At 70.4% G+C, this 57285-nt stretch carries 49 protein-coding genes, 1 tRNA gene and 1 pseudogene; 31 read left to right on the plus strand and 20 right to left on the minus strand.

Features of this window, described 5'->3' with window-relative positions; translation table 11 throughout:
• Nucleotides 1-268: 268 nt before the first annotated feature.
• Together ACFXC1_RS19465 and ACFXC1_RS19470 are read right to left on the minus strand one after the other, a co-directional pair.
• A complete protein-coding gene (locus ACFXC1_RS19465; protein ID WP_381244228.1) occupies nucleotides 269-1939 on the minus strand; it encodes an IclR family transcriptional regulator domain-containing protein in 1671 nt (556 codons plus the stop codon).
• A 258-nt stretch (nucleotides 1940-2197) separates the two neighbouring features.
• Nucleotides 2198-3481, minus strand: coding sequence for a M6 family metalloprotease domain-containing protein (locus ACFXC1_RS19470; RefSeq protein ID WP_381244229.1), 1284 nt, complete (start codon nucleotides 3479-3481; stop codon nucleotides 2198-2200).
• Between the two features lie 293 nt (nucleotides 3482-3774).
• On the opposite strand from ACFXC1_RS19470, the gene ACFXC1_RS19475 reads away from it, so the two are divergent.
• Together ACFXC1_RS19475 and ACFXC1_RS19480 are read left to right on the plus strand one after the other, a co-directional pair.
• Nucleotides 3775-4419: a TetR/AcrR family transcriptional regulator gene (locus ACFXC1_RS19475; protein ID WP_381244231.1), complete on the plus strand. Its 645-nt coding sequence runs from the start codon at nucleotides 3775-3777 to the stop codon at nucleotides 4417-4419.
• 151 nt (nucleotides 4420-4570) lie between these two features.
• Nucleotides 4571-6136: an MFS transporter gene (locus ACFXC1_RS19480; RefSeq protein WP_381244233.1), complete on the plus strand. Its 1566-nt coding sequence runs from the start codon at nucleotides 4571-4573 to the stop codon at nucleotides 6134-6136.
• 112 nt (nucleotides 6137-6248) lie between these two features.
• Here ACFXC1_RS19480 and ACFXC1_RS19485 read toward each other — a convergent pair whose 3' ends face one another.
• Complete coding sequence (locus tag ACFXC1_RS19485) at nucleotides 6249-6755, minus strand: MarR family winged helix-turn-helix transcriptional regulator (RefSeq protein WP_381244235.1); 507 nt, start codon at nucleotides 6753-6755, stop codon at nucleotides 6249-6251.
• 98 nt (nucleotides 6756-6853) lie between these two features.
• On the opposite strand from ACFXC1_RS19485, the gene ACFXC1_RS19490 reads away from it, so the two are divergent.
• Nucleotides 6854-7657 (plus strand): dioxygenase family protein, encoded by an 804-nt coding sequence (locus tag ACFXC1_RS19490; protein ID WP_381244237.1) that lies wholly within the window; start codon nucleotides 6854-6856, stop codon nucleotides 7655-7657.
• Nucleotides 7658-7712: 55 nt separating this feature from the next.
• Here ACFXC1_RS19490 and ACFXC1_RS19495 read toward each other — a convergent pair whose 3' ends face one another.
• On the minus strand, nucleotides 7713-8243 hold the full coding sequence (locus ACFXC1_RS19495) for a GNAT family N-acetyltransferase (protein WP_381244238.1): 531 nt from the start codon (nucleotides 8241-8243) through the stop codon (nucleotides 7713-7715).
• A gap of 182 nt (nucleotides 8244-8425) precedes the next feature.
• Here ACFXC1_RS19495 and ACFXC1_RS19500 point away from each other — a divergent pair, with 182 nt between their 5' ends.
• Both ACFXC1_RS19500 and ACFXC1_RS19505 read left to right on the plus strand, forming a co-directional pair.
• Nucleotides 8426-9424: a sigma-70 family RNA polymerase sigma factor gene (locus ACFXC1_RS19500; RefSeq protein ID WP_362971875.1), complete on the plus strand. Its 999-nt coding sequence runs from the start codon at nucleotides 8426-8428 to the stop codon at nucleotides 9422-9424.
• A gap of 563 nt (nucleotides 9425-9987) precedes the next feature.
• Complete coding sequence (locus tag ACFXC1_RS19505) at nucleotides 9988-10614, plus strand: TetR/AcrR family transcriptional regulator (protein WP_381244325.1); 627 nt, start codon at nucleotides 9988-9990, stop codon at nucleotides 10612-10614.
• 7 nt (nucleotides 10615-10621) lie between these two features.
• On the opposite strand, the gene ACFXC1_RS19510 is transcribed toward ACFXC1_RS19505, so the two are convergent.
• Nucleotides 10622-11590: a helix-turn-helix transcriptional regulator gene (locus tag ACFXC1_RS19510; RefSeq protein WP_381244240.1), complete on the minus strand. Its 969-nt coding sequence runs from the start codon at nucleotides 11588-11590 to the stop codon at nucleotides 10622-10624.
• 62 nt (nucleotides 11591-11652) lie between these two features.
• On the opposite strand from ACFXC1_RS19510, the gene ACFXC1_RS19515 reads away from it, so the two are divergent.
• From ACFXC1_RS19515 to ACFXC1_RS19545, 7 genes are all read left to right on the plus strand, one after another.
• Nucleotides 11653-13179, plus strand: coding sequence for an MFS transporter (locus ACFXC1_RS19515; protein ID WP_381244242.1), 1527 nt, complete (start codon nucleotides 11653-11655; stop codon nucleotides 13177-13179).
• 1368 nt (nucleotides 13180-14547) lie between these two features.
• Complete coding sequence (locus ACFXC1_RS19520; RefSeq protein WP_381244244.1) at nucleotides 14548-15279, plus strand: Crp/Fnr family transcriptional regulator; 732 nt, start codon at nucleotides 14548-14550, stop codon at nucleotides 15277-15279.
• Nucleotides 15280-15307: 28 nt separating this feature from the next.
• Nucleotides 15308-15793: a hypothetical protein gene (locus ACFXC1_RS19525; RefSeq protein ID WP_381244246.1), complete on the plus strand. Its 486-nt coding sequence runs from the start codon at nucleotides 15308-15310 to the stop codon at nucleotides 15791-15793.
• A 129-nt stretch (nucleotides 15794-15922) separates the two neighbouring features.
• On the plus strand, nucleotides 15923-16684 hold the full coding sequence (locus tag ACFXC1_RS19530; protein ID WP_093628483.1) for a DeoR/GlpR family DNA-binding transcription regulator: 762 nt from the start codon (nucleotides 15923-15925) through the stop codon (nucleotides 16682-16684).
• Nucleotides 16681-17628 (plus strand): 1-phosphofructokinase, encoded by a 948-nt coding sequence (gene pfkB, locus ACFXC1_RS19535; RefSeq protein WP_381244248.1) that lies wholly within the window; start codon nucleotides 16681-16683, stop codon nucleotides 17626-17628. The genes ACFXC1_RS19530 and pfkB overlap by 4 nt, the downstream gene beginning before the upstream one ends.
• Before the next feature lie 163 nt (nucleotides 17629-17791).
• Entirely contained in the window at nucleotides 17792-19834 is a 2043-nt protein-coding gene (locus ACFXC1_RS19540; protein ID WP_381244250.1) for a PTS fructose transporter subunit IIABC, read from the plus strand.
• Between the two features lie 93 nt (nucleotides 19835-19927).
• On the plus strand, nucleotides 19928-20182 hold the full coding sequence (locus ACFXC1_RS19545; RefSeq protein WP_381244251.1) for a hypothetical protein: 255 nt from the start codon (nucleotides 19928-19930) through the stop codon (nucleotides 20180-20182).
• 15 nt (nucleotides 20183-20197) lie between these two features.
• Here ACFXC1_RS19545 and ACFXC1_RS19550 read toward each other — a convergent pair whose 3' ends face one another.
• From ACFXC1_RS19550 to ACFXC1_RS19565, 4 genes are all read right to left on the minus strand, one after another.
• On the minus strand, nucleotides 20198-20947 hold the full coding sequence (locus tag ACFXC1_RS19550) for a DUF6227 family protein (RefSeq protein ID WP_381244253.1): 750 nt from the start codon (nucleotides 20945-20947) through the stop codon (nucleotides 20198-20200).
• Between the two features lie 157 nt (nucleotides 20948-21104).
• The gene (locus tag ACFXC1_RS19555) at nucleotides 21105-22331 is read right to left on the minus strand and encodes a L,D-transpeptidase (protein WP_381244254.1); all 1227 of its coding nucleotides are present in this window, start codon (nucleotides 22329-22331) and stop codon (nucleotides 21105-21107) included.
• A gap of 173 nt (nucleotides 22332-22504) precedes the next feature.
• Complete coding sequence (locus ACFXC1_RS19560; RefSeq protein ID WP_381244256.1) at nucleotides 22505-23533, minus strand: P1 family peptidase; 1029 nt, start codon at nucleotides 23531-23533, stop codon at nucleotides 22505-22507.
• Between the two features lie 128 nt (nucleotides 23534-23661).
• A complete protein-coding gene (locus ACFXC1_RS19565) occupies nucleotides 23662-24864 on the minus strand; it encodes a low temperature requirement protein A (RefSeq protein ID WP_381244257.1) in 1203 nt (400 codons plus the stop codon).
• A 112-nt stretch (nucleotides 24865-24976) separates the two neighbouring features.
• Between ACFXC1_RS19565 and ACFXC1_RS19570 the strand changes: the two genes are divergently transcribed.
• A complete protein-coding gene (locus ACFXC1_RS19570) occupies nucleotides 24977-25165 on the plus strand; it encodes a hypothetical protein (RefSeq protein WP_381244259.1) in 189 nt (62 codons plus the stop codon).
• A 68-nt stretch (nucleotides 25166-25233) separates the two neighbouring features.
• Here ACFXC1_RS19570 and mscL read toward each other — a convergent pair whose 3' ends face one another.
• The 6 genes from mscL to ACFXC1_RS19600 form a co-directional block, all read right to left on the minus strand.
• Nucleotides 25234-25695 (minus strand): large conductance mechanosensitive channel protein MscL, encoded by a 462-nt coding sequence (gene mscL / locus ACFXC1_RS19575; protein WP_381244261.1) that lies wholly within the window; start codon nucleotides 25693-25695, stop codon nucleotides 25234-25236.
• 159 nt (nucleotides 25696-25854) lie between these two features.
• Nucleotides 25855-26424, minus strand: a complete 570-nt coding sequence (locus tag ACFXC1_RS19580) for a CpaB family protein (RefSeq protein WP_381244263.1) — start codon at nucleotides 26422-26424, stop codon at nucleotides 25855-25857.
• Between the two features lie 156 nt (nucleotides 26425-26580).
• Nucleotides 26581-27414, minus strand: coding sequence for an S-methyl-5'-thioadenosine phosphorylase (locus ACFXC1_RS19585; protein WP_381244264.1), 834 nt, complete (start codon nucleotides 27412-27414; stop codon nucleotides 26581-26583).
• Nucleotides 27415-27539: 125 nt separating this feature from the next.
• Entirely contained in the window at nucleotides 27540-27869 is a 330-nt protein-coding gene (locus tag ACFXC1_RS19590) for an FmdB family zinc ribbon protein (RefSeq protein WP_381244265.1), read from the minus strand.
• A gap of 69 nt (nucleotides 27870-27938) precedes the next feature.
• Nucleotides 27939-29213, minus strand: coding sequence for an MFS transporter (locus ACFXC1_RS19595; protein ID WP_381244267.1), 1275 nt, complete (start codon nucleotides 29211-29213; stop codon nucleotides 27939-27941).
• A gap of 272 nt (nucleotides 29214-29485) precedes the next feature.
• Nucleotides 29486-31066 carry a potassium/proton antiporter gene (locus ACFXC1_RS19600; RefSeq protein ID WP_381244269.1) on the minus strand — a complete coding sequence of 527 codons (1581 nt, stop codon included), beginning with the start codon at nucleotides 31064-31066 and terminating at the stop codon, nucleotides 29486-29488.
• 194 nt (nucleotides 31067-31260) lie between these two features.
• On the opposite strand from ACFXC1_RS19600, the gene ACFXC1_RS19605 reads away from it, so the two are divergent.
• A complete protein-coding gene (locus tag ACFXC1_RS19605; protein WP_381244271.1) occupies nucleotides 31261-34011 on the plus strand; it encodes a penicillin acylase family protein in 2751 nt (916 codons plus the stop codon).
• 48 nt (nucleotides 34012-34059) lie between these two features.
• Here the strand turns inward: ACFXC1_RS19605 and ACFXC1_RS19610 are convergent, their stop codons facing one another.
• Complete coding sequence (locus ACFXC1_RS19610) at nucleotides 34060-34641, minus strand: 5-formyltetrahydrofolate cyclo-ligase (protein ID WP_381244273.1); 582 nt, start codon at nucleotides 34639-34641, stop codon at nucleotides 34060-34062.
• A gap of 132 nt (nucleotides 34642-34773) precedes the next feature.
• On the opposite strand from ACFXC1_RS19610, the gene galU reads away from it, so the two are divergent.
• The 8 genes and pseudogenes from galU to ACFXC1_RS19650 all read left to right on the plus strand — a co-directional run.
• Nucleotides 34774-35676 (plus strand): UTP--glucose-1-phosphate uridylyltransferase GalU, encoded by a 903-nt coding sequence (galU, locus tag ACFXC1_RS19615; protein WP_262062574.1) that lies wholly within the window; start codon nucleotides 34774-34776, stop codon nucleotides 35674-35676.
• A gap of 5 nt (nucleotides 35677-35681) precedes the next feature.
• Nucleotides 35682-37004, plus strand: coding sequence for a molybdotransferase-like divisome protein Glp (gene glp, locus ACFXC1_RS19620; protein ID WP_381244276.1), 1323 nt, complete (start codon nucleotides 35682-35684; stop codon nucleotides 37002-37004).
• A 62-nt stretch (nucleotides 37005-37066) separates the two neighbouring features.
• Entirely contained in the window at nucleotides 37067-37579 is a 513-nt protein-coding gene (moaC, locus tag ACFXC1_RS19625; RefSeq protein WP_381244278.1) for a cyclic pyranopterin monophosphate synthase MoaC, read from the plus strand.
• Entirely contained in the window at nucleotides 37576-38118 is a 543-nt protein-coding gene (locus ACFXC1_RS19630; protein ID WP_381244279.1) for a MogA/MoaB family molybdenum cofactor biosynthesis protein, read from the plus strand. Before moaC ends, ACFXC1_RS19630 begins: the two co-directional genes overlap by 4 nt.
• Complete coding sequence (locus ACFXC1_RS19635) at nucleotides 38115-38753, plus strand: GNAT family N-acetyltransferase (protein WP_381244327.1); 639 nt, start codon at nucleotides 38115-38117, stop codon at nucleotides 38751-38753. The genes ACFXC1_RS19630 and ACFXC1_RS19635 overlap by 4 nt, the downstream gene beginning before the upstream one ends.
• A 216-nt stretch (nucleotides 38754-38969) precedes the next feature.
• Complete coding sequence (locus ACFXC1_RS19640) at nucleotides 38970-40346, plus strand: gephyrin-like molybdotransferase receptor GlpR (RefSeq protein WP_381244281.1); 1377 nt, start codon at nucleotides 38970-38972, stop codon at nucleotides 40344-40346.
• 61 nt (nucleotides 40347-40407) lie between these two features.
• Nucleotides 40408-40481: transfer RNA gene (locus ACFXC1_RS19645), tRNA-Ala, on the plus strand.
• A 146-nt stretch (nucleotides 40482-40627) separates the two neighbouring features.
• A pseudogene (locus tag ACFXC1_RS19650) lies at nucleotides 40628-41188 on the plus strand (helix-turn-helix domain-containing protein); the annotation flags it as partial.
• On the opposite strand, the gene ACFXC1_RS19655 reads toward ACFXC1_RS19650, so the two are convergent.
• The gene (locus ACFXC1_RS19655; protein ID WP_381244283.1) at nucleotides 41120-42445 is read right to left on the minus strand and encodes an outer membrane protein assembly factor BamB family protein; all 1326 of its coding nucleotides are present in this window, start codon (nucleotides 42443-42445) and stop codon (nucleotides 41120-41122) included. The pseudogene ACFXC1_RS19650 and the gene ACFXC1_RS19655 overlap by 69 nt on opposite strands.
• Before the next feature lie 417 nt (nucleotides 42446-42862).
• Nucleotides 42863-43339, minus strand: coding sequence for a GNAT family N-acetyltransferase (locus ACFXC1_RS19660; RefSeq protein ID WP_381244285.1), 477 nt, complete (start codon nucleotides 43337-43339; stop codon nucleotides 42863-42865).
• A gap of 68 nt (nucleotides 43340-43407) precedes the next feature.
• On the opposite strand from ACFXC1_RS19660, the gene ACFXC1_RS19665 reads away from it, so the two are divergent.
• The gene (locus ACFXC1_RS19665) at nucleotides 43408-44211 is read left to right on the plus strand and encodes an exodeoxyribonuclease III (protein WP_381244287.1); all 804 of its coding nucleotides are present in this window, start codon (nucleotides 43408-43410) and stop codon (nucleotides 44209-44211) included.
• Here the strand turns inward: ACFXC1_RS19665 and ACFXC1_RS19670 are convergent.
• The gene (locus ACFXC1_RS19670; protein ID WP_381244329.1) at nucleotides 44199-44840 is read right to left on the minus strand and encodes a MerR family transcriptional regulator; all 642 of its coding nucleotides are present in this window, start codon (nucleotides 44838-44840) and stop codon (nucleotides 44199-44201) included. The genes ACFXC1_RS19665 and ACFXC1_RS19670 overlap by 13 nt on opposite strands.
• Nucleotides 44841-45007: 167 nt before the next feature.
• Here ACFXC1_RS19670 and ACFXC1_RS19675 point away from each other — a divergent pair, with 167 nt between their 5' ends.
• From ACFXC1_RS19675 to ACFXC1_RS19690, 4 genes are all read left to right on the plus strand, one after another.
• A complete protein-coding gene (locus ACFXC1_RS19675) occupies nucleotides 45008-46507 on the plus strand; it encodes a flavin-containing monooxygenase (RefSeq protein WP_381244288.1) in 1500 nt (499 codons plus the stop codon).
• Complete coding sequence (locus tag ACFXC1_RS19680) at nucleotides 46504-47421, plus strand: alpha/beta fold hydrolase (RefSeq protein WP_381244290.1); 918 nt, start codon at nucleotides 46504-46506, stop codon at nucleotides 47419-47421. Before ACFXC1_RS19675 ends, ACFXC1_RS19680 begins: the two co-directional genes overlap by 4 nt.
• Nucleotides 47418-48305, plus strand: a complete 888-nt coding sequence (locus tag ACFXC1_RS19685) for an SDR family oxidoreductase (RefSeq protein ID WP_381244292.1) — start codon at nucleotides 47418-47420, stop codon at nucleotides 48303-48305. The genes ACFXC1_RS19680 and ACFXC1_RS19685 overlap by 4 nt, the downstream gene beginning before the upstream one ends.
• Nucleotides 48306-48390: 85 nt before the next feature.
• Nucleotides 48391-48597, plus strand: coding sequence for a hypothetical protein (locus tag ACFXC1_RS19690; protein WP_381244294.1), 207 nt, complete (start codon nucleotides 48391-48393; stop codon nucleotides 48595-48597).
• Nucleotides 48598-48746: 149 nt separating this feature from the next.
• Here the strand turns inward: ACFXC1_RS19690 and ACFXC1_RS19695 are convergent, their stop codons facing one another.
• The gene (locus ACFXC1_RS19695) at nucleotides 48747-51974 is read right to left on the minus strand and encodes a S41 family peptidase (RefSeq protein ID WP_381244296.1); all 3228 of its coding nucleotides are present in this window, start codon (nucleotides 51972-51974) and stop codon (nucleotides 48747-48749) included.
• 154 nt (nucleotides 51975-52128) lie between these two features.
• Between ACFXC1_RS19695 and ACFXC1_RS19700 the strand changes: the two genes are divergently transcribed.
• From ACFXC1_RS19700 to ACFXC1_RS19715, 4 genes are all read left to right on the plus strand, one after another.
• Nucleotides 52129-52728 carry a TetR/AcrR family transcriptional regulator gene (locus tag ACFXC1_RS19700; protein WP_381244297.1) on the plus strand — a complete coding sequence of 200 codons (600 nt, stop codon included), beginning with the start codon at nucleotides 52129-52131 and terminating at the stop codon, nucleotides 52726-52728.
• A gap of 130 nt (nucleotides 52729-52858) precedes the next feature.
• Nucleotides 52859-55081, plus strand: a complete 2223-nt coding sequence (locus ACFXC1_RS19705; RefSeq protein WP_381244298.1) for an MMPL family transporter — start codon at nucleotides 52859-52861, stop codon at nucleotides 55079-55081.
• Nucleotides 55082-55179: 98 nt separating this feature from the next.
• Entirely contained in the window at nucleotides 55180-55740 is a 561-nt protein-coding gene (locus ACFXC1_RS19710) for a hypothetical protein (protein WP_381244299.1), read from the plus strand.
• Between the two features lie 39 nt (nucleotides 55741-55779).
• Nucleotides 55780-56334 (plus strand): cysteine hydrolase family protein, encoded by a 555-nt coding sequence (locus ACFXC1_RS19715; RefSeq protein ID WP_381244301.1) that lies wholly within the window; start codon nucleotides 55780-55782, stop codon nucleotides 56332-56334.
• The last annotated feature ends 951 nt before the right edge of the window (nucleotides 56335-57285 follow it).

The raw sequence follows: 57285 nt of genomic DNA on the forward strand, positions 1-57285 counted from the left end.
GCCGCCGGATCCCGTCGCCGGGGTGTAGCCGTTCGGGCGGGTTCTTTCCTGGGCCGCGTCGGCAATAGGGGTACGGCCGCGCCGGTTGCCGGATTTCGCCGCCGAGGCGCAGCCGTCAGACGGGCTATCTCCAGACGGGCTGTCTCCTGGGCAAGACGGCGACAGTGATATGGCTGCGCGGTCTGCCGGAACCAGCAGCCGGGGCGTAGCCGTCACACCCGGTCCCCCTCCGTGCATCAGGCCCCAGCACCCCCACCCCCCACCGGCGTCAGGACCGCGCCACCCGGGTGAACCGCCCCGCCACCCGCAGATCCGCCTCGATCAGCCCCGCCGTCGTCAGCAGCTCGGGCAGGATGTCCGCGACGTACTCCTCGGCCGGACGGCGTGCCACATGGGTCGCCGTGTTGAGCGCGGCGACCACCCGGCCGGTGCGGTCGCGGACCGGTACGGCGAGTGAGCGCAGGCCCGCCTCCAACTCCTCGTCGGCCAGGGCGTATCCCTGGGACCGGACCCGTTCCAGCGCGGCGGAGAGCGCCCCGGGGTCGGTCGGCGTGTGCGGGGTCAGGGGGCGTAGGGCCGCCAGGGCATTCCGTACGGTCGTCGGCGGGGCGTCGGACAGCAGGACGCGGCCCAGGGCCGTCGCGTACGCCGGGAAACGGGTGCCGACCGCGACGTTCACGCTCATCACGCGGCCGGTGGTGACCCGGGCCGTGTACTGGATGTCGGTGCCCACGAGGATCGCCAGGGAGGCCGACTCGTGGATGCGGGCGGCGAGGGCGGTCAGGTGCGGAGTCGCGAGGGACGGCAGGGTGGTCCGGGACAGGGGCGGGAAGCCGAGCGACAGTACCCGGGGTGTCAGGGCGAAGCGGCGGTCGCCGGACGGGGTCACCAGGCCGAGGTGCTCGTAGGTGATCAGTGCGCGGCGGGCGGTCGCGCGGGCCAGGCCCGTCGCCTGGGCGACCTCCGTCAGGGTCAGTTCGGCGCGGCCCTCGCCGAAGGCCGTCAGGACCGTCAGTCCGCGGGCCAGGGACTCGACGAACTCCCGGCCCAGTTCCTGCTTGGACGCGCCCGTCCAGGTCGCCAGGCCCGAGGGCGCGGCCACCGGGTCCGGCCGGGGTGCCGCGCGCAGGTCCTCCTCCATCGCCTCGACCGCCGCACGCAACCGCGGCAGCAGCGTGTTCCGCAGATCCGCCGCCGTATGCCGGCTGGTGTGGCTCACCACACTCGCCACGCACGCGATCGCACCGGTGCGGGGGTCCCGTACCGGCACGGACACCGCCGTCAGGCCCGGTTCGATCAACTGGTCGTCCAGCGCCCAGCCGTTCTCACGGGCCAGGACCGCAGCCCCTTCGAAGTCGGGTGACGGGGACGACGACGAGCGCGGGGGTACGGCCGGGAAGCTCCGGTCCTCCGGGTCCGCCGCCCGGCGCTCGCGCCAGCGGGCCCAGTCGCGGTCGGTCCACTCGGTCGCGAACAGCGGTCCCGGCGCGGTGCGTTCGGCCGGCAGCAGGTCGCCTATGCGGAAGCTCAGGGACATCGCACGGCGGCGGGTCGCCTGGTGGATGAAGCGAATGCCGTCCCGGTCGGCGACCGCGAGCGACACCGACTCGTCCAGCTCGTCGGCGAGCGCGTCCGCGCGGGCGTCCAGGAGGGCCGGCAGCCGCAGGGCGGCCAGGTAGGCGTTGCCCAGTTCCATGATCCGAGGGGTGAGAACCGTGTCCCGGCCGTCGAGACGGACGTATCCCATGCGGGCGAGCGTCGCAGTGATCCGGTCGACCGTGGACCGGGCCAGACCGGTGGCCCGCTCCAGCCCGCTGAGGCTCAACGTGCCGCCCGCCTCGGTGAGTTGACGCACCACCGCGACCCCCCGGATCAACGGCGCGACCGCCTCGGCGGGCACGGCTGGGGCACGGTCGTCCAACGTGGTCTCAGCGGGCATCGGCTCTCCGGTACGGCGATCTCGGCAGCCCTACGGTAAGCCCGCGGGGGCCGGAGCCCAGTCCGAACCCGAGTGGCGCCCCTGGGCCGCCGGGCCCGGTGCGGTCACCGCCGACCGAGCCACCGGCGAGCCCGCTCCCGTCGGGCCCGCCGGTGCTGCCGAGTACGCGACACCCGCTTGAGGAGAGCGGTGCTCCATCGACCGAGCTGAGCGACCGAGCGACCGCGACCGCCCAGCGCAATCCAAGTCCACCGCCCCCTACCGCGTCCGCGTAACCGTCACCCGAAAATTCCCCGCCGCGTCAGCCCCGGTCACCGCGACCCGAACCCCCCTGCGGGGATCGTTGAACGATTCTCCCGCAGTGAACGGCGCGTCCGACAGCTCGGCGTGCACATTGGGGCTCCGCGTGCAGCCCCCGCTGTCCCGGTGCGCGTCGTAGACCTTGACCGGGCCCATCCCCGTGTCGACGTCCGCCTCCACCTTGTAGATGAGGACACCGGGGCGGCACACCGCCTCGTCGTTGCCCTCACGGGTGCGCAGTTCGAGGGCGTAGCCCGTGCGGCGGGAGAGGGGGACGAAGACGAGGCGGGTGCCGTCGCCGCCCGGGTGTTCCAGCGGGGTCAGGGTGTACTCCGAAGTACCTCTGGTCATCGCGCAGTTGACCTGGGACGGGTCGAGCCAGCCGAGTTTCCACTTGTGCCAGCCGAGGAGGTCGTTGTCGGCGCCCCAGTCCTCGCTCATGATGTCCCAGTGGCCGACCGCGCCCCCGCCCTCCTGGGTGTAGAGGTCGGGCAGGCCGAAGACATGGCCGTTCTCGTGGGGGAGGACGCGGTAGCCGGTGCGGGCGTAGGAGCCGGAGCCGTCGTCCTGGCGGGAGTAGACGAAGGAGGCGTTGGAGACGGGGACGCCGTCCGCGACAGGGGCCTCGGTGTTGCCGGCGAAGGTCACCGAGAGGACGGTGTCCAGGGCGGAGGGCCCCGCGTTCGGGGTGACGAGGACGTTCAGGAGGTCGTACGACCGGAAGTCCACGGCCGGGTCGGCGGCGGCCACGATGTCCTGGACGAGCTGCCGGTACCCGGGGTCGAAGGGCGCGCCGCGCTCTATGCCGTAGGACCTGAAGGGCTTGGGCATGCGGAGCCAGTGGTCGACCGGGGTCTCGGGGCGGTAGTCGAGGCGGCCGTAGGAGCTGGTGCGGAACCACTCCTGGGTCTGCGGGAAGAACTCGTGGTAGCGGTCCATGGCGGTGCCCTGGCCGGGGGCGTCGGAGAAGTCGACCATCAGGGTCAGGGCGTGGACCGTGCCGGTGGAGCGGGAGTAGCCGCCCGGGGTGGGGATGCCCTCGGACATCTCGGTGTCGAGGGGGCCGTTGATCATGCAGGCGCCGAGTGCGGAGGTCCGGGCGAGCGCGACCGGGCCCGCCGCCGTCGTGGCGCCCGGGGTGAGGTGTCCGGTACCGGCCGAGGTGCTGACCGCGAGGGTCAGGACGGTCACGGACGCGAGGGCGGCCACGCGGCGCGGGCGTATCCGACGGCTGGGCTGCATGCATGGACCCTTCGCGCCACGGCAGCCGCCGGTGTCCGGCTGCACCCTTTCGATCACCCTGTGTCGTGCGGTGCGCGGGCGCGCGCTGGAGGAGACCGACCGTGTGGTGGAGCGGGAAAAGGGGGCCCGGACGGGGGTCAAACGAGATGTGACCCAGGTCACATCAAATGTCCCGCTGAGTGGGAAATAACCGGGGACCGTTTCCCCGTTTAGCCATGTGTCCGAGCGAAACGGGGACTGGATCCCCGGATCGTGTCAGCAGTCCAAGACCTTCAGAGCCCCAGGAGTACGCCGTGACGACCGCGACCCCCGTACAGCGAAAGGTGACCCGGCCGCGCGCCGACGCTTTGCGCAACCGGGAGCGGATCGTCACCGCCGCCCGCGAGATGTTCGTAGAGTTCGGCGCCGATGTGCCGCTCGACGAGATCGCCCGCCGGGCGGGCGTCGGCAACGCCACGCTCTACCGCAACTTCCCCGACCGCGACGCCCTGGTCCGCGAGGTAGTGGTCTCGGTCATGGACAGTACGTCGGAGGCCGCCGAGCAGGCGCTCAACGAGACCGGCGACGCCTTCGCCGCTCTGGAGCGCTTCGTGCACGTGGCCGCCGACGAGCGGATCAGTGCGCTGTGCCCGATGATCTCCAGCACGTTCGACAAGTTCCACCCGGACCTGGAAGCCGCGCGGGAGCGGGTCGAACAGCTCATCGGCGAGGTCATGGTCCGCGCCCAGCGGTCCGGACAGCTCCGCACGGACGTGGGTGTCGGCGATGTGATGGTCGCCGTGGCCCAGCTCAGCAGGCCCCCGGCCGGCACCGGTTGCCTCAGCGCCGACCGGTTCGTACACCGACATCTGCAGCTGTTCCTGGACGGACTGCGGGCCCCGGCCCGCTCGGTCCTGCCGGGCACCGCCGCGACCATGGAGGATCTCCGGCAGCCCTGACCGATTAGTTCAGAGCGTCACGCCCGTCTCAACAACAAGCACCGGCTCTCGTCGTCGCAGCGACCGAAGAGTGTCACTCGTCGACGAGCCGTCCCCGAACACGTCCTTCTTCCGTATTTTTCCGTCACGAAGTCCCGAAGTGGGTACCACCATGTCTGAAACAGCTCGAAGCGCCTCAGGCGCTCTCGACAAGGCCTCCGAGGCCGCCGAGCACGAAGCCCATGCCAACCGCTGGAAAGCGCTCGCGTTCATCGCGCTCGCCCAGCTGATGGTCGTGCTCGACGCGACCATCGTGAACATCGCCCTCCCGTCCGCCCAGACCGACCTGGGCATCTCCGACGGCAACCGGCAGTGGGTCGTCACGGCCTACGCCCTCGCCTTCGGTGGTCTGCTGCTCTTCGGCGGCCGTATAGCCGACCTCTGGGGGCGCAAGCGCGCCTTCGTCGTCGGTCTGACCGGCTTCGCCGCCGCGTCCGCCCTCGGCGGTGTGGCCACCACCGGCGCCATGATGTTCGGCGCCCGTGCGCTCCAGGGCGCCTTCGGTGCACTGCTCGCGCCCGCCGCGCTCTCCCTGCTCGCCGTGATGTTCACGGACGCCAAGGAACGCGCCAAGGCGTTCGGTATCTACGGCGCGATCGCCGGTGGCGGCGGCGCCGTCGGCTTCATCCTCGGCGGTGTGCTGACCGAGTACCTGGACTGGCGCTGGACGTTCTTCGTGAACATCCCGTTCGCGATCGTCGCCGCGCTCGGCGCGTACTTCGTCATCCGTGAGCCGGAGGGCGGCCGCAACCGCAACCCGCTCGACATCCCGGGCGTCCTGCTCTCCACCCTCGGCCTGGTCTCGCTCGTCTACGGCTTCACCCGCGCCGAGACCGACGGCTGGGGCGACTCCTCCACCATCGCGCTCTTCGTCGCCTCCGCGGTCCTGCTGGCCTCGTTCGTGATCGTCGAGTCCAGGGTCAAGGCCCCGCTGCTGCCCCTGCGCGTGATCACCGACCGCAACCGCGGCGGTATCTACCTCTCGCTCGGCATCGCCATCATCGCGATGTTCGGCACGTTCCTCTTCCTCACCTACTACCTCCAGGTCGTGAAGGGCTTCTCGCCGATCAAGACCGGCTTCGCCTTCATGCCGATGATCGTCGGCATGATGGTCGGCTCGACCCAGATCGGCACCCGCCTGATGACCCGCCTGCCGGCCCGCCTGCTCATGGGCCCCGGCTTCCTGGTCGCCGCGGTCGGCATGCTGCTGATGACGCAGCTGGAGATCGGCTCGTCGTACGCCTCGATCATCCTGCCCGCGATGCTGCTGCTCGGCCTCGGCATGGGTACGGCGTTCATGCCGGCCATGTCCCTCGCCACCCTGGGCGTCGAGCCCCGGGACGCGGGTGTCGCCTCCGCGATGGTCAACACCTCGCAGCAGGTGGGCGGCGCCATCGGTACTGCCCTGCTGAACACGATCGCCGCCTCCGCGACGACCGCGTACATCAAGGACCACATCGCCGGCGCGGGTACCTCCAAGACCCAGCAGCAGCTGGTCGCACTCCAGGGCCAGGTGCACGGCTACACGAACGCCATCTGGTTCGCCGTCGGCATGCTGGTGGCGGCCGCCGCGATCGTCTCGGTCCTCGTCAACGCGGGCAAGCAGGGTTCCGACCCGGTGGCCTCCGGTGACGGCGCCGCCGAGGACGAGTTCAAGGTCCCGGTCGTCGCCCACTGACGACGCCCGACCCGGTCGTACCCCCTTCGCACCATCCGTACGTACGGGGAAGGGGACGCCCCGTACGTACGACTCCCAGGAACTGCCCTGGTTCTCGCCTGAGTTGAGCGGCTCAGCGGAGCCAGGGCAGATCCGCGCCCGCTTCGTTCGGCTGAAGTCCCTCGGCGACGATCTCCATGATCTCGCCGAGGGACTTCTGCTGTTCCGGGCTCAGCCGCTCGAACAGCGCCTGCCGTACGGCGGCCACATGGCCCGGCGCGGTACGGCCGAGCACCTCGTGGCCCGCGTCGGTCAGCACCGCGAACTGGCCGCGCTTGTCGGAGGGGCAGTCCTCGCGGCGCACCCATCCGTTCTTCTCCAGCCGGGCCACCGCGTGCGAGAGCCGGGAGCGGGTGATCTTCGCGTACATGGCCAGCTCGGTCATCCGCAGTCGCCGGTCCGGGGCCTCGGCGAGCTTGACGAGCAGGCCGTAGTAGATGTGCGGCATGCCCGCGTCCCGCTGGAGCTGGCGGTCCAGATGGTCCTCCAGGAGGGTGCTGGCCTGCATGTAGAAGCGCCAGACGCGCTGCTCCTCGGCGGTGAGCCAGCGGGGTTCTGCGGAAGTGGGTGCCGTGTTCATGCGCTCCACTGTACGAGAGCTCTCCTTGAATGTTAAACAAATGCGGCGTAAGCTCGGACGCAGGGAATTTGAGAGTTCAAGCATGGGGAGTGACCGTCATGTCCACCGCCGCACCGGAGCGCATGCCCGCCCTCTATCTCAGCCACGGCGCGCCGCCCCTCGCGGACGACCCCATCTGGCCCGGCGAACTCGCCGCCTGGTCCGCCGGCCTCCCCCGCCCCAAGGCGATCCTCATGGTCTCCGCCCACTGGGAGGAGGCCCCCCTCGCCCTCGGCGCCACCGACCCGGTCCCCCTGGTCTACGACTTCTGGGGCTTCCCCGAGCACTACTACCAGGTCCGCTACGACGCCCCGGGCGCACCCGAACTCGCCGAGTCCGTACGGAAGTTGCTGCGCGCCCCGGGCATCCCCGTGCAGGACGTCCCCGACCGCGGCCTCGACCACGGGGCGTACGTTCCGCTCGTCGAGATGTTCCCGGCCGCGGACATCCCGGTCCTCCAGGTGTCGATGCCGACCCTCGACCCGGTGAAGCTGATGGAGATCGGCCGCAAGCTGGCGCCCCTGCGCGACGAGGGCGTCCTGATCGTCGGCTCCGGCTTCTTCACCCACAACCTGGCCGCCCTGCGCCACACCGGCGGGGGAGTCCCCACCTGGTCCTCCGAGTTCGACGACTGGGGCAGGCGCGCGCTGGAGGCCCGCGACTGGGACGGCCTGCTCGACTTCCTGCACAAGGCACCGGCCGGGCGCTACGCCCACCCGCGCACCGAGCACTTCGCCCCGCTGTTCGTCACCATGGGCGCGGCGGAGGCGGCCGGTGAACTGGACACCCCTGAGTCGCTGAACCCCTCCGTGATCGACGGGTTCTGGATGGGGATGGCGAAGCGGTCGGTGCAGTTCGGCTGAGCCCGCCTGTCTTTCGGCTGAGCCCGCGCGAAAAGGCCCTCCCCTTCGGGGAGGGCTACAACTCCTTCTCGTACCAGGCGACATCCCAGTAGCGGCCGAACTTGCGGCCCACCTCCCGGTAGGTGCCCACCGGCCGGAAACCGAAGCGTTCATGCAGCCGCGTGGACGCTTCGTTGGGCTGTGCGATGCCCGCGTACGCCCGGTGGACGTCCTCGGTCGCCAGGTCCGCGAACAGGGCCTTGTAGAGGAGCGTTCCGATACCGCGGCCGCCGGCGTCGGGGGCGAGGTAGATCGTGACCTCGACCGAGGTGGAGTAGGCGGGCTTCGCCCGGTAAGGGCTGGATGTGGCGTAGCCGAGGATTCGCTGTGAGTTTCCTTGGAAGGTCCCGTCGACGGCAACCTTCAGCCGGTATGGGCCGTCTTCAGGGTGGGAGAGCAGCCAAGGGCGGCGCTCCTCCGGCGTGAAGGCGGCGGTGTCGAAGGTGATCGGGGTCTCGCGTACGTAGTGGTTGTAGATGTCGGTGAGGGCGACGAGGTCATCCTCGACTCCTGGCCTGACCTGCACCTCTGTACGCTCCGACGGCATCGGACCTCCCTTGTGGCCGGACAGGGTACTGCAAGATCAGAAAAATAGGGGAGTGGGTCGGGAATTCTGTCCGGATTCCAGTCGTTGTTTCCATCAGATGCAGGGCACACGAGAAGAGTCACGAAGAGAGTGCCCCGGCATCCGACGAACACCTGCTGACCCACCATCGCAAGGGAGCACGCATGGCAACCCGTGCCGTCGCCCGTCGTAAGTCCGCCTCCGGCGAGACCTCCGGCGTGGCACGCAGTGTTCGCGCCCATGGCGGCGAGATCGCCGACCGCGACCTGGTCGGCATGTATCTCGACGAAATCGCGCGCACACCGCTGCTCGACGCCGCCAAGGAAGTCGAGCTTTCCCAGACCATCGAAGCGGGCGTGTTCGCGCGCCAGGTCCTCGACGGCGAGGAGGAGTCCCAGGCGGACGCCACCCGCGAAGAGCTGGAGGCCCTGGTCGCCGAGGGGGAGCGTGCCAAGGACGTCTTCATCCGGTCGAACCTCCGCCTGGTCGTGGCCGTGGCCCGCCGTTACCCCCGTAGCGGCCTGCCCCTGCTCGACCTGATCCAGGAGGGCAACGCGGGCCTGGTCCGCGCGGTCGAGAAGTTCGACTACCGCAAGGGCTTCAAGTTCTCGACGTACGCGACCTGGTGGATCCGCCAGGCCATCACCCGCTCGATCGCCGACCAGTCCCGGACCATCCGGCTCCCCGTCCACCTGGTGGAGGAGCTGGGCCGGATCCGGCGCGTGCAGCGCGAGTTCAACCGCAAGAACGGCCGCGAGCCCGAGCACGCGGAGATCGCCGCCGAGCTCGACACGACCCCGGAGCGGGTGACGAACGTCCTGGACTGGGCGCGCGACCCGGTCTCGCTGAACATGTCGGTGGACGACGACGGCGACACGCAGTTCGGTGACCTCCTGGAGGACACCTCCGCGGTCTCGCCCGAGCAGTCCGTGATGACCCTGCTGCGCAGCGAGGAACTGGACGACCTGATCGGCCGCCTCGACCAGCGCACGGCCTCCATCATCAAGATGCGGTACGGCATGGAGGACGGCCGGGAGCGCACGCTCACCGAGGTCGGCAAGGAGCACGGCCTCACGCGCGAGCGCATCCGCCAGATCGAGAAGCACGCCCTGCTGGAACTGAAGAAGCTGGCCAGCCAGACCGGTTTCGACGCGGCGGCGTAGGACAGGCCCCTGGTCAGCAACCCCTCCGGCGGGGGCGCCGGAGGGGTTGCCTGGGGGGCGTGGTTCCCCGGCTCCCCGCCGGGCGGCCCGACAGCCACGGGGGCGCGTCCGACCCCATGTGCGCCCGGCCGCGTACGCCGGGTGGCGGGAGACCGCGCAAACATGGCTGTGCAACGCCGCTTCAACCTGCGGAGCCCTGGGAACAAGACTTCAGGGCCCAGGAGTTGGGGCCATGGGCGCTGCCCCATAACCCACCGAGCCAAGTCCCGACGCAAATCCCCCCCCCGGCGCCGGGACTCTCCCGAGCCGGGCTTCGGCACCTGTCCCCCCAGGCGCCGGGGCCCGGCTCTTTTTCACGCACGGGCGGGGCAGGGTGAGGTGCGGACACGCTGGGACGGCGGGGCACCCCGTACCTGAACTCCGGGGTGGCCCGCCGAATGGCAGATTGTGCCACAGCGGCATAGCCTGACGGTGTGAGCAGCCCCACCCCAAACCCGGGTCCCCGTCCCGACTCTCCCTCCGCACCGCTCTCGCTGACCGAGCGGCGCAAGGCCGAGACCCGGATGCAGATCGCCCGGGCGGCGGCCGGACTCTTCGCCAGACACGGGCTGCGGGCCACCCGCGCCGAGGACATCGCCCAGAGTGCCGGTATCGCCCCGCGCACCTTCTACCGCTACTTCGCCACCAAGGAAGAGGCCGTGGCCCCGCTCTACGCGGCCGGCGCCCAGCGCTGGGCGGACGCGGTGCGCGCGGCCCCGCCCGCGCTGTCGGTGCCGGAGGCCCTGGAACACGGGGTGCGCCACACGCTGACCCCCGGAGTGGGTGTCTCCACGGCCTCCTGGACCTGGGTGCGCACCCTGATCGGCATGGCGGAGTCCAGCCCCGGCCTGCGCAGGGTGTGGGCGGAGGTCTGCCAGGCGTCGGAACGGACCCTGGGCGAGGTCCTGTTGGAACGTGTCACCCACGGCGACCCCGTCCACGCCGCCGGCGCCCCCGACGTGACCTCCCCGGAGCTGCGCTTCGCCGCCGCCGTCGCGAGCGCCGCCGTACGCACCGCGGTCGAGGGCTGGGCGTCCGCGGAGGAACACCCGGGCACGCTCGCCGGCCCGGCGGAGTCGGCACTGCGGAACCTGCGGGCGCTGCGGGACTTTCCCTGGGGGGAGATCGGGGCGGCGCGGGGCGTGGGGTGAGGCGGCGCTACTCTCCCCCTGCCGCCCTGCTCAGCCGTTCCCCCAACTCCCGTACGCAGCGGACCAGTTCCTCCGGTTCCTGCACCGTGAACTCGAAATCCAGCAGGGCCAGCCGGGCGGCCAGCCAGCGGACCTCGTCGCCGGTCGTGGCACGCAGCCGGCAGCTGCGCTCGTCGAGCGGTTCGGGTGTGCCCATCCAGGCCGGGACGCGCGCGGCGACGGCCTCGGCGGGCGCGGCGAACGTCACGGTGTACTCGTAGGACTCCTGCCGCCGGTACATCGACTGCCGCAGGAACTCCGCCGCGCTCCCCGTCGGCAGCTCGCGCGGCGCGAACCGCGCCCCCGTCGCGAACGGCTCGCTCACCCGGTCGACCCGGAACGTCCGCCAGTCCTCGCGGTCGAGGTCGTAGGCCACGAGGTACCAGCGCCGGCCGGTCGAGACGAGCCGGTACGGCTCCGTCACGCGGCGCGACGCGGTGCCGTCCTTCGCGCGGTACGCGAACCGCAGCCGCTCCCGGCCGGCCACCGTCGAGGCCATGACGGTCAGCGTCTCGGGCGCGATGCTCGCCCCGTCGCCACTGGTCAGCGGGGTGGTGGCGGCCTGGAGGGTGGCGACCCGGTGCCGTAGCCGCGAGGGGAGGACCTGTTCCAGCTTGGCCAGCGCCCGTACGGACGCCTCGTCCACGCCCTCGACCGCGTGCCCGGCGCCCGCCCGCAGCCCGACCGCGATGGCCACCGCCTCCTCGTCGTCCAGGACGAGCGGTGGCATCGCCTTGCCCGCGACCAGCCGGTAGCCGCCGTCGGCGCCCAGCGTCGCCTGCACCGGGTAGCCCAGCTCGCGGAGCCGGTCGATGTCCCGGCGGACGGTGCGGCGGGAGACCCCGAGCCGGTCGGCCAGCTCGCCGCCGGGCCACTCGCGAGGCGTCTGGAGGAGGGAGAGGAGCTGGAGGAGCCGGGCCGGAGTGTCCGTGGTCATGAGTTCGAGGATGCCGCAGAACTAGGACATCATCTGGCCTAATCGTCTTCTAACTTCGACACATGACCTCAACCGAGACCACCGCGCTCAGCGCACCCCGTCCGGCGACGGACCACACCGCTCAGCCCGCCGCAGGCGACCGGCGGCGCTGGTTCGCCCTCGCGATCGTGATGACCGCGGCCTTCATGGACCTCGTCGACGTCACGATCGTCAATGTCGCGATCCCCTCGATCCAGCGGGACGCGGGCGCGTCCTTCAGCCAGATCCAGTGGATAACGGCCGGTTACGCGCTCGCCTTCGCCGCCGGACTCATCACCGGCGGGCGGCTCGGCGACATCTACGGCCGCAAGCGGCTGTTCCTGCTGGGGATCGGCGGCTTCACCCTCGCCTCCGCGCTGTGCGGCTTCGCCGCGAACCCGGAGATGCTGGTCGCCTCGCGCATCCTGCAGGGCGGGATGGCCGCGATGATGGTGCCGCAGGTGCTGTCGATCGTGCACGCCACCTTCCCGGCGCACGAGCGCGGCAAGGTCTTCGGGCTGTTCGGCGCGATCGTGGGCCTCGGCGCGGTCTCCGGACCGCTGCTCGGCGCCCTGCTCACCGAGTGGAACCTCTTCGGTCTCGAATGGCGCCCGATCTTCCTGATCAACCTGCCCGTCGGCATCGCGGGCCTGATCCTCGGCAGCCGCTTCATCACCGAGTCGAAGGCCCCGCGCGCCCTGAAGCTGGACCTCGTCGGCGTCGCCCTGGTCACCCTCGGGCTGCTGATGCTGCTGTACCCCCTCACCCGGGGCCACGAACTGGGCTGGCCCGTCTGGGGGTTCGTGTCGATGTCCGGCTCGATCGGCGTCTTCTGGGGGCTGGTGGCGTACGAGAAGCGGAAGGCCGGGCGGGACGGTTCCCCGCTCGTCGAACTCTCCCTGTTCAAGGTGAAGAGCTTCGCGGCCGGCATCGCCGTGCAGACCGTCTTCGGCGTCGGACTCGGCATCTTCTTCCTCGTCTGGACGCTCTACATGCAGACCGGCCTCGGCTGGAGCCCGCTGCGGGCGGGGCTGACCGGCGTACCGTTCTCGATCGCCTGCTCGGCGGCGGCCGGGATGTCCGTGCAGAAACTGGTCCCGCGCCTCGGCGGACGCAACGTCCTCCAGACCGGTGCGCTGGTGATGACGGCGGGCGTGCTGCTCTACCTCTGGGAGTCCGACCGGTACCAACTGGCCATCGCCTCCTGGCAGATGGCGCTCCCGCTGGTCGTGATGGGCGCCGGCATGGGCCTGATCTTCGCCCCGCTGACCGACACGATCCTCTCCGAGGTGCCGCGCGAGTACGCCGGTTCCGCGTCAGGACTCATCAACACCGTGCAGCAGATGGGCAACGCGCTGGGGCTCGGGCTGGTGTCGGTCGTCTTCTTCGGCTCGATCGGCGACCGGCTGACCGCGGCCGAGGTGGGGCCGGCGTTCGTCAACGCCTTCCAGAACGCGCTGGGTTGGGTGGCCGCGGTGATGGGCCTGATCTTCCTGCTGATGTTCGCGCTGCCGGGGCGGGCGGCAACGGAGAGTGCGGCGGCCAAGGGGGCTGTCTCCGACGGGAGTTGACGCGGTCCAACGACGCCGTCCGCTGACGCCGTCCACTGATGCCGTCTGCCGGTGCCCTCCGCTGACGCACCGCAGCCGAGCGCCCCGCCCCGAGGCCGTACCGGGGGGCGGGGCGCTCGGTGCAAGCTCCCGGAGTTGGCGTACGCCGGTGCGCGCAGGGAGGCGCACGCCGGGCCCGTCCGACGGCGGACTCGGTACCGGACATCATGCTCTGTACGGAAATCGCCGCTTCTGGACCGGACACTCCGGCTTCGGAGCGGCACGGGTGCTCAACTCACCTGCTCCACAAGAAAACTGACAGGGTGAAAGGTGGGGCGGGAGTGGGGATGGGAGGGGCGAGTGGATGCGGACCGGACGCTGATGCCCTTGTCCATTAGTCGATATTTGGCGATGTGCTGCGGTGAACCGTCGATTCATGGACGGGAATCCGTTCCTGGCCCGGATCGCCGTATTTCCTGTCGACCCGGATTGCCTCTCGGAAAGGAATTGCGGAGACGTCGTCCGGTTAATTCGCCGGGTGTGCTGCCGGTCGATCGGGGCGTCGGCCGAGAGGGGGTGTCCTGGCCGAATCTGTTGGGTCTTGATCGATTGCTGTCACGTGGAGAAGTCGTCCCACCCCGGTGAGGATAGGGGCGGTCTCGTTCGCGCACACGCAAAAGGGGTAAAGCGTGCGGCCGCGCGGGATGTCTCGACGGCGTGTGCGGGAAGGGGTGCTGTCGGTGACGTCCCCGGGGTTGGGGATTTGGGCTGGCCATCCGGCGCCGGGTGCCGCTTCCTGCCTGATGGGGAGTGACCCAAAGGCGGTCCGTGGTGTTTACTGGGCAGCGGTCTGATCCTGACGGGTCCGGACCTTTCCGGGAGGTCCTGGGGGTGGTGCCCCGGGGCCTCTCGTCTTTGCCGCCCGTTTGTGTGGACGTCATATGTCGCCCCGCGGAGAAGCTCCCCGCCGCGTCTCCGGGGGAACGCGAACAACGGGGATAAGCGGTTTGGTAATTGCGCAATGGGTGGCTACTTTTCCATTCGCATTGTGCGTGGGCTCCCGTCGTAAAACCCCGTGGCGAGGGGGTTTGGGCCATGATCGCTAACCGTCGCGGCACCTCGGGAAACGCGACTGGCTTATCTCTCGCGACGAGCGGTACGGTCTGTCCCGCTGCTGTTTCCGTCCGCCCGGACTCACCAACCGGGCGATTGCCGTACCTCCCGGAGAGGGAGGCCGGACCCGTCACTCCGGAACCTCGCCGACCAGCGGGGTTCCAGAGCCTCAACAGAACAGAGAAACAGGGAAAGGGAATCAGACCCCATGCGTACCGTGATACCTCGCCACCACCGCGTACCGCAGGCCGCGTACGCGGGAGCGGGGGAGTGAGCGTGCCCTCGACCGTCGACACCGCCTGCCCGACCGACCTCCTCCTGGACCACGAGAGCCAGCCCGAGGGGAGCTTCCTGCGGCGCCTGGCGGCCGAGGACTGGAGTGCACTGCTGCGGGCCGGCCTGCGCAGCCGTGCCTTCGCGCGCGACGAGCACCTGCCGATCGGACCGGCCGACGAGAACGTGTACATCATCTGGGACGGCGTCGTGCGCCAGGACCGCTTCCCGCTGGGCGAGGGGGACGGCGTCCCCACCGTCACGCGGTTCCGGGGCCGAGGCCAGCTGGTCGGCGAGGCCAAGCTCGTCACCGACGACTGTGCCGTCCGCACCAAATGCCTGACCGGGACCCTGGTCGTCCCCTGCCGCGCCCGCTACTTCAACGTCCTGCTGCGCAAGCGTCCGGAGGCCCAACGCGCCCTGCTGCGCAGCCTGGAGGACCGCAACCGCGGCGACGAACTCGTCTACACCATGGCCACCAGGCCGCCCCTGGAACGGGTCAGCAGGCTCCTGGCGCACCTCGCCGACACCGCCGGCTGGGCCGGCCCCCGCGCGGACCGCGTCACGATCACCGGCCCGAGCCAGAAGGACCTCGCCGCCGCGCTCCAACTCGCCGTCTCCACCACGGAGAACGCGATCAGGACCCTGCGCTACCACGGGATCGTCGAAGCCGGGTACCGCCGGTTCGTCGTCCACGACGTGGACGCGCTGCGTCACCTCGCCGCCGGGAACTGACGCCCACCCCTGAACGGACAACAGAATGATGACCAGCACCCTTCTGGTGCCCATAACCTCCGCCCTCGGCGGGGGTCTCATCGGTGTTCTGATGTACCAGCACCAGAGACGGGTCTTCGCCTGGACGCGGCGGATCCGCCGCAAGGACGAGACGAACGCCGAATACGACAAGCCCGCCGAGTGGCTCGCCGATCTCTACAAGGCCCAGTGCCGCCTCACCCGCAAGCCCTGCGTCGCCGACGACTTCGCCGAGATCTCGCAGACCGGCAACATGATCGACGGAATAGCCGACACCACCGAGGCCCTCCGGCTCGAACTGCGGAAGGTCGTCGAGTGCGTGAAGGACTACGTCGCCACCGCCCTGCCCGAGCCCGACGCGGCGGCCGTACGCATCGGTCTTCAGCAGCACCGCGCCCAGCTCGTCCAGGCCATGCGGCAGGAGACCGCCCGGGGTGAACTGGTGCGCGCCGTCCTCGCCGCCGAGAAGAAGATCAAGGGCCTCCGCCGCAGCTGATCCCCGTCGACGTCTGCCTCTCTGCCCGTTCATGTCCACCTCGTGCCCGAACCTGTTTACTTTCCGGAAATGTGGGCGTAGCCTCCGAGCGAAACCACAAGTTCGGGCAGAGGTCGGAGGCGAACGGACATGTACGCACCGGAGCGGCAGCAGGAGATCCTCCGGCTGGCCCGTGACGGCGGCCGGGTCGACGTCGTGTCGCTGGCCGAGGAGTTCCAGGTCACCGCGGAGACGATCCGCCGCGACCTGAAGGCCCTCGACCGCGCGGGCCTGCTCCGCCGGGTGCACGGCGGGGCCATACCGGCCGGACGGCTCGACTTCGAGCCGGACCTAGCCGAACGCGAGTCCACGGCGGCCGACGAGAAGGACCGCATCGCCAAGGCGGCCCTCGCCGAACTGCCCATGCAGGGCACGGTGATCCTCGACGCCGGTACGACGGTGGCCCGCCTCGCGGGCATCGTCCCGCTGGAGGCCGAGCTCACGGTCGTCACCCACTCGCTGCCCATCGCGGCCCGCCTCGCGGACCACCCGGGCATGCAGCTCCACCTCGTCGGGGGGCGCGTACGGCACCGTACGCGCGCCGCCGTGGACGCCTGGGCGCTGCGGGCCTACGGCGAGATCCGCGCCGACGTCGTGTTCGTGGCCGCCAACGGCTTCTCCGCCGAGCACGGGCTGACCACGCCCGACCTCGCCGAGGCCGCCGTGAAGCACGCGGCGATGGGCGCCGCCCGCCGCGTGGTGCTGCTCGCCGACTCCGCCAAGCACGGCCAGGAGCACTTCGCCCGCTTCGGTGCCCTGAGCGACGTGGACCTCCTGATCACCGACAGCGGGCTGAGCCCAGAAGACGCCACCGCCATGGAGCGCGGCGGCATGGAAGTAGTGCGCGCATGATCCTCACGGTCACCCCGAACCCGTCCCTCGACCGCACCTACGAGGTCCCCTCCCTGGACCGCGGCGAGGTCATACGGGCCACCGGCGAGCGCATGGACCCGGGCGGCAAGGGCGTCAACGTCTCCCGCGCGGTCGCCGCCGCCGGGCAGCGCACGGTCGCGGTGCTGCCGCTGGGCGGTGCGCCGGGCGCGCTGGTCGCCAGCCTGCTCGACGCGCAGGGCATCGAGGTCGCGCCGGTCCCGGTCGCCGGGGCCACCCGCTCGAACATCGCGCTGGCCGAGGCGGACGGCGTCCTCACGAAGATCAACGCCCCCGGCCCCGAACTGACCGCCGCCGAACAGGAGTTGCTCCTGGAGACGGTCAGGCAGCAGTCCCGTGACGCCGACTGGATCGCCTGCTGCGGCAGCCTCCCGCGCGGCCTCGCGCCGTCCTGGTACGCCGAGTTGGTCGCCCGCGCCCACGCGGTCGGCGTCCGTATCGCGTTGGACACCTCGGGGCCCGCGCTCATCGAGGCCCTGCGCGAACGCCCGGACGTCGTCAAGCCCAACGCCGAGGAACTCGCGGAGGCCGTCTCCCGCCCCCTCACCACCGTCGGCGACGCGGTCAAGGCGGCCGAGGAACTGCGGGAGTTGGGCGCGGGCGCGGTCCTCGCCAGCCTCGGCGCGGACGGGCAACTGCTGGTGGACGCCTCGGGCGCCTGGTACGGCAGCGCGCGCGTCGACGTCGTACGCAGCAATGTCGGCGCGGGGGACTCCTCGCTGGCCGGCTTCCTGATCGCCGGCGGCCACGGCCCGGAGGCCCTCGCCTCGGCCGTCGCCCACGGCGCGGCAGCCGTCCAGCTCCCCGGCAGCGTGATGCCCACCCCGGCCGACCTCGACCCGTCCGCGGTGACGGTCACGGCCGACGTCCCGGTGGACCTGGTCCTGACGGAGCCGGTCGCATGAACGTTTCCACGGCCTTCAGGACGCCCCTCGAACCGGCCACCGGGCGGCGGCACTCCCCGCTGTTAATCGCCGCCGCCACCCCCACCGCGACACACGGCAGTACCCCCGTCCCCACCCCCGCCCACCACACCCCCCGGGCGATACGCGTGCGAAGGAGCCCGCGATGAGCGAGATGATCACCGCGGACCTGGTCGACCTCGACCTGTCCGCCGATACCAAAGAGGCGGCGGCACGTGCCCTCGCCGAGCGCATGGTCGCCCAGGGCCGGGTCACCGACCTGGACGGCTTCCTCGCCGACGTGGCAGCCCGCGAGGCGCAGATGCCGACCGGCCTCGACGGCGGCATCGGCATCCCCCACTGCCGCAGCGAGTACGTCACCGAGCCGTCGCTCGCCTTCGGACGCAGCGCCGAGGGCGTCGACTTCGGCGCCCCGGACGGCCCCGCCGACCTGATCTTCCTGATCGCCGCGCCCGCAGGGGCCGACGACGCCCACCTCACCATCCTGTCGGCGCTCGCCCGGCAGCTCATGAACGCCGAGTTCACCTCCGCGCTGCGGTCGGTGGGCGACGCGGAGAGCGCGGCGGCGCTGATCCGCGGCGACGAGACGCCCGCGGCGGGCACCTCCGAAGACTCCGCTGCGGCACCGACGGCGGCCTCCGCCGGTGCCGCGGCGGGCAGCACGGACACGGCGGGGGAGGGCGACCGCCCGTTCCGGATCGTCGCCGTCACCTCCTGTCCCACCGGTATCGCCCACACCTACATGGCGGCCGAGGCGCTGGAGAACGCCGGCCGTGACGCCGGCGTCGAACTCGTCGTGGAGCCGCAGGGCTCGGCCGGTTTCACCCGGCTCGACCCGGCGGTGATCGCGGCGGCGGACGCCGTGATCTTCGCCCACGACGTGCCCGTACGGGAGAAGGAACGCTTCGCCGGCAAGCCGACCGTCGACGTCGGCGTCAAGGCGGGCATCAACCGCCCCGCCGAACTCATCACCGAGGTCCGCGGCAAGGCCGAACGGGGCGAGGTGACCGCCGGTGCGGGCGCCCCCACCCCCGTCGAGCGCGGCGGCGAGGCGGGCGAGGGCTACGGCACGATGCTCCGCAAGTGGCTGATGTCCGGCGTCAGTTACATGGTCCCGTTCGTCGCGGCCGGCGGTCTGCTGATCGCCCTCGGCTTCGCGATCGGCGGCTACGAGATCAAGTCCGCGCCCTCGGTCATGCAGCACTTCGCGTGGACGCAGACCGACAGCTGGGCCGCGCTGATGTTCCAGATCGGCGCCGTCGCCTTCGGCTTCCTGGTCCCGGTGCTGGCCGGCTACATCGCCTACGGCATGGCCGACCGGCCCGGTCTGGTGCCCGGCTTCGTCGGCGGCATGATCGCCTCCACCATCAACGCCGGCTTCCTCGGCGGCCTGGCAGCCGGTCTGATCGCCGGTGGTGTGGTGCTCGCGATCCAGAAGGTGAAGATCCCGAAGGCGGTGCGCGGGATCATGCCGGTGGTGGTGATCCCACTGATCTCCTCGGCAGTCGTCGGGTTCCTGATGTTCGTGGTCATCGGCAAACCGATCGCCTCCGCACAGAAGGGCATGACCGACTGGCTCAACGGCCTCAGCGGCTCGAACGCCGTCCTGCTGGGCGCCCTGCTCGGCCTGATGATGTGCTTCGACCTCGGCGGCCCGGTCAACAAGGTCGCGTACACCTTCGCCACCGCCGGTATCGCGGTCTCCAACCCCAGCGACTCGGCGATGAAGATCATGGCCGCGGTCATGGCGGCCGGCATGGTCCCGCCGCTGGCGATGGCCCTGGCGACCACCGTGCGCGGCAAGCTCTTCACCGAGACCGAACGCGAGAACGGCAAGGCCGCCTGGGTGCTCGGCGCCTCCTTCATCTCCGAGGGCGCCATCCCGTTCGCGGCGGCCGACCCGCTGCGGGTCATCCCGTCCTCGATGGTGGGCGGCGCGATCACCGGCGCCCTGTCGATGGCCTTCGGCGCGACCCTGCGCGCCCCGCACGGCGGCATCTTCGTGGTCCCGCTCATCGGCAGCCCGTTCCTCTACCTGATCGCCATCGCGGTCGGCATGTGCGTCACCACCGCCCTGGTCGTCGTACTGAAGGGCATGCGCAAGCCGGCCGCCGGTGCCACTGCCCCCGGAGCACCGGAGGACATATCCACCCCCGCGGCGGAAGCCAAGCAACCGGTCGCCGCCTAGCCGCTTTTGGACCGCCGTGAGGTGTTCACGGCAACTGCGAGATTCGTCACGGTCCGGGACCACGGTCCCGGACCGTGGTGTCTACTGGAACGCATGCCTGCGCACGTCTCGATACTCCAGCTGACCGGTGTGGCCGTTCTCGCCCTGGCGACCGTCGCCTGGGTGCTCGGCCTGACCCGCATCCTGCGCCGCGCCCTCGCCGAACCCACCGTCCGGCACGCGGCCCACCCGCTCTACGTCCTCCCGGGCCAGCGCGACACGGCCCCCCACCTGGAGTCCGTCGAACTGACCCCCGCCGAGCGCGACGCCTTCGCGGGTCTCGTACGACAGCTCAGCGACGGGCGCTGAGCCGGGCCCGCGGTCTTACGAGACCTGCGCCGCCCGCCGCTCCATCGCGTCCCGGGCCGCGTCCTCGCTGACGTACACCTCGCACATGTGACGGCCGTCGGGCGTGGCCGTGTGCTCGACCTCCCACAGGGAGATCTCCCTGTTGTCGGGCAACAGGAACGCGTGCTCGTAGAGCGAGAAGCACACCGCCGCGCGACCCGCTCGGTACGGGCGGCCGAAAGCCTGGATGATCTGGTGCGCGAACGCCGTCGCCAGCAGCGCCGCCGTCTCCTCGTCCGGCCGGTCCGCGTTCTCCGCGCGGCGCAGTAAACGGCGCGCGTGGTCCGCCGAGTTGTCCGCCAGATACGAGTGCCGGGGCTCGGGAATCGGTGACAGGTGCACCAGCACCGGGAGTTCGAAGTCCGTCGTGTCCGGCGGCATCGGCAGCCGCGCGGTCGCCGTCCGCAACTCCTCCTCGTCGACATACACCTCGTGCTGCGCCTCACGGCCCAGCACGGTGTTGTGGACGAGCTCCCACAGGGTGAGTGCCGAACCGTCGGTGAGCAGCCACGTGTGCCGGTACGTCTCCCGGTGCAGGCCCGCGCTGTGGTGCGCCGAGTGCAGCGAACTGTCGTACGCCAGCGCGCAGTCCAGGACCAGCCGTATCGTCTCGTCCGGCAGCTCGAAGGAGTTCAGGGCGCGGCCGAGCAGTCGCGCGAGGTGCTCCTCCGGAGACTCGTGCGACTCGGGTGGTTCGTACGCTGCCGTGTCGTACGGAACGCTCAAGGCTTCTCCCGGCGTTGCTGCATGTCACCTTGTGGGTGCATACCGTAGCCCCTCGGTCGGACATCATGCCCGGGAACCGAGAAAACGTATGCCCGGAAAACGCGCGGGCCGCGCGAGATATTCCCGCGCGGCCCGAAGATCCGTCAAAACCTGCCGGTCAGGCGGCACTTCCGGCGGTCCACTCGCTCCACGCCAGGTTCCAGCCGTTGAGCCCGTTGTCCGGGGCGACCGTCTTGTCGGGGGAGTTCTTCACGATCACGACGTCCCCGATGAGGGAGTTGTCGTAGAACCACTTGGCGTTCGTCGCACCCTGCGCGCCCTGCACGTCCGCGAGGCCCACGCAGCCGTGACTGGTGCCGGTCTGGCCGAAGGGCGGATTGGCCTTGTTGTACCAGTAGTTGCCGTGGATGAACGTCCCCGACGAGGTCAGCCGCATCGCGTGCGGCACGTCCGGGATGTCGTACTCCCCGCCCAGCCCGACTGTCTGACTGTTCATCCGCGTCTGCGTGAACTTCTCGGAGATCACCATCTGCCCGTTGTACGTGGTGTGTTCCGGGCTGCCCGAGGAGATCGGCAGCGACTTGAGGGTCTGGCCGTCCCTCACCACCGTCATGGTCTGCGTGTTGACATCGACCGTGGAGACCTGCGAACGGCCGACGGTGAAGGTCACGGTCTTCTTCTGCACGCCGTAGACGCCGTTCGCGCCCTCCACGCCGTCCAGGTCGATCTTCATCGTGACCTTGGAGCCGGCCTTCCAGTACTCCTGCGGCCGGAAGTCGAGCCGCTGCGCCCCGAACCAGTGCCCCACGACCTGCTGCCCGCTGCTGGACGTGACCGTGATGTGCGACTGCACGGCCTTCTTTTCACCGATCACCTTGTCGAAGGTGAACGACACCGGCATCCCCACACCGACCGTCGTCCCGTTGTCCGGCGTGTACGTCCCTATGAAGCTGTTGGCCGAACTGACCGTCGTGAAGATGGAGTTGGCCGCGGAGGTCTTCCCGGTCGCGTCCTTCGCGGTAGCCGAGATCTGGTACTTCGTACCGCGCTCCAACTGCTCCTTCGGCTTCCAGCTCGCGCCGTTCGCGGAGACCACGCCCTCCACGGCCTGCCCCGACCCGGCCACCGTCATCTTCACGTCGGTCAGTTTGCCGTTGCTGACCTGCACGCCGGTCGCGTTGATGGACGCGTTCGTCGCACCGTCCTTCGCCGAGATGACGATCTTCGCGGTGGACGTCTTCGCGGACGTCCCGCCACTGCCCTTGCCGCTGGTGTCTGTGTCCGCGCTGGCGTTGCCGCCGCACGCGCTGAGGGTGAGGGTGCCGACCACCAGGGCGGCGATGGCCCCCAGTACGCGCCGCGCTGCTATGTCCGGCGTTGTCACGGGCTGCTCCAGGTTCGTGTGATGTGCGTGATCCGCTGCGATGCGTGGACAAAGAGGGTCCCCGCCCCCGCACGGGTTCCCGCCGTTCCCCACGAACGCCATCCGGTGACAGAACCGCGACAAACACCGCGACGGATCCCCGGAAACACCCGACGCCCACCGCCACAGGGCCCCTACCGCCTCCCGTACAGCTCCTCGTACGACGGCCACGCCCCGCCCGGCCCGTCCACCGGCTCGGCGGCACGCACCGCGCGCACGATCGCCCGGGTCACCACCTCCGCGCCGGCCGCGAGGATGTCGTTCAGCGCGAGAGGGTGCTCGGCGTCGAGCGGGCGGGCCCCGGTGGCCAGCGCGAACACCGTGTCCCCGTCGTTCAGCAGATGCACCGGCCGTACGGCACGCGCAATGCCGTCGTGCGCCGTGCCGGCCAGCTTCTGCGCCTGCGCCTTGGACAGGTCCGCGTCGGTGGCGACCACCGCGAGCGTGGTGTTCAGCGGCGGCGGCACGTTCTTCGCGGCGGTCTCGGCGAGGCGCCGGCGCGCGGCCTCGTGCACGTGAGCTTCCGGATACGTCACCCGCCCCTGGAACAACTCCCCGTACAGGACGCCCGTTTCGGGATCCATGACCGACCCCGCAGCGTTGGCCACCACCAGCGCGGCCACCGTGATCCCCGACTCCAACACGATGCTCGCGGTCCCGACGCCACCCTTCATCGGTCCGACCGCGGCGCCCGTACCGGCACCCACGCACCCCTCGCGCACCCGCACCCCCGGCCCGCTGATCGCGGCGGCCTCCACCGCGGCCCGCCCGGTGGCCGCGTCCGGCCTGGCCCTGAAGTCGCCGCCCCGCCCCAGGTCGAAGACACAGGCCGCGGGTACCACCGGCACGACATGCGTCGGTTCCGCGCCCACTCGCACCCCGCGGCCCTGCTCCTCCAGCCAGGCCATCACCCCGGACGCGGCGTCGAGCCCGTACGCGCTGCCGCCGGTCAGTACGATCGCCTCCACCCGCTGCACCACGTTGCGCGGATCGAGCGCGTCGGTCTCCTTGGTGCCGGGCCCGCCACCCCGCACGTCCACCGCGGCCACTGCTCCGCCCTCCGGCGCGAGCACCACGGTCGTACCGGTGAGCCAACCGTCCCCCGACCGCGTCGCATGGCCCACCCGCACCCCGGCCACGTCCGTCAATGCGTCAACTGTCATGGAGCTCAGTCTCACGCAGCGCGCGGCGGATTCGGGGACCGGCGGCGCGGTGGGGGCGGTTGTTGGGGTGCCGGTCGGCTGGGTGTCGGGGGTTGTTCCACTGGCGGTCGGCCGGTTGTGGGTGTCGGTCAGCCCACCGGCACGGTCGCCTCGGCCTTGCTTTCCGCGCCGGCCGTGAGCGCGGTCAGGGTCGTGCCGACCGCGACGGTCAGCGCCGAGACCAGGCCCGCCGCGAGCACCGCCCACGAGCCCAGGAAGGTGCAGCAGATCACCAGCAACGCCGAGACCGGAAGCACCAGTTGCTGGGCGGCGCCCACCTTGTAGTGACGGGCGTGCAGCGCCCACACGCTGAGCAGATACAGCGCCGTCGGCAGGGTCACCGCGGCGGACGCGGCCAGCGTGGAGATGTGCGCCTTGCCGATGGCCTCCGTGACCGCCACCTCCAGGCCGGCGCCGATCGTGGCCGCCGACGCGAAGATCAGATAGTGGCCGTAGCCCCACAGGAACGCCTGCCGGTTGGACCGGAGATGGCCGTGGATCGGCACCACGAAGTAGATCCACCAGGCGGCGAACACGATCAGCAGCCCACCCGCCGCGATGGGCAGCAGCTCGCCCAGCGCGTCGTGCTCGTCCACCCCCGACTTCACGGCCACCGTGGCCGCCGCGATCGTCTCGCCCAGCACGATGATCGTGAACAGCCCGTACCGTTCCGAGATGTGGTGCGGATGCCACGGCGTAGGGAAGTCTTTCTCCGCGTAGCGAGGCACGGACAGCTCGGCGATCACCATCACGAGGAACACCCACCCCCGGGCCGGTTCCGGCAGGACCACCAGGCCCGTCCAGCCGACCATGCAGAGCAGCACGCCGCCCGCGTACCGCAATGCCATCGTCCGCTCCGGGCCGTTGGCGGCCCGTGCCGCCCGCAGCCACTGGGTGGCCATCGCCACCCGCATGATGACGTAGCCGAGCCAGACCATCAGGTAGTCGTGGTGTTCGAAGGCCCGTGAGACCCCGGCCGCGAGGACCAGGACGCCGGAGATCTGAACCAGGGTCACGACCCGGTAGAGCACGTCGTCGTTGTCGTAGGCCGAGGCGAACCAGGAGAAGTTCATCCAGGCCCACCAGATCGCGAAGAACTGCATCGCGTAACTGAGGACGCCCTGCCCCGCGTGGCCCTCGGCCACGGCGTGCGCCAGCTGGACGCCCGCCTGTGCGATGGCCACGACGAAACACAGGTCGAAGAAGAGCTCCAGCGGCGAGGCGACCCGGTGCGGTTCGTCCCGGCCGCGGGCGACGAGCGGGCGCAGGGGTCTCGGAATCTCGGACGTCATGCGGACAAGCACAGCAGATATCGGCAGGGATTTCAGAAGTGTTCGGCTCGACCGGCACCGACCGCTCGGCCCGCGGCGGCGTCAGGCGCCCCCTCGGCCGTACCCTGGACGTATGAGTACCGCCCCCGCCCCCGAGCCGCGCGATCCGATCGAGCCGAAGCCCGCTCTGGTCTTCGACGACCCCTTGAGCCGGCCCTCCTCGGACGACACGGACCGCGGGTGGGGCGAGCGGGCCGAGAGTGAGGGCGGCGCCGCCGACCTCAAGCGCTTCCTCGACGAGAAGCCGCCCCACCACATCTGAGCCGTCGGCTGCGACTGCCGCTGAATCCGAGCCGCCGACAGCGACTGCCGATGCGTCCGAGCCGTCGGCTACGGCTCCCGGTGTCCGTTGCCGCGCTGGGCGACGAGCGCGTCGCGGATCTCCTTGAGGACCTCCAGCTCGGTGATCTCGATGACCTCGTGGGCGCCCTCCTTGGCCTTGCGCTGGGCCTCCACCCGGGCCAGGTACTTCGACATCGGCAGGACCATCAGGAAGTAGACCACCGCCGCGGTGATCACGAAGCTGAGGGCGGCGCCCAGGACCGAGCCCCACATCAGCTGGATGCCCTTGTCGCCCGAGCAACTGTCGCTCAGGCACGAGCTGTAGCTGTCGAGATTCTGGGTGCCGATCGCGCCGACGAGCGGGTTGATGAGTCCCTTCACCACCGAGTTGACGATGTTCGTGAAGGCGGCGCCGATGACCACCGCGACTGCCAGATCGACGACGTTCCCGCGCATCAGGAAGGTCTTGAACCCCTGCCAGACGCCCGGTTCCTTGTTCTTCTCGCTCAACTCGGAGCCTCTTCTCGCACGCGCACGGTGTGGAACGAACAGCTCCGCAACCTACGTCAAGGCGTGGCCGCCGTGTCCAATTCGGTAGCTCGAACGAGGGACTTGACACGAATTCGCACAGGCGCCGGAAGGCGCGGCTCACGATTCGGAGAGCGCGACTCAACACATCGTCACCGCCAGCCGTGCCGTGGCACTCGCACCGGCCAGCCGCGCCGCCGTGGCGCGCGGCACCGACAGCACCACCAACGCCCCGCTGCCGGCCGCCTCGTCGAGCGGCTCGGGCACCTTGGTCACCCGCGCCCCGCGCGCGACCACTTCGGCGTCACCGCCCGCCGCCGTGTCCTGCGCCGCGATCACATCGACCCGGTCGCCGGACCGCAGCAGCCGGACTGTGGCGGCGTCGGCGATCCGCACCGGCGCCGACACCCACTCGACCGCCCGGCGCTGCTGCCGTACCGGATCGGCCACCGGATGCCTGCCTGGCCGCTCGCCGTGCCGCGCCTCCGCCGCATCGCGCGGGCCCGCCGCGATGAGCGCGACCGCCGTCACCGCGAGGCCGGCGGCCACGGCCCGCCTCCGGTGCCGTAGCAACCGGCGCAGTTGGTACCACCCGCCGCGCACCCGAACCGGCGCGAAGTGCGGCACCTCGCACGTGGCCGGAGCGTCGGTGCCCAACGGGCGTGGAAAGGAAGGGGAGATGGGAGGAGAGCCGGGAGGGGAGAGGGACATGTGGACCACCACCTGCGACGAGGGATCGGCTTGCCGTCCCACGATGCGGGAATTCGCCGCGGTCCGCCGGAGCCCGTGTGCTACCCGCCGGTTGTGGACAACTCCCTCACCCGAACGGGAAGTTCCGCCCCTCCCGAGCCTCCGGACTCAGCCCGGCTACGGCAGCTCGAAGCCCGGATCCATCCCGCCCAGCGCGTTGGCGCACAGACAGTCCCGTGCCCCGTTCTCCGGCAGCGCGGCCACCGTGTCGAACAGCACGCCCCGCAGTCGGTCCACGTTGGCCGCGAATACCTGAAGCACCTCGTCGTGGGAGACGCCCTCGCCGGTCTCGGCGCCCGCGTCGAGGTCGGTGACCAGGGTCAACGAGGAGTAGCAGAGCTCCAGTTCACGGGCGAGCGTGGCCTCGGGGTGGCCGGTCATGCCGACCACGGACCAGCCCTGGGCCTGGTGCCAGAGGGATTCGGCGCGGGTCGAGAAACGCGGCCCCTCGACCACCACCAGAGTGCCGCCGTCGACCGCTTCCCAGTCCCGCCCGCGCGCGGCCTTCAGCGCCGCGGCCCGGCCGGTCGGGCAGTAGGGGTCGGCCAGGGACACATGAACCACGTTCGGCACCGTGCCGCCGGGCAGTGGCAGCCCGTCGAAGTACGTCGCCGCCCGGGACTTCGTACGGTCCACCAGCTGGTCCGGCACCAGCAGCGTGCCCGGCCCGTACTCGGGGCGCAGCCCGCCCACCGCGCACGGACCGAGGACCTGGCGCACGCCCACGGAGCGCAACGCCCAGAGGTTGGCCCGGTAGTTGATGCGGTGCGGAGGCAGATGGTGGCCGCGTCCGTGCCGGGGCAGGAACGCGACCCGCCGGCCGGCGATCTCGCCGAGGAAGAGGGAGTCGCTGGGCGGCCCGTAGGGCGTGTCCACCTGGATCTCGGTCACGTCGTCCAGGAACGAGTAGAAGCCGGAGCCGCCGATTACGCCGATCTCTGCGTTCGCCATGAGCAGCACACTAGCCGTCGCCGAAAAGGCGCAGAATCCGGCCTGGGAGCCGCCCCGGAAACCGGCTCGGAAAACACCGAAGACCCTGTCGTCGTACGACGACAGGGTCCCGCGGTCGAGAAGTCCTACGCGGCGGAGCTGCTGCTGCCGGTCGAGGAGCCCGAGCTCGACGACTTCGACTTGGAGTCCGAGGACGAGGAAGCGGTCGACGGGGTGGACGGCTTCGCGTCCGAGGACGTCGACGGCTTCGAGGTGGCGGGCGAGCTGCTCGACGAGGAGCCGCGGCTGTCGTTCCGGTAGAAGCCGGAGCCCTTGAAGACAATGCCGACCGCGGAGAACACCTTCTTCAGGCGGCCGCCGCAATTGGGGCACTCGGTCAGCGCGTCGTCGGTGAACTTCTGGACCGCTTCAAGGCCCTCGCCGCACTCGGTGCACTGGTACTGGTAGGTCGGCACTGTGTCTTCCTCCTGGCACTCTCACTCAATGAGTGCTAACGAGCGTCCATAGTGACGTATTCCCGGGGATCAGTCCACTGCCACCGGCACGCGGTGACCGACGCCACGTGCCACGGTGCGGCTGTGCGGCCTGGTCGCGAGGCGGGACCGGAGCGCGATCAGGGTCCCCAGGGCGAGCACCGTACCGGCCATCGGCACCAGGAAACCGGCCCCGCCCCACAGGCGGTCCTCCAGCTGTCCGGCGACGGTGACGGCGGCGGCCTGGCCGAGGGCGACCGCGCCGGTCAGCCAGGTGAATGCCTCGGTGCGGGCGCCGGCCGGGACGAGCCCCTCGACCAGGGTGTAGCCGGTGATCAGGGCGGGCGCGATGCACATGCCGACCAGGAGACCGAGGCCGGCCAGGAGCAGCACCGAGTGGGCGGTCCACAGGGCGGACGCGGTCAGCGCGAGGGCCGCGTAGCCGACCAGGAGGCGGCGCTGAGGGGCGACCTTCCAGGCGACGGCACCGCAGACGAGGCCGGAGAGCATGTTGCCGGCGGCGAAGGTGCCGTAGAGGACGCCGTTCAGGCCGGGTTCGCCGATCGACTCGGTGAAGGCGGCCAGGGAGACCTGCATGCCGCCGAACACGGAACCGATGCCCAGGAAGGTCACGATCAGCACGCGGATTCCGGGGACGCGCAGTGCGGAAACGTGCTCCACGCGCGCGTGCCCGTCGCCGGTCACCGTGGGCTGGGTTCCCTTCTGGGCGGCGAAGACCAGACCGCCGACCAGGGTGAGCCCGGCCTCCGTGACCAGGCCGGCCGCCGGGTTCACGGTGGTGCACAGGGCGGTCGCGAGCAACGGGCCGAAGACGAAGGTCAGTTCGTCCGTGACGGACTCGAAGGCCGCGGCGGTCGTCATGAGGGGCGAGTCCTGGAGCTTCACGCCCCAGCGGGCGCGCACCATGGGCCCGACCTGCGGCACCGAGGCGCCGGTCGGCACGGCGGCCACGAACAGCGCCCACAGGGGTGCGTGGCCGAGCGCGAGCGCGGTGAACGTCAGGCCCGACAGGGAGTGCACCAGGACGCCGGGGATCAGCACGGCCCGCTGTCCGTGGCGGTCGGCCAGGCGCCCGCTGTAGGGCGCGAACAGAGCCATGGAGACGCCGGTGACGGCCGCGGCGGCGCCCGCAGCGCCGTAGGAGCCGGTGGTGTGCTGCACGAGCAGGACGATGGAGATGGTGAGCATCGCGAACGGCTGCCGCGCGGCGAAGCCGGGAAGCAGGAACGTCCAGGCGCCACGCGTACGCAGCAATGGCCCGTATCCAGGACGTGATCCCGGACGAGAGGTGACCGTGGATGCCACGGCCCGTGCCTTTCTGCCACCTGGTAGCGCGCCCTGTGCGGGGGGCGCCGAGCACTGTCCTCTTGCGCGGAACTGCGGTAGATACCGGTGCCCACTGCGGAGGAGGGATTCGGCCGCCATACGGTCGCGCCAGCACTGCGTCAGGCAGAGTTGGTTCGATCAGAATGTGCCTTCATCGTACAGGGAGCGAAGCCCGGTGGACCTGTGAAAACGGGCACCATGCGCGCGTTCACCTGCGATTGGTGAACGTGTGAACCGTACGAAACATGTCCTTAACGACCGGCAGTGGCGTTGTCCGTGCCCAGCCACCCTGCCAGCTTCCCGCCGCGGCCCACCGCCCGCAGCCGCCGCTCGGCCGCGTCCCGGACCGGATCCGTCGCGACGACCAAGAGTTCGTCGCCGCGCCGCAGAACCGTCGAAGGCAGGGGAACAAACGATTTTCCATCGCGTACGACCAGGGTGACCGCGGCTCCGGCCGGCAGCCTGAGCTCGTTGACCTCGACGCCGTGCATCTTGGACTCCGCGGGGATCGCGACGGACAGCAGATGCCCGCGCAGCCGCTCCAGGGGCGCCGATTCGATGCCGAGGTCGGCGGCCTCGGCCCCCTCGCCCAGCTTCAGCATGCGCGCCAGCCAGGGCAGCGTCGGCCCCTGGACGAGGGTGTAGACGACGACCAGGACGAAGACGATGTTGAAGACGCGACGGCTGCCGGTGACGCCGTTCACCATGGGGATGGTCGCCAGGATGATGGGCACGGCGCCGCGCAGCCCGGCCCAGGACATCAGCGTCTGTTCCTGCCAGGGCACCCGGAACGGTGTGAGGCTGAGCACCACGCTGAGCGGCCGGGCCACCATCGTCAGCACCAGGCCGATGATCAGCGCCGGCCAGACGTCGTCGCCCAGTTCGTGCGGGGTGACCAGCAGGCCGAGCAGGACGAACATGCCGATCTGGGCGATCCAGCCGAGCCCGTCGGCGAAGCCGCGCGTCGCGGGCCAGTGGGGCAGCTTGGCGTTGCCGAGCACCATCGCGGCGAGATAGACCGCCAGGAAGCCGCTGCCGTGCGCCAGGGCGCCCGCCGCGTACGCGGTGACCGCGATCGCCAGGACGGCGATCGGGTAGAGGCCGGAGGCTGGCAGCGCCACGTGCCGCAGCCCCCAGGAGCCGAGCCAGCCCACCGCGAGGCCGATGGCCGCGCCAATGGCCAGCTCCAGGGCTATCTCGCCCACCAGCGTGTACCAGTGGTCGACCGGGCCCGCCGTGGAGAAGGCGACGACCAGGATGACCACCGGGGCGTCGTTGAAGCCGGACTCGGCCTCCAAAGTGCCCGTCACGCGCGCGGGGAGGGGGATTCTCCGCAGCACGGAGAAGACCGCCGCCGCGTCCGTCGAGGACACCACCGCCCCGATGATGAACGCCTGCCGCCACTCCAGTCCGACCAGATAGTGCGCGCCCGCGGCCGTGACGCCGACGCTCACCGCCACCCCTGCCAGCGCCAGCGTGGCGGCCGACGACAGCACCGGCCTGACCTCTGTCCACTTCGTGCCGAGGCCGCCCTCGGCCAGGATCACGACCAGGGCCGCGTATCCGATGACCTGGGTGAGCTCGGTGTTGTCGAAGTGGATGTCGCCGATGCCGTCCTGGCCCATGGCGATGCCGATCCCCAGGTAGACGAGCAGGCTGGGGAGCCCGCTTCGCGAGGAGATCCGGACCGCCGCGACGGCGACGAGCAGGACGAGCGAGCAGACGAGCAGGAGCTGGTCGAGGTGGTGGACAGTCAGAAGGCTTCCCTTCCTAGGCCGACGCGCGTCCGGGGCGGCAGCACATGTACAGGGGACGCGAGACTGCGGCGCCACGCATCCAAGTACTTCGTTACCTTACCTAACTCTTGACGCTTTCTTGACGCTTCCCGAGGCAAGATCGAACGCCCGTCCGCGCCGGTACCCGACACCGCGTCAAGTCGCTCGGAAGCCTGCGCCTATGGTTGCTCCAGCGCTCAGTCAAAAGCACAGCCCGCCCTGCCGCTCGCGTTAGGACAGCAAGGACAGCGATGCCCCCCAACACCACCGCCTCATCGGGTCACAAGCCCGGCAAGTCCGGCAGGAAAAAGGGGCGCAAAGCCCGTCTATTGGTTTTCGTCCTGGTAATGGCCATCATCGGGGGCATCGCCTACGGCGCCTACTGGTCCGTCAGTACGGTCCGGGCCTCCCTGCCGCAGACCACGGGCTCGATCACACTCGACGGCCTGTCGGGACCCGTCGACGTCAAGCGCGACAGCTACGGAATCCCGCAGATCTACGCGTCCTCCGACGCGGACCTGTTCATGGCGCAGGGCTACGTCCAGGCGCAGGACCGGTTCTACGAGATGGACGTACGCCGCCACATGACTTCCGGGCGGCTGTCCGAGATGTTCGGCAAGGGCCAGGTCAAGAACGACGAGTTCCTGCGCACCCTGGGCTGGGACCGGGTCGCGAAGAAGGAGTACGACACCACGCTGTCGGCCTCCACGAAGAAGTACCTCCAGGCCTACGCCAAGGGGGTCAACGCCTATCTCCAGGGCAAGGACGGGAAAGACATCTCCCTGGAGTACGCGGCCCTTGGTTTCACCAACGACTACAAGCCCGAGAAGTGGACCCCGGTCGACTCCGTCTCGTGGCTCAAGGCGATGGCCTGGGACCTGCGCGGCAACATGCAGGACGAGATCGACCGCGCGCTGATGACCTCCCGCCTCGGCCCCCAGCAGATCGCGGACCTGTACCCGGAGTATCCGTACAGCCGCAACAAGCCGATCGTCACCGTGGGCGAGTACGACGAGTACACCAAGACGTTCAACGGCGGTGACAGCTCCTCCAGCACGTCCACGAGCGGCACGACGGGCTCCACGTCGTCCTCGTCGGGTTCGGCCCTCACGAGCCAGCTCGCGGGCCTCTCGAACGTCCTGGACGACCTCCCGACGGCCGTCGGCGTGAACGGCCAGGGCATCGGCTCCAACTCGTGGGTCGTCGGCGGCGAGCACACCATCACCGGCAAGCCCCTGCTGGCCAACGACCCGCACCTGGAGGCGTCGCTGCCGTCCGTCTGGTACCAGATGGGCCTGCACTGCCGCACGGTGTCCAGCAAGTGTCAGTACGACGTCACCGGCTACACCTTCGCGGGCATGCCAGGCGTCGTCATCGGCCACAACCAGGACATCGCGTGGGGCATGACCAACTCCGGGGTCGACACCACCGACCTCTACCTGGAAAAGCTCTCCGGCGACGGCTACCTGTACGACGGCACGACGAAGCCCTTCACGAGCCGCACGGAGACCATCAAGGTCGCCGGCGGCGCCTCCAAGCAGATCGTCGTCCGGGAGACCAACAACGGCCCGCTGCTCTCCGACCGCAACGACGAACTCGTGAAGGTCGGCAAGAAGGCGACCGTCGACACCGCGGCCCCGGACAGAGGCGACGGCTACGCCATCTCCCTGCGCTGGACCGCCGAGGACCCGGGCACCACCATGGACGCCGTCTTCGCCATCGACAAGGCGTCCGACTGGAGCGAGTTCCGCGCGGCGTCCACGAAGTTCGACGTGCCCTCGCAGAACCTCGTCTACGCCGACACCAAGAACAACATCGGCTACACGCTGCCCGGAAAGATCCCCGTGCGCGGGAAGGGCGACGGCTCGCTGCCGGTGCCCGGCTGGGACTCCAAGTACGACTGGACCGGCTACATCCCGCAGGCCGCCCTGCCGTACGAGTACAACCCGAAGCGCGGCTACATCGTCACCGCGAACCAGGCAGTGATCGACAAGGACAAGTACCCGTACACGCTCACCACGGACTGGGGCTACGGCACCCGTAGTCAGCGCATCACCGATCTGATCGAGTCGAAGATCGGCGGCGACGGCAAGATCTCCACCGACGACATGCGGCAGATGCAGCTCGACGACAGCAGCGAGATCGCCAAGCTGCTGGTGCCCAAGCTGCTCAAGATCGACGAGCCCGACCCGGACGTGCGCCAGGCGCAGAAGCTCCTGGAGGGCTGGGACTACACCCAGGACGCCGACTCGGCGGCCGCCGCCTACTTCAACTCGGTCTGGCGCAACATCCTCAAGCTCGCCTTCGGCAACAAGCTGCCCAAGGAACTGCGGGTCAAGGGACAGTGCCTGTTCGTCTCGCCGGTCGACACGACCGGTCCCGCCGACGAGACCAACCAGAAGGTGCGCGAGTGCGGCGAGCGCGACGCGGACCAGGCGCAGCCGGACGGCGGCGACCGCTGGTTCGAGGTCGTCCGCAAGCTCATGGACGACCCCACCAGCGACTGGTGGACGACCCCCAAGTCGGGCACCCGCCCGGGCGCGAGCAACATGAACCAGCTCTTCAAGCGCGCCATGATCGACGCCCGCTGGGAGCTGACCGCCAAGCTCGGCAAGGACATCGACACCTGGAGCTGGGGCCGGCTGCACCGCCTGTTCCTGAAGAACCAGACCCTGGGCACCGAGGGCCCGGCCATCGTCCAGTACATCCTCAACCGCGGCCCCTGGAAGCTCAGCGGCGGCGAGGCCACGGTCAACGCCACCGGCTGGAACGCGGCCGGCGGCTACGGAGTGGTGTGGGTGCCGTCGATGCGCATGGTGGTCAACCTGGACAACTTCGATAAATCCAAGTGGATCAACCTCACCGGAGCCTCCGGGCACGCCTTCAGCGCGCACTACACCGACCAGACCGGCAAGTGGGTCGACGGCGAACTGCTGCCGTGGTCCTTCTCGTCCAAGGCGGTCGACAACAGCACGAGCGACACCCTGGTGCTCAAACCGTGAATCGTTGACCAAATGAAATGGCCCTCCACGCGCGCGTGGAGGGCCATTTCATTTCCCGGGGAACCGGTGCACACCACCCGGTGTCACCGCCGCCCGCACCGGCCGGTCGTGCGCCTCCGCCGGGACGCGTGCGACGACTTCGGAGTCGTACAGCAGCACCACCAGCGCGGGATGCGCGCCCGCCCGCTCCAGCCGCGCCAGCACCCGGTCGTACGACCCCCCGCCGCGCCCCAGCCGCATCCCGCGCCCGTCGACCGCCAGGCCGGGCAGCAGGACGACGTCGGCGGCCGTCACGGCGTCCGGGCCGAGCCGTTTCCCGGACGGCTCGAACAGGGCCATCCTTCCGCCGTGTTGGACCCGGTCGAGCGAGCCCTCGCCGCCGTAGGCGCCCCAGTCCAGGTCGTTGTCGGGGAGGAGCGCGGGGAGCAGGACGTCGACGTCCCGCGCGCGGAGCGCGTCCAGCAGGGCGAGTGTTCCCGGTTCGCCCCCCACGGAGACGTACGCCGCCACCGTGCGCGCGTGCGCCAGCTCGGGCAGTTCCAGCGCGCGGTCGGCGAGCGCTGCGGCGGCTTCCCGCACGTCATCGGCCGTCAACCTGTTCCTCACCGTGAGGTGTTCTCGTCGCAACATTCGCTTGTCAGGCTCGGGTTCATGTCCTAGGTGACGCACAGGTCCCATCCGTATCCTTTGCAATGTGCTCATATGAGAGCGTATTAACCGGAGCCACAGATTCTGCACAAAGGCACCGGATAGGGTTCGGACATGACTCAGTCGCACCCCAGGATCAGCAAGGCTGTCATCCCCGCAGCCGGTCTCGGCACCAGGTTCCTGCCGGCCACGAAGGCAACTCCCAAGGAGATGCTGCCGGTCGTGGACAAGCCCGCGATCCAGTACGTGGTCGAAGAGGCCGTGTCGGCAGGGCTCGACGACGTGCTCATGATCACCGGACGCAACAAGCGCCCCCTCGAGGACCACTTCGACCGCAACTACGAACTCGAATCGGCCCTCCAGAAGAAGGGCGACGCGAGCCGGCTGGCCAAGGTCCAGGAGTCCAGCGACCTCGCGACCATGCACTACGTCCGTCAGGGCGACCCCAAGGGCCTCGGCCACGCGGTGCTCTGTGCGGCCCCGCACGTCGGCCACGAGCCCTTCGCCGTCCTCCTCGGGGACGACCTGATCGACCCCCGGGACCCCCTTCTCGCGCGCATGGTCGAGGTCCAGGAGCAGCACGGCGGCAGCGTCGTCGCCCTCATGGAGGTCGCACCCGAGCAGATCCACCTCTACGGGTGCGCGGCCGTGGAGGCCACCGCGGACGACGACGTCGTCAAGGTCACCGGCCTGGTCGAGAAGCCGGACGCGGCCGACGCCCCGTCCAACTACGCGATCATCGGCCGCTACGTCCTCGACCCCCACATCTTCGACATACTGCGCAAGACCGAGCCCGGCCGCGGCGGTGAGATCCAGCTCACCGACGCCCTCCAGCAGTTGGCCACCGACGAGAAGGTCGGCGGCCCCGTGCACGGCGTCGTCTTCAAGGGCCGCCGCTATGACACCGGCGACCGGGGCGACTATCTGCGTGCCATTGTCAGACTCGCGTGCGAACGTGAAGACCTGGGCCCGGACTTCCGCGCCTGGCTTCGCAGTTACGTAGCCGAGGAGATGTAGCAACGTTGAGAACCGCCGCGACCCGCACCACAGGACCCGACCACCTCTGGACGGTGGACGAGCACCTGGAGGACATCCTCGCGACCGTCCGCCCCCTGGAACCCATCGAGCTGCAACTGCTCGACGCCCAGGGCTGCGTCCTGGTCGAGGACATCACGGTGCCGGTCTCGCTCCCGCCCTTCGACAACAGCTCGATGGACGGGTACGCGGTGCGGGTCACGGACGTGGCGGGGGCGAGCGAGGAGTTCCCGGCCGTTCTCACGGTCGTCGGCGACGTCGCGGCGGGCCAGGCCGAACCGCTCCACGTGGGCCCCGGCCAGGCCGCCCGCATCATGACCGGCGCCCCGCTCCCGCCCGGCGCGGAGGCCGTCGTCCCCGTGGAGTGGACCGACGGAGGCCTCGGCGAAGGACCGGTCACCGGCATGCGCGCCCGCAGCCAGGACTCCGAGGCGGCCGGCGGACATGTGAACGTGTACCGCTCGGCCGAGGCACGCGCGCACGTACGCGCGAAGGGCAGCGACGTGAAGGCCGGCGACCGCGCCCTCGACGCCGGCACGATCCTCGGCCCGCCGCAGATCGCCCTGCTCGCCGCCATCGGTCGCGGCACGGTCCGCGTACGGCCCCGCCCGCGCGTGGTCGTCATGTCCACCGGCAGTGAACTCGTCCAGCCCGACGAGCAGTTGGGCCCCGGTCAGATCCACGACTCCAACAGCTTCGCTCTCACCGCCGCCGCCCGCGACGCCGGAGCCATCGCCTACCGGGTGGGCGCCGTCGCCGACGACGCCGAGACCCTCCGCGACACCATCGAGGACCAGCTCGTCCGCGCCGACCTCCTGGTCACCACCGGCGGCGTGAGCGTCGGGGCGTACGACGTCGTCAAGGAAGCGCTGTCCTCCGTGGGGGACGAAGACGAGGCGGGCGCCGGGATCGACTTCCGCAGGCTCGCCATGCAGCCCGGCAAACCCCAGGGGTTCGGCTCCATCGGCCCCGACCACATCCCGCTGCTCGCCCTCCCCGGCAACCCGGTGTCGTCGTACGTCTCCTTCGAGCTGTTCGCCCGCCCCGCGATCCGCACCCTGATGGGCCTCGACGACGTCCACCGCCCCAGGACCCGCGCCACCCTCACCACCGACAAGGCGCTGACCTCGCCCAAGGGCCGCCGCCAGTTCCTCCGCGGGACGTACGCCGACGGCGAAGTGACCCCCGTAGGGGGCGCCGGATCGCACCTGGTCGCGGCCCTCGCGCTGGCCGACGCGCTGATCGTCGTCCCCGAGGACGTCGAGTCCGTCGAGCCCGGCACCGAGGTCGAGGTGGTCCTGCTCGGCTGAGCACTCCTGGTTGGCGGTACCGTGTCGCGCACAACACGCCCGGACCGGGAGCGCCACACAGCATGACTGAGCCTTTCCGGGGGGACACCCCCGGACCCCCTGAGCAGGACCGCCTCACGCACATCGACGACGCGGGCGCCGCCCGGATGGTCGACGTGTCCGGCAAGGACGTGACCGCGCGCACCGCCACCGCCACCGGACGCGTCCTCGTCTCGCCCCGCGTGATCGAACTCCTGCGCGGCGAGGGGGTCCCCAAGGGCGACGCCCTGGCCACCGCGCGCATCGCGGGGATCATGGGCGCCAAACGCACTCCCGATCTGATCCCGCTCTGTCACCCGTTGTCGGTGTCGGGTGTGAAACTGGATCTGTCGGTCGCGGACGACGCCGTACGGATCCGGGCCACCGTGAAGACGACGGACCGCACGGGCGTCGAGATGGAGGCCCTCACCGCGGTCTCCGTCGCCGCGCTCACCGTGATCGACATGGTCAAGGCGGTCGACAAGGGAGCGGTCATCACGGACGTACGCGTGGAGGAGAAGACGGGCGGCAAGTCGGGGGACTGGAGCCGGACATGAGCCCCGACGAGCCGGCCGGCGACGCGCTGCCCGCGAGGTACCGGGCCCTGGTGGTCACCGCCTCCAACCGCGCCGCCTCCAAGGTCTACGAGGACAGGGGCGGCCCCTTGATCGCCGCCGGCCTCAAGGGCTTCGGCTTCGCGGTCGAGGGACCGCAGGTGGTTCCCGACGGCGACCCGGTGGAGGCCGCCCTGCGCGCCGCCGTAGCGGCCGGTTACGACACGGTCGTCACCACCGGCGGCACCGGCATCTCGCCCACCGACCGCACTCCCGAGGCCACCCGCGCGGTGATCGACTACGAGGTGCCGGGCATCGCGGAGGCCATCCGGGCGTTCGGCCGGGAGAAGGTGCCCACCGCGGCGCTCTCGCGTGGCCTGGCCGGGGTCGCCGGGCGCACACTGATCGTCAACCTGCCGGGTTCCACCGGCGGGGTGAAGGACGGCCTCGCCGTCCTGGAACCCCTGCTGGCGCACGCCGTCGACCAGATCCGAGGCGGCGATCACCCCAGACCCGCCGACACCAGTGGGGGTGCGAGCTGAACAGCCCATCCTGGCCCGCCGTACTGGCGGACGGCGACATCGTCCTGAGGCCGATAAGAATCCGCGACCAGCGGGACTGGCGCGAGGTCAACCGGCGCAACCGGGACTGGCTGCGCCCCTGGGAGGCGACCATTCCGCCGCCCACGCCCAGCGGGCCGATCGCACACCGGCCGACCTACCGGCAGATGGTCAGACACCTGCGCTCCGAGGCGAACGCGGGCCGGATGCTGCCGTTCGTCATCGAGTACCAGGGGCGCCTGGTCGGGCAGTTGACGGTCGCCGGGATCACCTGGGGCTCGATGTGCTCGGGCCACATCGGCTACTGGGTGGACGAGTCGGTGGCAGGACGCGGAGTGATGCCGACGTCCGTGGCACTCGTCGTCGACCACTGTTTCCGGGCCGTGGGACTGCACCGCATCGAGGTCTGCATTCGCCCGGAGAACGGCCCCAGCCGCCGGGTCGTCGAGAAACTCGGATTCCGTGAGGAGGGGCTTCGGCCCCGTTATCTCCACATCGACGGCGCCTGGCGCGACCATCTCGTCTTCGCGCTCACCGCGGAAGAGGTCCCCGAAGGGTTGCTGGCCCGCTGGCAGCGGGCACGCTCCCGGAGCACACCGCACGACAATCCCGCGTAACGGGGAGCCTGTTGGGCCCGGATCCCCGGATCCCCGGAAATGGAATAAGTGTTCGAAAGTGATCGACGGATGACCGCCTTGGGGCAATGAATTCGCCAACTCCGCGGCCTGTTGATCGCATCGGTCACAAAAAAAGCTCGAAATATCAGCCAGATCGTGCGACACACCGGCTCAATTGGCAGATGGCCTCACGCAAACCCCTCTACCGTGTGAGGCGTGAGCAGCAGCGGCCTCATCTACGCAGTCATTGTCGGGGCCTGGGCCGCCTACTTGGTGCCGATGTGGCTCCGTAGGCAGGACGAGCTGAACGAGGCCCGTCCGACGGAACGCTTCAGCACCGCCATCCGGCTGCTGTCCGGACGGGCGGGAATGGAGCGCCGGTACGCCAAGGACCTGCGGGCGCGCTCCACCGAGGAGGGGGAGCCCAGCGCCGTCGTGCCGGACGCCGTCACCGACTCGGTGGACGTCCGGGCCTTCGCCATGCCCCCGGCCCGTCCCCAGGTGCACGCACAGGTCCGCCGGCCGGGCCCTGACCGGTCGGAAGCGGCGCGGGAGACGGAGCGCGAACCGGCGCGCGAGTCGGCGCGTGAACCCGCGCGTGAGCCGGGTCGCGACCCGGCGCGCGATCAGGCCCGGGACCAGGCGCGCGACCAAGCGCGGAGTCAGACCCGCGAACAGGTCCGTGATCAGGCCCGGGACCAGACGGCCAAACCGGCACCCCAGCAAGGCTCCGTCCCCGCCCTGGCCTCCGCCCAGGCGTCCAAGCCCGCCCCCAAGTCGGCCCCCGCGTCCGCCCGTAGGCGCGTCCCGGTCGGACGGCGTACGCCCGCCGAGGAAGCCGCCGCTGCGCGCGCCCGGCGTGTGAAGGTGCTCGCGCGCCGTCGACGTACCACCGTGATGCTCTTCCTCGCCTTCACGCTCGGCGCGATCGTCGCGGCGGTCGGGGGGCTCACCTTCCTGTGGGCGCCCGGCGTGCCGGCGATCCTGCTCAGCGGATACATCGCCTACCTGCGCTCCCAGGAACGCCGCCGCTTCGCCTACCAGATGGACCGCCGCCAGGCCGAGGCCGCCGCGCAGCGACTGCGGGAACGTCAGCCGCGCCGGCGCGCGACCGTGGACGCCGGCATCGACGACCCCGAGGAAGGACCCGAACCGGAGACCGACCCCGGGATGTCCGCCCTCGCCGCCGACCGCCGTGCCCTCGTCGAACAGACCGACCACGCCGAGTGGGTCGACCAGCAGCGCGAACGGCAGCGCCGGCCGGGCCAGGGCGACAGCTGGGACCCCGTACCCGTACCCCTGCCGACGTACGTCACCGCCCCGGTCGCCCCGCGCGCCACCTCCGACGTGGACCTCGGGGCGCCCGACGCGTGGAGCTCCGCGCGCTCCAGCTCGGTGGCGCCGGAGCAGGAAGCGCAGCCGGCGGCCCGCGAGGAAGAGGCGGAGGACTTGTCGGACGACGACAAAGCGACGCCGGACGGCCGCACCGACGCCCGCCGTGCCGCCTCCGCCCGCCGCGCCCGTGAGCGCGGCCGCACCCCGCTGTTCGACCAGTACGAGGACGGCGAGCGGCCCCGCGCGGCCAACGAGTGACCAGGCAAGGAACGGATTTCCAAGCACCCTGAGGGGGATGCTAGAGTTTCACTCGTTGCAAGGGCCTGTGGCGCAGTCTGGTAGCGCACCTCGTTCGCATCGAGGGGGTCTGGGGTTCAAATCCCCACAGGTCCACACAACAACGAGATCCCGTCCGATCACTTTGATCGGACGGGATCTCGTCGTTTCTGGACTGTGCGGGAGGTCTGGGTGCGGGTGGCGCTGCCACGCCCGTCGAGCGATGGCAGCGATATCCCTCCTGGTCATCCGAGCGTGGGCGCGTGGCTGCTGTGATCGCGGCGTCGGAGCCGTCCTGGATTTCGTGAGGGCGCCGGCGGGGGCCGGACGGGCCGACCGTGGAGCCTGCCGTCGGACGACCGCGTCCTCCTCGTCACGGCCTACTGGCGTACGAACTTGACACCGCGCCGACTCTCCCCGTTGTACGGCAGCTCAAAGTCCGCCGCGGACCTCATGGTCGACCCCCTCGGTCCGATGCTCGCACTCCAGCCCCGGAAGCGATTCCTCAAGGACACCGTGCTCATCGTGGACGGCACCCTGGTGCCCACCCGCGACCACACGGTGACCGAGCAGTCCAAGACCTATCGGTACTCCAGGACCGGCGGCGGCCTTCGCACCGCCGCCGCGAGGGCGAGGAGCCCCCTGCTTGGAAAGAGGAACACAACCGCTCACACAAACAGGTCCGGGCTCGCGTCGAGCATGTCTTCGCCCGCATGAAGAGCTGGAAGATCCTCCCCGAACTGCCCGACGGATGCCTACCAGGTCGTGAAAGCGAGCGTCATCGGATCGGGGCTTGCCTCGCCCACGTAGTAGCCGCTGCCCGTGTGCAGGAAGAACCGCCCGTCGTCGTACAGCATGGGCACCTTGACTTCGTTGCTGATCAACGAGTGCAGCGTGCTGTTGAGCGACAGCTCGTCGGGCATCTCCATCAACGTGGTGCTCTTGCCGGTGGCGGGGTCCAGGAGCAGGACCCGGGCGGGGGTGGTGGGTTCGGCCTCCTGCGCGGCGACGAGGGCCTTGCCTTCGGCGCGCACCGGAACGAGGGTCGAGTCGTCCGGGGCCGGGAAGCTGCGGATGGCCTTGCCGGTGGTCAGGTCGAAAGCGGTGATCCGGTTGCCCGCGGAGTAGTTGTGGGGGTCGCTGCCGAGGTAGGCGATGTCGCCGCTCACGACCGTGGCGCCGCAGCCGCCGGTCTCACCGCACCCCGCGACGTAGTCGTCGCCGAGTGGGATGGTGGACTGCACCTTGCCCTCGTCGGAGACGGTGACCAACTGGTCGGCGTCCAGGCCCTTTTCGTTCTGGAGCAGGCCGAGCACGAGCGGCTCACTGGACACCAGCCAGGCGCCCCTGGCCTTCGGCACCTCGTACCGCCACGTCGCCTTGCCGGTGCCCGGATCGCGCTCGCCGACGCGGAACTTCATGCCGGCGGAGGTCTTGCAGTAGGACAGGGTGAGGAGTTCCGCACCGCCGAGGTGTTCCTCCTGGGTACAGCCGGCGGCCGGGGCGGTCCACGCGGGGGCGCCGGTGGAGGTGCCGTAGGCGGCGGACCCGCCGGGCCAGCCGGCCGCCGCGACGGTGTCGCTGATCGCGACGTTCAGCCCGAGCCCGAGGCCGACGCTCTCGTCGGTGATCGGCTTCTCCCACACCTTGACGCCCTTGTCCACGTCGATCACCGCGAACCGCGTGCAGAGACTTTTGACGGTGTCCTTGGTCGCGTGGAACACGACGGCGACGAGACCGGCGGAGGTCACGTTGCGGGAGGCCCCGCAGAGCCCGCCGGAGAGCGGGACGGTCCAGGCGCGCTTGCCGGTGGTCAGGTTGTAGCCGGTGACGGCCTCCTCGGCGCCGGTGGCGTAGACGCGGGAGGTGAGCCACGCTCCGGGAGTCTGGATGTAGTCGCTGGTGTTCTTCGGCGTGGGCGGGTCTACGTTCAGGAGCTGCCGGCCGTTGATGGTGGTCGGGGTTGGCGTGGGCGTGGGGGGCGGGGAGGCGGCGCTCGTTTTGCCGTCCGAGCGGGTGGAGTCGTCGCCGCGGAGCATGAGGACCGTGCCGGTGGCGAGGAGAGCCAGGACGGCGGCCACCGCGCACAGCACGAGCGGCAGGCGCCGGCTGCGGGTGGGCGGTTGCTGAGGCGGGGGCGGGAACTGAGGCTGGGCATAAGGATTCTGAGCGTGCGGCAGAGGGCCCGGCTGTGGCTGCTGAGGGGGCTGGTAGGGGCCGTAGGACTGAGGGGGCTGATACGGCCCGGCCTGCTGGGGGTGCGGGGGCGGCTGCGGAGGCCGGCCTTGCGAGGGAGGTGGCAGTGGCGGCTGCGACATGGGGTGCTGTTCTCCTTCGCGCGGGCGCGTGGCTACGCGGGGCGCGCGACTCGGCGTGGATGACCGGAACATGTTCGCAGATGTGATCATCCTGACACCACGAGGGTGGGCGGGTGCCCGTCGGGTACCACCCCCCCCGCCCGGGCGCCTGTCCCCTGACGAGCCGACAGGTGCCCGAGGTCACAGTGCCTTCGCGAAGCACCTGCTGTCGTCGAAGTGGCGGTAGTAGCCGAACTTCACGCAGGGCGCGTAGCCGCTGGACGTGTAGAGGGCGATGGCCTCGGGCTGCTTGGTGCCGGTCTCCAGGACCATGCGGGTGCGGCCGGCGGCGCGGGCGTTCTCCTCCAGGGCGGCCAGCATGCGGCGGGCGAGGCCCAGGCCGCGTGCCTGCTCGATCACGAACATGCGCTTGAGTTCGGCGTCGCCGTCCTCGTTGCCCTCGCCGTTGGCGTCCTGGGAGCGCCAGCCGCCGGTGGCGACGGGGGCGTCGTTGTCGTCGTACGCGATGAAGTACACGCCGTTGGGCGGTTCGAAGTCCGTCGGGGCGAGCGGGGTGGAGTCGCCGCCGTCGCCGTAGCGGACGTGGTACTCGGCCTGTACCTCGTCGTTCAGCTTCACGGCGTCGGGGTGGTCGAAGGGAACAGTGCGTATATCCACGGCGAAAATCGTATACCTGCTCTAAAAGGGGATCCGGACTCCGTCCAGTGTGCCGGTATCGTGCCGGAGTGCTCACTGTGACCTCAGCAAATGTCAATGGCTTGCGGGCCGCCGCGAAGAAGGGCTTCGTGGAGTGGCTCGCCGGGACCTCCGCCGATGTGCTCTGCCTCCAGGAGGTGCGAGCCGAGCCGCAGCAGCTGCCGGAGCACGTCCGCACCCCCGAGGGCTGGCACGTCGTGCACGCGCCGGCCGCCGCCAAGGGCCGCGCGGGCGTCTCCCTCTACACCCGCCGAGAGCCCGACCGCGTCCGGGTCGGCTTCGGATCGGCCGAGTTCGACGGCAGCGGCCGCTACGTCGAGGCCGACCTCCCCGGCGTCACGGTCGCGAGCCTCTACCTCCCCTCCGGCGAGGTCGGCACCGAGCGGCAGGACGAGAAGATCCGCTTCATGGACGAGTTCCTCGCCTACTTGAAGGACCTGCGCGAGCGGGCCGCCGCCGACGGCCGCGAGGTCGTCGTCTGCGGCGACTGGAACATCGCCCACCAGCCGGCCGACCTCAAGAACTGGCGCGCCAACCAGAAGAGCTCCGGCTTCCTGCCGGAGGAACGGGAGTGGCTGAGCCGGGTCTTCGACGCGGCGGACGGGGCGTACGTCGATGTCGTACGGGCGCTGCATCCGGACGTGGAGGGGCCGTACTCGTGGTGGTCGTACCGGGGACGGGCCTTCGACAACGACAGCGGATGGCGCATCGACTACCACGTCACGACGCCGGGGCTCGCCGCCAAGGCGGTCAAGGGGTATGTCGAGCGCGCGGCCACGCATGACGAGCGGTGGTCGGACCACGCTCCGGTGACGGTGGTCTACGACCTCTGAGGATCCTGGCCGCGCTGTTGCAGTCGCCGGTCCATCGCCATCGACAGTTCCGCCTCCACCACGCTCTTCGCCAGCGGCCGCAGCCGTTGCAGGTCCTCCGGTGTGCCGCCCTGGGCGAGGACCAGGTCGGCGAAGAGTTCGGCGAGGGACTCGGTGTGCGCGCGGACGCGGCGGCCCGCGTCGAGGACGTCGGCGAGGGGGATGCCCTCGCGGACCAGGGCGGCCGTGATGTCGAGGAGGCGGCGGCTGATGTGGACGATCTCGCTGCCGTCTGTGCCGAGGTAGCCGAGTTCGAGCGAGGCGGCGAAGTTCTCCGGGGTGGCCTGGTCGCCGAAGTAGTCGGCGAGGGCCTCGGGGGTGAGCCGGACCGGGGTCTCCTCGGTGGGTGCGCCCAGACCGAGGAGTTCGCCTACGTTGCGGCCGTGGTCGAAGGCCTCGGCCAGTTCCGCGATGCCGTTGAGGGTGTGGCCGCGCTCCAGGAGCGCCGAGATCGTGCGCAGGCGGGCGAGGTGCGTCTCGTCGTACCAGGCGATACGGCCCTCCCGGCGCGGCGGGGGGATGAGTTTGCGTTCGCGGTAGAAGCGCAGGGTGCGCACCGTGATGCCGGCCTGCTCGGCCAGTTCCTCCATGCGGTATTCGCGCTTCTGTTCTGCCTTCTCCGCCACGCCCGCACCCTACGTCGTACCCCGGGTAACTTTCCCGCTCCCGCCCCCTACCCATGAGTACGGAGCTGCTCTACAGTCCGATTGCGCCAGTGTTCACTGGCGCGGTTGTGGGTCGTATGGGAGGGCACGGGATGACCGAACACGAGCATGTGCGGGTGGCGGTGATCGGGTCCGGGTTCGGCGGGCTGGGGGCCGCGGTGCGGCTGCGGCGCGAGGGCGTCACCGACTTCGTCGTCCTGGAGCGCGCGGACAGCGTCGGCGGGACCTGGCGGGACAACAGCTACCCCGGGTGCGCCTGCGACGTGCCGTCCCATCTGTACTCGTTCTCCTTCGCGCCCAACCCCGACTGGCCGCGCACCTTCTCCGGGCAGGAGCACATCCGCGGCTACCTGGAGCACGTCACGGACGTCTTCCGGCTCCGCCCCCACCTCCGCTTCAACTCCGAAGTGAAGATGATGACCTGGGACGCCGAGCGGCTGCGCTGGGACATCGAGACCAGCGGCGGTTCCTACTCCGCCGACCTCGTCGTCTCCGCGACCGGGCCGCTCTCCGACCCGAAGATCCCGGACATCCCCGGGCTCGACTCCTTCCCCGGCAAGGTCTTCCACTCCGCCCGCTGGGACCACGACTACGACCTGCGGGGCAAGCGCGTCGCCATGGTCGGCACCGGCGCCTCCGCGATCCAGATCGTGCCGTCGATCCAGCCCGAGGTGGAACGCCTCACCCTCTTCCAGCGCACCCCGCCCTGGGTCATGCCCCGCGTCGACCGCGCCATCAGCGGCGCCGAACGCGCCCTGCACCGCGCGCTGCCCTTCACCACCCAGGCCCGCCGCGGACTCCTGTGGGGCCTCAGGGAGTTGCAGGTCCAGGCGTTCACCAAGCGGCCCAACGAGCTCGGAATGGTGGAGCAGTTGGCCAAGCGCAACATGGCCCGCTCCATCAAGGACCCGGCCCTGCGCGCCAAACTCACCCCCGACTACCGCATCGGCTGCAAGCGCATCCTGCTCTCCAGCGCCTACTATCCGGCCCTCGCCCAGCCCAACGTCGACGTCGTGACCAGTGGGCTGAGCGAGGTGCGCGGCTCGACCGTGGCCGGTGCCGACGGCAGTACGGCCGAGGTCGACGCGATCGTCTTCGGTACGGGCTTCCACGTCACGGACATGCCGATCGCCGACCGGGTCGTCGGCGCGGACGGGCGGACGCTGGCCGAGGCCTGGCAGGGCGGAATGCAGGCGCTGCGCGGCGCCTCGGCGGCCGGGTTCCCCAACTGGATGACCATCATCGGGCCCAACACCGGCCTCGGGAACTCCTCCATGATCCTGATGATCGAGTCCCAGCTGAACTACATGGCCGACTACGTACGGCAGTTGGACGTCCTCGGCGGCCAAGTCGCCCTCGACGCCCGGCCCGCCGCCGTGGACGCCTGGAACCGGCGCGTGCAGGAACGCATGAAGCGGACCGTGTGGAACACCGGCGGCTGCACCAGCTGGTACCTCGACGCCAACGGCCGCAACACCACCATCTGGCCCGGCACGACCACCGAGTTCCGCACGGCCACGCGGCGCGTGAACCTCGCGGAGTACGAGGTCGTACGCGCGCCCGCCGAGAAGAAGGCCGAGGCCGCCGTATGAGCCGTCTCATGCATGTCGTCTCCGGGGCCTACGCCCCACCCGTCCCCGTCCGGGAGTTGACCGTCACCTCGGCCGACGGCTCACGGCTGCACGCCGAGGTGCACGGCCCCGAGGGCGCGCCGGCCGTCGTCCTCGCGCACGGCTGGTGCTGCTCCACGGCCTTCTGGGCCGCGCAGACAAGGGACTTGGCGGTCGACCACCGGGTCGTCGTCTACGACCAGCGCGGGCACGGGCGCAGTCCGGCGGCCCTCACCTACAGCACCGACGCGCTCGCCGACGACCTGGAAGCCGTACTCGAAGCGACTCTCACCCCCGGCGAGAAGGCCGTGGTCGTGGGGCACTCCATGGGCGGGATGACCGTGCTGGCGGCGGCCGGGCGGGCCCGGTTCCGGGAGCACGCGGTGGCCGTGCTGCTGTGCAGTACGGGCAGTTCGCGGCTGGTCGACGAGTCGCTCGTGGTGCCGATGCGGGCCGGGCGGACCCGGACCCGGCTGACCCGGAAGGTCCTCGGGACGCGGGCGCCGCTCGGGCCGGTCACGCCCGCCGCGCGCCGGATCCTGAAGTACGCGACGATGGGACCCGGTTCCGCGCCGCACATGGTCGAGGCGTGCGCGCGGATCGTGCACGCGTGTCCGAGGACGGTGCGGCACGCGTGGTCGCAGGTCCTCGACTCCCTCGAACTCGACCACGGCGTACGGGAGTTGGCGGTGCCCACGGCCGTCGTCGTCGGGACGGCGGACCGGATGACGCCGCCGGTGCACGCGCGGGCGCTGGTCGCCGCGCTGCCGAACTGTGTCGGGAGCACCGAGTTGCCCGGGCTCGGCCATATGACGCCCGTCGAGGCGCCGGAACTGGTCAGCGCCAGGATTCGTGAACTGGCCGCCACGTACGCACACATCAAGGAGGGCGCATGAGCGGCAAGGTGAGCCTGGAGGGTCAGGTCGCGGTCGTGACCGGGGCCGCGCGGGGCGTCGGCGAACTGCTCGCCCGCAAGCTCTCCGCGCGCGGCGCGAAGGTGGCGCTGGTCGGGCTGGAGCCGGACGCGCTCAAGCAGGTCGCGGAGCGGCTGCACACCGACAGCGCCTCCTGGTACGCGGATGTCACCGACCACGAGGCGATGGCGCGGGTCGCCGCCGAGGTCAAGGAGCGGTTCGGGAAGGTCGACATCGTCGTCGCCAACGCCGGTGTCGCCGGCGGCGGGCCCTTCGTCGACTCCGATCCGGTCGCGTGGCGGCGGGTGATCGAGGTGAATCTGATCGGGTCCGCCGTGACCGCGCGGGCGTTCCTGCCGGTGCTGATGGAGAGCCGGGGATATCTGCTGCAGATCGCTTCGTTGGCCGCGATCACTCCCGCGCCGATGATGACCGCGTACTGCGCGTCCAAGGCGGGCGTCGAGGCGTACGCGCACAGCCTGCGCGCCGAGGTCGGCTACAAGGGCGTACGGGTCGGCGTCGGGTATCTGTCCTGGACCGACACGGACATGGTGCGCGGGGCCGATCAGGACGACGTCATGCGGGAGTTGAGGCAGCGGCTGCCGTGGCCGGCCAACAAGACGTATCCACTCGGGCCGGCCGTGGACCGTCTCGTCGCCGGGATCGAACGGCGGTCGAGCCATGTGTACGGGCAGGGGTGGCTGCGGGGGACGCAGGGCCTGCGCGGATATCTCCCGGGGATCATCGGGGCGGTGGGGCAGCGGGAGATGCGGCGGTTCGGATCGCGGTTGGAAGGTATGCGTTCCGGGCTCGTCGGTGCAGGTGGGGCCGCGGATGAGGCCGCGCGTGCTACGGAGGGTGACTGATCGAGATGCGGGGGGTGACCGGGCGTGTGAATCTGGTCGAGGCCCGGTCAAGGGCCATTTCCCCCCACTACGGGAGTGAACCCACATGGGTATGAAGGACCAGTTCCAGGACAAGGCCGAAGAGCTCGCCGACAAGGCCAAGGAGAAGGCGGGCCAGGGGCGTGAGCGCGGGGAGCGCGGGGAGCGCGGCGCGCGGCGGGACGAGATGGGCGAGCGGGGTCAGCAGCGGGACGAGACCTCCGAGCGCATGCAGCGTGAAGAGGACCGGATGGATCAGGACTACGACGTTTAGTTGAGGCCTGATTGCGTGGGGCGCCCTGTTTTTTTGGGCGTCCCACGTTTCGTTGTTGGGTGCGGGTCGGTGGGGGCTGGGCGCGCCCACGCGGCGGAGCCGCAAATAGATACAGCCCCGCGCCCCTAGGTGAGTTGCCCCGCTGTCTCCTAAGAGCGTGGGGGGAGTTTTGGGCGGGAGCGGTCCGGGACGTCCGAGTAGTTCGGCGGGGTTGCCGCCGGGTGGATTGCCAGCAGGTCCAGCGCCAGCTTGATCGCGTCGTCCAACTGGGCGTGCCGTCCCTCTGCCCAGTCCAATGGGGTGCGGAGGATCTCCAAGTCCGGTGTGACGCCGCGGTTCTCCACCGACCAGCCGTAGGCGTCGAACCAGGCCGCGTTCATGGGGACGGTGATCACCGTGCCGTCGCCCAGTTGGTGGCGGCCGGTCATGCCGACCACTCCGCCCCAGGTGCGTTGGCCGACTACCGGACCCAGCTTCAGCAGCTTGAAGGCTGCCGTAATCATGTCGCCGTCCGACGAGGTCGCCTCGTCGGCCAGCGCAACCACCGGGCCCCTGGGGGCGTTTGAGGCGTACGACACCGGTTGGGCGTTGCGGGTCAGGTCCCAGCCGAGGATGGTGCGGGTGAGTTTTTCGACGACCAGCTCGCTGATGTGGCCGCCCGCGTTGCCGCGTACGTCGACGATGAGGGCGGGGCGGGAGACCTCCAGGCGCAGGTCGCGGTTGAACTGGGCCCAGCCGGAGCCGCCCATGTCGGGGATGTGGAGGTAGCCGCAGTGGCCGCCGCTCAACTCCCGTACCACCGCCCGGCGTTTGGCCACCCAGTCCTGGTAACGGAGGGGGCGTTCGTCGATGAGGGGGACGACCGCGACGCGGCGGGCTCTGCCCTCACCCTCCGCCGGAGTGAACGTCAGCTCCACCGTCGTGCCGCCCGCGCCCGCCAACAGGGGGTAGGGGCCGGTGAGTTGGTCCACCGGGCGGCCGTCCACGTGGGTCAGGACGGCGCCCTCGCGGATGCCCGTGCCGGCCAGCGGGGAGCGGGCCTTGGAGTCCGAGGACTCGCCGGGGAGGATGCGGGTCACCGTCCAACCTCCCTCCCTGCGGACGAAGTTGGCGCCCAGCAGGCCCTGGCGGCGCTGGTAGTGGGGCGGGCCCTCGTTGCGGCGGGACGGGGTGACGTAGGCGTGGGAGGTGCCCAGCTCGCCCAGGACTTCGCGGAGGAGGTCCGCGAAGTCGTCGGGGGTGGCGACGCGTTCCACCAGCGGGCGGTACTGGTCCAGGACTCCGTTCCAGTCGATGCCGCACATCTGCGGGTCCCAGTAGTGGGCGCGGATCAGGCGGCCCGCCTCCTCGTAGGACTGGCGCCACTCGGCGGCCGGGTCGACCTCGTGCAGGATGCGGCGCAGGTCGATCCAGACGGTCGAGTCTCCGTCGCCGGACTCTGTGGAGGGGACCGCTCGTAGTTCGTCCTCGTCGACTACCACCAGCCGTGAGCCGTCGCCGCTCAGCGCGAACCAGTCGAGGTGGTCCACGAGTTCGGACTTCTTCGCCTTGCTGATGTTGAAGTACTCGAGGGTCGGCCGGCCGCTGGTGTCGTCCGGGTTGGCGAAGGTCTCGCCCAGCGCGCCGGAGATCGGCCAGCGCAGCCAGACCAGGCCCCCGCCCGAAACCGGGTACAGCGCCGAGTACTTGGAGGCCGAGACGGGGAAGGGGGTGACCCTGTTCTCCAGGCCCTCCACCTCCACCGTCACCGCGCCGTCCGCGCCCTCGTCGTCCTCCGCCGCGTCGAGGCCTCCGGCGGCCGGGCGGCCCTCCGGGGTCAGGGCGAAGGGGGAGGGGGTGGCCGAGGAGAGGGGGACCAGGTAGGGGCGGCAGCCCAGTGGGAAGGACAGGTCGCCGGTGTGGACGTCGTAGACCGGGTCGAAGCCGCGCCAGGAGAGGAAGGCGAGGTAGCGGCCGTCCCTGGTGAAGACCGGATTCTCGTCCTCGAAGCGGCCGTTGGTGACATCGACGATCAGGCGGTCCTTTATACGGGCCATCTTGATCTGGCGGAGGGAGCGGCCGATGCCCGGGTGGGACCAGGTCAGCCAGCTGCCGTCGGGGGAGAAGGCGAGGTCCCGTACCGGTCCGTTGATCGAGCAGATGAGCTCCGTCACTTCGCCGCTGGAGTCCTCCGTGGCATCCAGGAGCAACAACCGACCGTCGTGGGCCGCGATCGCCAGGCGTTCGCCCGCCGGGTCCGAGACCAGTTCCAGTACGCGGCCCAGTTCGCCGGAGGCGAGCCGGCGGGGGGCGCGGTCGCCGGTGGCCCGGGGGAGGTAGGCGATCTCGATCGCGTCCTCGCCGTCCGCGTCGGTGACGTAGGCGACCTGGCCGCCGCTGCCGAGCATCTCGGGGAGGCGTACCCGTACGCCCGGGGTGTCGGTGATGGTCCGGGCGGGCCCGTCGCGGTGCGTAAGCCAGTACAGACTTCCCCGTACGACGACGGCACTCGCCCGGCCCGTCTCGTCGACCGAGATGCCGTCGACGTGCTGGGCGGCGGGGACCTGGTACGTACGACGGCCCGGGCGCGGGCCGCTGAGGCGGACGTCGAGCTTGCGTGGGAGTGAGGTGGGGGACAGGTCGCCGACGATCCACAGGTCGCCGGCGCACTGGTACACGACCCGGGTGCCGTCGCTCGCCGCGTGCCGGGCGTAGAAGGCGTCGTGGTCGGTGTGGCGGCGGAGGTCGGAGCCGTCGTAGGTACAGGAGTAGAGGTTGCCGATGCCCTCGTGGTCGGAGAGGAAGGCGATGCGGCCGTCGACGAACATCGGGGAGTGGAGGTGGCCTTCGAGGTCGGCGAGGAGGCGGCGGCCGTGCAGCCAGAGGCGGCCCATGGCGCCGCCGCGGTAGCGCTTCCAGGCGGCCGGTTCGTGGGGCGGGGTGCCGGTGAGGAGGAGGGTCCGGCGTTCGCCGTCGATGTCGGCGAGCTGGATGTCGGAGACCGGGCCCCAGGGGAGGCGGCCGCCGGGGTCGCCGTCGGTGGGGACCTTGTGGGCCCAGGTGAAGTAGGAGAACGGTTCGCCGTGCGAGGCGACCGCGAGGATGTCGCCTTCGGGCGTCCAGCCGCAGACCTGGGTGTCGGCGCTGCCCCAGTAGGTGAGTCTGCGGCCGGGGCCGCCGTCGACCGGGACGAGGTGGATCTCCGGGACCAGGCTCCGCCAGGTCGTGTACGCGAGGTGGCGGCCGTCGGGGGAGAAGCGGGGGTGGCCGATCTTGGTGCGGTCGACGGTGAGGCGCCAGGCGCGGCCCCCGCCGTAGAGGGGGGCCAGCCAGAGGTCGTCCTCGGCGACAAAGCTCAGCAGGTCTCCGTTGAGGTGCGGCAGGCGCAGATAGCTCACGTCCCTATGCTTTTCCGCGGGACGGACCGGAGCAACTTGTGAAATAACGAGGCGGGTGACTCACCACACGTACGAAACGGTTTCGTTTCGAAGAGAGGTGCGCTACATTCGTCATGTACGAAACCGTGTCGTTCGGAGCCGGAAGGTGAGTCGCATGACTGAAGTCGCAACGGCGCGTCGCAGTCGCATCACACCCGAGCGCGAGGCCGAGTTGTACGAGGCCGTGCTCGACCTGCTCCGCGAAGTCGGCTACGACGTCCTCACCATGGACGCCGTCGCCGCCCGCACCCACTCCAGCAAGGCGACCCTCTACCGCCAGTGGGGCGGCAAGGCCGAGCTGGTGGCCAAGGCGGTGCGGCACAGCAAGCCGGGCCGGCCCACCGATGTCGACACCGGAACGCTCCGGGGCGACATGCACGCCATGGTGGCCCGCGAGGACGACTGCCGGATCGAGCGGAACTCCGCGCTGATGCGGGGTCTGGCCATGGCGACGCACAACAACCCGGATCTGCTGCAGGCGTTCCGGGAGCTGCTCATCGAACCGGAGATCGAAGAGTTCCGCATCGTCATGCAGCGCGCCGTCGACCGGGGCGAGGTCCGTGCGGACTGCCCGGCGCTGGAGTTCGTGGTGCACATGATGATCGGCGCCTTCGCCACCCGCACGGTGATCGAGGACCTGCCGCCGACCAAGGCCTATCTGACCTCGTACATCGACGCCGTAGTGCTCCCCGCACTGGGCGCACCCACCACCTGACACACCCCACAACACCCAGCAAGCCCACCTGACGTAACCGCTCACGTCGTCGGGCCGATCAGCCGTGTCCCCAACCGGCCGGTCACACCTGCCCCGAAGAACCCCACGACCTGACCGGGAGTACGCCCTCGTGGCCACGTTCCTCTACAAAGCCGGCCGGCTCGCCTTCAGGCGACGGCATTTCGTCGCCCTCCTATGGATCGCCCTGCTGACGCTCGCCGGAGTCGGCGCGGCCAGCGCGCCCGCCGCGGGCAGCACCTCCTTCTCCATCCCCGGCACCGAGGCCCAGAAGGCCTTCGACCTGCTGGACCAGCGCTTCCCCGGCTCCAGTTCGGACGGCGCCACCGCGCGCGTCGTCTTCAAGGCGCCGAGCGGCGAGAAGATGACGGACGCCGCCAACAAGGCGACCGTCGAGAAGACGGTGAAGGAGCTGGCCGACGGTTCCGAGGTCGTCTCCGTCAGCGACCCGTTCACCACGAACGCCGTCAGCAAGAACGGGACGGTCGCCTACACCTCGGTGAAGTACGACGTCGCCGGCATGGAACTCAAGGACGCCAGCAAGAACGCCCTGGAGGACACCGCGGCCCAGGCCCGGTCCACCGGACTGACCGTCGATGTCGGCGGTGACGCGCTCCAGGCCGCCGCGGAGATGGGGGTCGGCGAGATCATCGGTATCGCCCTGGCCGCCGTCATCCTCCTCATCACCCTGGGCTCGCTGGTCTCGGCCGGCCTGCCGCTGCTGACGGCGATCATCGGGGTCGGCATCGGCGTCTCGACGATCACAGCCCTCGCGAAGACGCTGGACCTGGGCTCGACGACATCGACGCTGGCGCTGATGATCGGCCTCGCCGTCGGCATCGACTACGCGCTGTTCATCGTGTCCCGCTACCGCGCCGAACTGGCCGAGGGCCGCGAACGCGAGGAGGCGGCGGGCCGGGCCGTGGGCACGGCAGGCTCGGCGGTCGTCTTCGCGGGCCTCACCGTGGTCATCGCGCTGGCCGGACTCGCGGTCGTCAACGTCCCGATGCTCACCAAGATGGGCGTCGCGGCGGCCGGCACGGTCGTGGTCGCGGTGCTCATCGCCCTGACCATGATCCCGGCGCTGCTCGGCTACGCGGGCCGCAGGATCAAGCCCACCGGCGAGAAGGCCAAGTGGCTCGGCGGCGGCAGCGCCAAGGAGGCCGCCAAGGCGGCCAGGCCCAACATGGGCACCCGCTGGGCGAGCTTCGTCGTACGGCGTCCCGCGGCCGTCCTGATCCTCGGCGTGCTCGGCCTCGGCGCGATCGCGCTGCCCGCCAGCCAGCTCCAGCTGGGCCTGCCCGACGACAGTTCGCAGCCGACGTCCACCACCCAGCGACGGGCCTACGACCTCCTCGCCGAGGGCTTCGGTCCCGGTTTCAACGGCCCGTTGATGATCGTCGTGGACGCCAAGAACAGCGACGCCCCCAAGGCCGCCGCCACCGAGGTGACCGACAGGATCAAGAAGCTCGACGACGTGGTCTCGGTCAGCCCGGCCATGTTCAACAAGGCCGGTGACACCGCGACGATCACCGTCGTACCCGACTCCAAGCCGTCGTCGGTCACCACCGAGGACCTCGTGCACTCCATCCGGGGCGAGGGCGCCGGCATCAAGGCCGACACGGACGCGCAGGTGCTGGTCACCGGCACCACGGCGATGAACATCGACTTCTCGCAGAAGCTCAACGACGCCCTGATCCCGTACCTGGCCCTGGTCGTCGGCCTCGCCTTCCTGCTGTTGATCGTCGTCTTCCGCTCGATCCTGGTCCCGCTGAAGGCGGCCCTCGGCTTCCTGCTCAGCGTGCTCGCCTCGCTCGGCGCCGTCGTCGCCGTCTTCCAGTGGGGCTGGCTGGCGGGCCTGATCGGCGTCGAGGAGACCGGCCCGGTCATGTCGATGATGCCGATCTTCCTGGTGGGCGTGGTCTTCGGCCTCGCGATGGACTACGAGGTGTTCCTCGTGACCCGGATGCGCGAGGCGTACGTCCACGGCGAGAAGCCCAGCCAGGCCGTCGTCACCGGGTTCAAGCACGGCGCCCGGGTCGTCACGGCCGCGGCGGTCATCATGATGGCGGTCTTCTCGGGCTTCATCACCTCCAGCGAGGCCATGGTCAAGATGATCGGATTCGGCCTGGCGGTCGCGGTCCTCTTCGACGCGTTCGTCGTCCGCATGGCGATCGTCCCCGCGGTACTGGCCCTGCTCGGCAAGCGGGCCTGGTGGCTGCCGAAGTGGCTGGACCGGGCACTGCCCAACGTCGACGTCGAGGGCGAGGGCCTGCGCGCCCTCGACGCCAAGGACTCGGATCCCGACGAGGACCGGGAGTTGGTCCGGGCCTGAGGCGGCTGCCGCGAGGCACTGAGGCACCGGACAACTGATCTGCCGCGCCACCGAGTTCGGGTGGCGCGGCAGATCGCGTCGGTGACAGGGTTACGGCCGTGACCGCACTGGACGATCTGTTACGGCTGCTCGGCCCGTCGACCGTGGCGAGGACCCCGTCCCCCGACGACTGGACCGAGACCGAGGCGTACGTCGCCTCGCCACTGCCCACCGACTTCAAGACGTTCCTCGACACCTACGGCACGGGCGTCATCTGCGACGAGCTGGTGGTCTTCCACCCGTGCGGCGACAGCCCCCTCGTCGCTCGGATGCGCCAGGTCCACGAGAGGCGCGCCGCTGCCCGGCGCCGCGCCCCGGACCTGCACTCCTTCCCCGTCCACCCGGAACCCGGCGGCCTGATCTCCTGGGGCTACGACCACTCAGGCAACGAGCACTTCTTCTGGCCCTGCGATCCCGACCCCGACCGGTGGAAGGTCGTCACCGACAGCCACGGCCTGGAACTGGAGGTCTTCGAGGGCTCGTTCACCGCGTTCGTCCTCGACTTCGTCGAGCGACTGCGGGAGGTGGACCCGGACGACGAGTTCGATCCGGACGACCTGGACGAACTCGGTGAACTGGATGAACCGGAACCCGTGGAACCGAGCTTCAGACCGATCTGAGCCGGGCCGATGTCAGTGGGCCGGACTAGCGTGTTGAGCATGACCACACTCGCAGAACGGCCCCACACCGCACTCCTGCTGATCGACGTCCAGGTCGACGTCGTGGCCGACGCGTACGACCGTGACGCGGTCGTCGCCAACATCGCCGCGCTCGCCGAGCGGGCACGCGAGGAAGACGTCCCGGTCATCTGGGTCCAGCACTCCGACGAGAACACTCCGAAGGGCAGCGAGGGCTGGCAGTACGTCCCCGAACTGACCCTCCGCGACGAGGAACCCCTCATCCACAAGCGCTACCCGGACTCCTTCGACGACACCCCCCTGGAAGAGGTATTGGCAGCCGCCCAGGTCGGACGCCTGGTCGTGGCAGGCGCGTCCACCGACGCGTGCATCCGCTCCACACTCCACAGTGCGTTCACGCGCGGCTACGACGTCACACTCGTCGGCGACGCCCACACCACGTCCGACCTCAGCCAGTGGGGTGCGCCGCCGCCGGAGCAGGTCATCGCCCACACGAACCTCTACTGGAAGTACCACACCGGCCCTGGTCGCACGGCGGGAGTCGAGACGACGAAGGACGTCACCCTCACGACCTGACCTTGACCCAGACCGTCTTGCTCCTGTTTCGGGAGATTTCGTCACGTACGTTTCGAAGTGAGCGTTGGGCCACTCGCTTCTTTGTCAGTGTCGGGCTTCCGCGGACCGAGTAAAGGGCGCTCCCTGCGGTCGCGTCGCCTGCGGCGATGGCCCTGCGGGCCACCCTTGACTAGGTCCGCTGCAGCCCGTTTGAGAAGCGAGCGAGTGGCCGGGAGGTGTGGGGGGCCGAGGTATGCCCACCCTTCACGTGGGCTGCGTAGTCGGCCGGTGCTGGGGGGGCGCGTCCGCGTCTCGCCGGCACGCCGGGCCGGCTCGGCGGCCAACCGCTGGTGGGGGGTGGATGGCGGGTGGCGGGTGGTGGATGGTCGTCGGTGCGTGGCGAGTGGTGCCTGGTGGGTGGTGGTGATGGGCGGGTGGGGGCAGTCAGGAGGGTGGGCGGGATCCCGGGACGGACCCGGTGGGCGGCGGGTTGGGGTGGTGGCCCGCTTCTGCCCCTCTCCCTGGCCATCGTCTTCCCCATGGCCCCATGGCCCCATGAGCCCCATGAGCCCTTGAGCCCATAGGCCCCATAGGCCCCATAGGGCCTATGGGGCCCATGCTCGTGCGCCGCCCCGACCCACCACCCCTCTGGAAGCTGTGGTCTTTTCTAACCAGTCATGAGGGGTGAGAATGGTTAGTCTGGTGCACAGCTTCTGGAGACCCCCCGGGCCCCGCCCGTCCCCAAGGGGATCCCTCCACTCGCGGTTGGCCGCTGGGCCGGCCCGGCGTGCGGGCGAGACGCGTACGCGCCCCGCTCCGCCGGGTGCGTACGCAGCCCACGTGAAGGGGTAGCAGACCCGGGCCCCCCATTCCTCCCGGCCGCTCGCTCGCTTCTCAGACGGGCTGGAGCGGAGCGAGTCAAGGGTGGAGCGCAGCGGAATCGGCGAATCCGACGCGACCGCAGGGAGCGCC

The sequence above is a fragment of the Streptomyces hokutonensis genome, from assembly GCF_042751305.1.
GTDB lineage: Bacteria > Actinomycetota > Actinomycetes > Streptomycetales > Streptomycetaceae > Streptomyces > Streptomyces hokutonensis_A.

Excerpts from the sequence above, each read along its gene's own strand:
- ACFXC1_RS19465 (WP_381244228.1), bottom strand. The coding sequence starts at position 1,939 with ATGCCCGCTGAGACCACGTTGGACGACCGTGCCCCAGCCGTGCCCGCC.
- ACFXC1_RS19470 (WP_381244229.1), bottom strand. The coding sequence starts at position 3,481 with ATGCAGCCCAGCCGTCGGATACGCCCGCGCCGCGTGGCCGCCCTCGCG.
- ACFXC1_RS19480 (WP_381244233.1), top strand. The coding sequence starts at position 4,571 with ATGTCTGAAACAGCTCGAAGCGCCTCAGGCGCTCTCGACAAGGCCTCC.
- ACFXC1_RS19485 (WP_381244235.1), bottom strand. The coding sequence starts at position 6,755 with ATGAACACGGCACCCACTTCCGCAGAACCCCGCTGGCTCACCGCCGAG.
- ACFXC1_RS19490 (WP_381244237.1), top strand. The coding sequence starts at position 6,854 with ATGTCCACCGCCGCACCGGAGCGCATGCCCGCCCTCTATCTCAGCCAC.
- ACFXC1_RS19495 (WP_381244238.1), bottom strand. The coding sequence starts at position 8,243 with ATGCCGTCGGAGCGTACAGAGGTGCAGGTCAGGCCAGGAGTCGAGGAT.
- ACFXC1_RS19500 (WP_362971875.1), top strand. The coding sequence starts at position 8,426 with ATGGCAACCCGTGCCGTCGCCCGTCGTAAGTCCGCCTCCGGCGAGACC.
- ACFXC1_RS19505 (WP_381244325.1), top strand. The coding sequence starts at position 9,988 with ATGCAGATCGCCCGGGCGGCGGCCGGACTCTTCGCCAGACACGGGCTG.
- ACFXC1_RS19510 (WP_381244240.1), bottom strand. The coding sequence starts at position 11,590 with ATGACCACGGACACTCCGGCCCGGCTCCTCCAGCTCCTCTCCCTCCTC.
- ACFXC1_RS19515 (WP_381244242.1), top strand. The coding sequence starts at position 11,653 with ATGACCTCAACCGAGACCACCGCGCTCAGCGCACCCCGTCCGGCGACG.
- ACFXC1_RS19525 (WP_381244246.1), top strand. The coding sequence starts at position 15,308 with ATGACCAGCACCCTTCTGGTGCCCATAACCTCCGCCCTCGGCGGGGGT.
- ACFXC1_RS19530 (WP_093628483.1), top strand. The coding sequence starts at position 15,923 with ATGTACGCACCGGAGCGGCAGCAGGAGATCCTCCGGCTGGCCCGTGAC.
- pfkB (WP_381244248.1), top strand. The coding sequence starts at position 16,681 with ATGATCCTCACGGTCACCCCGAACCCGTCCCTCGACCGCACCTACGAG.
- ACFXC1_RS19540 (WP_381244250.1), top strand. The coding sequence starts at position 17,792 with ATGAGCGAGATGATCACCGCGGACCTGGTCGACCTCGACCTGTCCGCC.
- ACFXC1_RS19545 (WP_381244251.1), top strand. The coding sequence starts at position 19,928 with ATGCCTGCGCACGTCTCGATACTCCAGCTGACCGGTGTGGCCGTTCTC.
- ACFXC1_RS19560 (WP_381244256.1), bottom strand. The coding sequence starts at position 23,533 with ATGACAGTTGACGCATTGACGGACGTGGCCGGGGTGCGGGTGGGCCAT.
- ACFXC1_RS19565 (WP_381244257.1), bottom strand. The coding sequence starts at position 24,864 with ATGACGTCCGAGATTCCGAGACCCCTGCGCCCGCTCGTCGCCCGCGGC.
- ACFXC1_RS19570 (WP_381244259.1), top strand. The coding sequence starts at position 24,977 with ATGAGTACCGCCCCCGCCCCCGAGCCGCGCGATCCGATCGAGCCGAAG.
- ACFXC1_RS19580 (WP_381244263.1), bottom strand. The coding sequence starts at position 26,424 with ATGTCCCTCTCCCCTCCCGGCTCTCCTCCCATCTCCCCTTCCTTTCCA.
- ACFXC1_RS19585 (WP_381244264.1), bottom strand. The coding sequence starts at position 27,414 with ATGGCGAACGCAGAGATCGGCGTAATCGGCGGCTCCGGCTTCTACTCG.
- ACFXC1_RS19605 (WP_381244271.1), top strand. The coding sequence starts at position 31,261 with ATGCCCCCCAACACCACCGCCTCATCGGGTCACAAGCCCGGCAAGTCC.
- ACFXC1_RS19610 (WP_381244273.1), bottom strand. The coding sequence starts at position 34,641 with ATGTTGCGACGAGAACACCTCACGGTGAGGAACAGGTTGACGGCCGAT.
- galU (WP_262062574.1), top strand. The coding sequence starts at position 34,774 with ATGACTCAGTCGCACCCCAGGATCAGCAAGGCTGTCATCCCCGCAGCC.
- moaC (WP_381244278.1), top strand. The coding sequence starts at position 37,067 with ATGACTGAGCCTTTCCGGGGGGACACCCCCGGACCCCCTGAGCAGGAC.
- ACFXC1_RS19630 (WP_381244279.1), top strand. The coding sequence starts at position 37,576 with ATGAGCCCCGACGAGCCGGCCGGCGACGCGCTGCCCGCGAGGTACCGG.
- ACFXC1_RS19670 (WP_381244329.1), bottom strand. The coding sequence starts at position 44,840 with ATGGAGGAACTGGCCGAGCAGGCCGGCATCACGGTGCGCACCCTGCGC.
- ACFXC1_RS19675 (WP_381244288.1), top strand. The coding sequence starts at position 45,008 with ATGACCGAACACGAGCATGTGCGGGTGGCGGTGATCGGGTCCGGGTTC.
- ACFXC1_RS19680 (WP_381244290.1), top strand. The coding sequence starts at position 46,504 with ATGAGCCGTCTCATGCATGTCGTCTCCGGGGCCTACGCCCCACCCGTC.
- ACFXC1_RS19685 (WP_381244292.1), top strand. The coding sequence starts at position 47,418 with ATGAGCGGCAAGGTGAGCCTGGAGGGTCAGGTCGCGGTCGTGACCGGG.
- ACFXC1_RS19690 (WP_381244294.1), top strand. The coding sequence starts at position 48,391 with ATGGGTATGAAGGACCAGTTCCAGGACAAGGCCGAAGAGCTCGCCGAC.
- ACFXC1_RS19700 (WP_381244297.1), top strand. The coding sequence starts at position 52,129 with ATGACTGAAGTCGCAACGGCGCGTCGCAGTCGCATCACACCCGAGCGC.
- ACFXC1_RS19715 (WP_381244301.1), top strand. The coding sequence starts at position 55,780 with ATGACCACACTCGCAGAACGGCCCCACACCGCACTCCTGCTGATCGAC.